This window comes from Promicromonospora sp. NPDC057138 (assembly GCF_042670845.1).
GTDB lineage: Bacteria > Actinomycetota > Actinomycetes > Actinomycetales > Cellulomonadaceae > Promicromonospora.
Map to the genome: position 1 here is coordinate 1 of NZ_JBHUUX010000053.1, position 42,442 is coordinate 42,442.

The following is a 42,442-nucleotide window of genomic DNA, read 5'->3' on the forward strand; positions in this document are numbered from 1 at the left end:
GTCCGGGCCTACGCGGGGTTGCCCGCGTCGGCCCGGACACACGCTCTACTTCGGCGTAACGGCAGTGGGGCTCAGGGCTGGGGCGGGCGCGTCATGGAGAGGACGTCGAGGGCCGTGTCGAGCTGCTCCTCGGTGACCTCGCCGCGCTCGACGAAGCCCAGGTCGATGACCGCCTGGCGCACCGTGATGCCCTCCTTGACGGCAGTCTTGGCGACCTTGGCGGCGGCCTCGTAGCCGATCACGCGGTTCAGCGGCGTGACGATCGACGGCGACGACTCGGCCAGCGCGCGGGCCCGGTCGACGTTCGCGGTGATGCCGACGATGGTCTTGTCCGCCAGCACGCGCGAGGAGTTGGACAGCAGGCGGATCGACTCGAGCACGCCCTGCGCGATCACCGGGATCTGCACGTTGAGCTCGAACGAGCCGGACGCGCCGGCCCACGTCACGGTGGCGTCGTTGCCGATCACGCGCGCGCACACCATGAGCACGGCCTCGGGGATCACCGGGTTCACCTTGCCCGGCATGATCGAGGAGCCCGGCTGCAGGTCGGGCAGCGAGATCTCGCCCAGGCCCGTGTTGGGGCCGGAGCCCATCCAGCGCAGGTCGTTGCAGATCTTCGTCATGGAGACCGCGATGGTGCGCAGCGCACCCGACAGCTCGACCAGGCCGTCCCGCGCCGACTGCGCCTCGAAGTGGTCGCGCGCCTCGGTCAGGGGCAGGCCGGTGTCCTGCGCGAGCAGGGCAATGACCCGCTGCGGGAAGCCCGCGGGCGTGTTGATGCCGGTGCCGACGGCGGTGCCGCCCAGCGGGACCTCGGCGGCGCGCGGCAGCGCGGCCTGCAGGCGCTCGACGCCGTAGCGGATCGCGGCGGCGTACCCGCCGAACTCCTGGCCGAGCGTGACCGGGGTGGCGTCCATGAGGTGCGTGCGGCCGGACTTCACGACCGTTGCGTACTCGACGGACTTCGCCTGCAGCGCCTCTGCCAGGTGGGTCAGCGCGGGGATCAGGTCGTTCACGACGCCCGACGTCGCGGCGACGTGCACCGAGGTGGGGAACACGTCGTTCGACGACTGCGACGCGTTGACGTGGTCGTTCGGGTGCACGTCCTTGCCGAGCGAGGCCGTCGCGAGCGTCGCGATGACCTCGTTGGTGTTCATGTTCGACGACGTGCCCGAGCCGGTCTGGTAGACGTCGATCGGGAAGTGGCCGTCGTACTTGCCGGAGGCGACCTCGTCCGCGGCGGCGACGATCGCGTCGGCGATGTCCTGGTCGAGCACGCCCAGCTCCGCGTTCGCGGTGGCGGCGGCCTTCTTCACGCGCGCGAGGGCCTCGATGTGGGCGCGCTCGAGGGGGGTGCCGGAGATGGGGAAGTTCTCGACGGCACGCTGCGTCTGCGCGCGGTACAGGGCGTTCGCGGGGACACGGACCTCGCCCATGGTGTCGTGCTCGATGCGGTAGTCGGTGGTGTCGCCGGACTCGGAAGAGCTCGACGAGACGACGGTGTCAGCAGTCATAGGTCTATCGTGCCGCAGCCTCGCCCCGGTCATGCACCTGAGCGCGTGACTCGTGTCACCCCGATCCCGCCGCCCGGCCGGGTCACCCGGCGCGGGGCATCCCGATGGGGCCGGGCAGCTCGCCGACGTCCCCGATCACGTCCACCATGCGGGCGCTGCCCACGGCGAGGTCGTACTCCAGGCCGACGACGGCGCACCGGCCCTCCTCGACGGCGCGCGACAGCCCGGCCGAATAGCTGTGCAGCATCCCGACGGTGTGCTTCACGTGCTCACGGCGCAGCACGTCCTGGTCCGACAGGGCGGCCATGGCCCCGGCCTGGTCGCCCGACGTGATGTTCACGATCGACGGGATCACCCGGTCGACGATGGCACGCACGAACCCGCTGGGCTGCTCGCCCGTGGCGAGCGTGTGCGCAGCGGCCGCCACCGCACCGCACGAGTCGTGCCCCAGCACCACCACGAGGGACGCGCCGAGCACGTCGACCCCGTACTCGATCGAGCCGATCACCGTGGTGTCCAGGACGTGCCCGGCGGTGCGGACCACGAACACGTCGCCCAGGCCCTGGTCGAAGATGATCTCCGCCGCGACGCGGGAGTCCGAGCAGCCGAAGATCACCGTGTGCGGGTGCTGCGCGGCCTGCAGCTCGCGCCGCCGGTCCGCGTTCTGCGACGGGTGCGCGGGCGCGTCGGCGACGAACCGGTCGTTGCCGGAACGCAGCAGCGCCCAGGCGTCACGCGGCGTGAGCGGCTCCGGGTTCAGGTCCGGGCTCATGATCCGACCTCCGCACGACGCGGCGGGTTGGCGCCCGCCCGGGACACGGTGATGGCGGCGACCGCGCAGCAGCGGTCCAGGACCCGCTGCACGGTGGCCGCGTCGACGGCGTTCAGCGCGTCCCGCCGGGCGGCGCCCAGCAGGTCGTGCTCCCACAGGCCGTCGATCAGGGCGCCCATGAACGAGTCGCCCGCCCCCACGGTGTCGACCACCTCGACCTGCGGGGCGACCGCCTCGACCTCACCGGCGTCGGACACGGCTACCGCGCCCTTGCCACCGAAAGTGACCACCACCAGCGCGGGCGTACCGCGCTGCCACTCGCGCGCGACGGCGACCGGATCGGTGCCGGGGTAGAGCCAGCCCAGGTCCTCGTCGCTGACCTTGACCACGTCCGAGAGCTGCACGAGCGCCTCGACGCGCGGGCGCACCTCGTCCGCGGAGCCCATGATGGCGGGCCGGGCGTTCGGGTCGTACGTGGTGGTCGACGTCGCGCGCGCGGCCGCCAGGACCTGGCGCACCTGCCCGGCGCCCGGCTCGAGCATCGCCGCGATCGAACCCGTGTGGACGGCGAGCGCGTCGTCGGTCCCCGCGCCCGGCAGAGCCGCAGCGGGCACCTGCCACGTGAGGTCGAAGTCGTAGCTGGCCGAGCCGTCGTCGTCCAGCGTGGCCACAGCGACGCTGGTGCGCTCGGCGCCGTCGCTGCCCTCGACCAGCCCGACGCCGGACTCGGCGAGCCAGCCGCGCACGAGGTCGCCCCGCGCGTCCGGCCCGAGCCAGGTCGCGAGCCGGACCTCCCGGCCCAGGCGGCCCAGCGTGAGGGCCACGTTGGCGATGCTGCCACCGGGATGCTCCGCCGAGGAGCCGTCGGGCCGGCGCACCTCGTCCACGAGAGCCTCGCCCACGGCGAGGACGTACGCGCTCACTCGGCGTCCTCCGGCGACTCAGCGGACGAGGCCGACCCCTGCTGCGCGGCGGCGAGGCGCTCGCGGGCGCCGTCGAGCCACTCCTGGCAGCGCGCGGCCAGCGCCTCGCCGCGCTCCCAGAGCGCGAGGGACGCCTCCAGCGGCTCGCCGCCGGTCTCCAGCCGGCTCACCACCTGCACGAGCTCGTCGCGCGCCTGCTCATAGCTGAGGGTGGCGACGTCGGGTGCGTCGCTCACCGGATCGGTTCCGGTCACGGCATCTGTACTCACGGGGAACAGTCAACAGCACGTCACCGACATCCGTGGTCTCCGTCCACAGGCCGGGTCGCGAAAGAGTTTGGTGATGGCGCGTCCGACGTCGGACCATGGTGACCCATGGGCCATCTCGAAGTAGCGCACGTCGAATACCACCTGCCGGATGGCCGGACCCTTCTCGGGGACGTCTCGTTCCGCGTGGGCGAGGGCAGCGCGACGGCGATCGTCGGCCCGAACGGCGCGGGCAAGACCACGCTCCTGCGGATCATCACCGGGGAGCTGGCGCCGCACGGCGGTTCGGTGGCGGCGAGCGGCGGGCTCGGCGTCATGCGCCAGTTCGTGGGCTCGGTGCGCGACGAGACCACGGTGCGCGACCTGCTGGTGTCCGTGTCGGCGCCCCGCCTGCGCGAGGTCGCGCGCGCCGTCGACGAGGCCGAGCACAGGATGCTGACGGTCGACGACGAGGCTGCCCAGATGGCGTACGCCCAGGCGCTCTCGGACTGGGCGGAGGTGCGCGGGTACGAGGCCGAGACCCTGTGGGACGTGTGCACCATGGCCGCGCTCGGCGTGCCCTACGACCGAGCGCAGTTCCGCGAGGTGCGGACCATGTCGGGCGGCGAGCAGAAGCGGCTCGTCCTGGAGGCGCTGCTGCGCGGCACCGACGAGGTGCTGCTGCTCGACGAGCCGGACAACTACCTCGACGTGCCGGGCAAACGCTGGCTGGAGGACCAGCTCAGGGCGACCAAGAAGACCGTCCTGTTCGTGTCCCACGACCGGGAGCTGCTGTCCCGGGCCGCGGACCGGATCGTGTCGCTGGAGCCGAGCCCTGCGGGCGCCGACGCCTGGGTGCACGGCGGCGGGTTCGCCACGTTCCACGACGCCCGGCGCGAGCGGTTCGCGCGGTTCGAGGAGCTGCGCCGCCGCTGGGACGAGAAGCACGCGCAGCTCAAGAAGCTGGTCCTGACCCTGCGGAACCAGGCCGCGAGCAGCCCCGACATGGCCTCGCGCTACCGCGCGGCGCAGACCCGCCTGAAGAAGTTCGAGGAGGCAGGCCCGCCGCCGGAGCCGCCCCGCGAGCAGGACATCACCATGCACCTGCGCGGCGGGCGCACCGGCCTGCGGGCCGTGACCTGCGAAGGCCTGGAGCTCACCGGGCTCATGAAGCCGTTCGACCTGGAGGTCTTCTACGGCGAACGGGTGGCCGTGCTCGGCTCGAACGGCTCGGGCAAGTCGCACTTCCTGCGGCTGCTCGCGGGCGGCGACGTCGCGCACACGGGCTCGTGGAAGCTCGGGGCGCGGGTCGTCGCCGGGCACTTCGCGCAGACGCACGCGCACCCCGAGCTGTTCGGCCGCGCGCTGCTCGACATCCTGTGGGAGGACCACGCGCAGGACAAGGGCAAGGCGATGGCGCGGCTGCGGCGCTACGAGCTCACCGAGGCGGCGGACCGGCCCTTCGACCGGCTGTCCGGTGGCCAGCAGGCCCGGTTCCAGATCCTGCTGCTCGAGCTCGCCGGCTCGACCGCGCTGCTGCTCGACGAGCCCACCGACAACCTCGACCTCGAGTCGGCCGAGGCGCTGCAGGAGGGCCTGGAGTCGTTCGACGGGACCGTGCTGGCCGTGACGCACGACCGCTGGTTCGCGCGGTCCTTCGACCGGTACCTCGTCTTCGGGTCCGACGGCGTCGTGCGCGAGACGGCGGAGCCTGTCTGGGACGAGCGGCGGGTCGAGCGGGAGCGGTAGGCGGTCAGGTGCTCGCGCCGGCTCCGGCGTCGTCATCGTCGGGGCCCGGGCCGACGTCGGGCGCGACGCCGTGCTCGGCGAGCAGCTCCAGCAGCACGTCGTGCCCGTCGTCGATGCGCCAGTGCACGGCGGTCATCCCGGTCGACCGGGCGCCCGCGACGTTGGGGGAGTGGTCGTCGACGAAGAGGATCGAGGCCGGCTCGGCACCGATCCGCGTCGCGGCCTTCTGGAAGAACGCGGCGTCCGGCTTGGCCACACCCAGGTCACACGAGTAGAGCTTGACGTCGAACAGCTCGTCGTAGGGCAGCGCGGCCCGCATGTGGTCGGCCCGACGCCGGACCTGGTTGGTCCCGAGGTGCACGGCGTAGCCCGCGTCCCGCAGCCCACGGACCAGGTCGAGCGATGCCGCCGAGGCGGCGATGTTCTGCCAGACGGCCGCGAACAGGTCGGCCGCCCGTACGTCGACCTCGTACTGCCGCAGGACGTCGTCGAGGACCGGCAGGAAGTCGTCGTCGCCCGCGAGTAGCGGCCGTTCGCGCTCGGACGCGAGATTCATGATCTCGCGGGTGCGCTCGCCGAGGAACGGCGTCGCCGAGGTGTAGAAGCCGCCGCGGATCTCCTGGAGGACGCCGTCGGCGTCGAAGAGGACGTGTCGGATGGTCGTCACCAGGGAACCCTGTCACAGATCCGGGGTGACCCCGGTCGAACTCGTGACGGGCCGGTCGGCCCGTTGCGAGAACGTCGCGGACACGAAGGGGAGTGCACCATGAAGATTGTGGTCATCGGAGGTACCGGCCTCGTAGGCAGCCAGGTCGTGAGCAACCTGCGGGAGCACGGCCACGAAGCAGTACCCGCCGCGCCGCAGACCGGCGTGAACACCCTGACCGGTGAGGGCCTTGCGGAGGTGCTCGAGGGCGCGCAGGTGGTGGTCGACCTCAGCAACTCGCCCTCGTTCGCGGAGGAGGACGTCACCAGCTTCTTCCGCACCTCGACGACGAACGTGCTCGAGGCCGAGCGGAAGGCCGGCGTCCAGCACCACGTGATCCTCTCGATCGTGGGCGCCGAGGGAATCGACTCCGGCTACATGCGCGCGAAGGTCGTGCAGGAGGACCTCGTCAAGGCCTCCGGCAACGGCTGGTCGATCGTGCGGTCCACGCAGTTCCTGGAGTTCCTGGGCGCGATCGCCGACACGGCGACGGCCGACGGCGTGGTCCACGTCGCGCCGGTCCGCTTCCAGCCCATCGCCTCGGCGGACGTCGCCCGCTTCGTGGCCCGGACCGCCGTCGGCACGCCGCTGGGCGGGACCATCGAGATCGCCGGGCCGGAGGTCTTCGGCTTCGACGAGATCGTGCGGACGTACCTCGCGTCGAAGGACGACCCCCGCGAGGTCCGCACCGACCCGAGCGCCACCTACTTCGGGGCGGCGCTCGAGGACGGCGAGCTCGTGCCGCACGGCGAGGCCAACCTGGGCGAGGTCAGCTACGAGGAGTGGCGGAAGGCCCAGGCGTAGCGGATCCGGTCGAACCCTCCGGCGCGGCCCGGCCAGCCCGGGCCCGCCGGAACGGGTCGATCTTCTCCGGATTGAGCTGCCACATGAGCTCGTGCAGGCCCTCGGCGGAGGCCGTGACGGCAAGGATGCCGACCAGCTCGCCGTCCCGCTCCATCGCCATGCCCTCCGCGCCGTTGACCTCGATCGGCCGTGTCGTGATGCCGGCCCAGAAGATCTCGGCGAACGAGGACAGGACCCGCGCCACCTTGGTCCGGCCCGTGACGGCGACGCGCGCGACGTGCTTCGCGGTCCCGTTGCTGTCGGCGCGGGTGACGACGTTCTCGGCGAACAGGCTCTCCAGCCGTTCGACGTCGCCCACGCGCGCGGCGGCGAGGAACGCCTCCAGGAGCGCGCGGCGCTCGGTCGTGCTCACGGCGTTCCGCCGCTCCGACGACAGATGCTTCCGGGCCCGGCTCACGAGCTGGCGCGTGTTCGTGGGAGACGCCCCGACGATCCGCGCGATCTCCGGGTACGAGTAGTCGAACGCCTCGCGCAGCACGTACGCGGCCCGCTCGGTGGGGGTGAGGCGCTCCAGCAGCACCAGCAGGGCGACGTCCAGGGCCTCCGCCCGCTCGGCGCCCAGCGTCGGGTCCTCGCTCGTGTCCACGGGTTCGGGCAGCCACGGCCCGACGTACGCCTCGCGGCGCGACCGCGCGCTCTGCAGCACGTTGATCGCCAGGCGGGTGGCGGTCGTGGTGAGGAACGCCTGCGGGTTCACGACCACCGACCGGTCGGTCGTCTGCCACCGCACCCAGGTCTCCTGCACCACGTCCTCGGCCTCCGCCGCGGAGCCGAGCATCCGGTACGCGATGCCGAACAGCCGACGGCGCTCGCCGTCGAACACCGCCGCTGCGTCGTCCAGCGTGGTGTCTACGTGACCTGTCATCGTGCTCTCCCTGGCGGTGCCGTTCTGCGTGTCACCCGGAGACGGCCAGCCACGGGGCGTCCTGTGACAGGAGAAACCTACGCTGCCCGAGCCGCGAAAGGACGCCGTGGCCAGGGCAGCGTAGGTGTCGGCGGGAGTCAGACCTTCTCGACGTTGACGCGACCGTCGGTCAGCTTGCGCATGTCCTTCAGGTCCGACGTGAGAATCGTCGCAGGTCCTTCCTGGCGCAGCGCGACCTCGGCGACCGTCGCGTCGATGGCGTGCGAGTGACCGTGGACGTTCGCCTCCTTGAGCAGCCGCAGAGCAGCGATCGCGGACTCCTCGGTGACCGGTTCGACCTTGAGACCCTTGAGCACCCGTCGCAGGTGGGCAGGGTGTGTCTTGGGGTCGGTGCCCTCAATGATCGTATTGGCACTCAGGAGGAACTCGGCTCCCTGGATATCGAGCTCGTTGAAGAGCGCCACGAACGCGTCGTCGTTCCGGACGAGGGCCGAGAACGCCTCGGAGTCGAGCACGATCGCCTGCCTGTAGGTGTTCACTCGTCTCCTCCCTCGGCCCGTCCGAGGATCTTCGCTGCGCGAGCGCGTGCGTTCGCGCGCGCCTCTTCCGTGAACTCGCCGAACCGGGCCTGGTGGTCCTCGACATACCTGCGCCGGTACTCGTGCCGGATCTCTGCTGCGACCGCCTCGGCGACGAAGGCCGAGATGTTGTCAGTGCGCTGGCGAATCCACTCGATCTGCTTGAGAGGGAGCGTGACGGTGATGCGTCCGGTGCCGGCCATTGGCTCAGCATACTGCGGTATGCGAGCAAGAACCGGTCGAAGGACCGGGGCCATTTCAAGGGCCACATCTGCGTCGGCCAAGGTCGGCGGACGCTCCAAACAAATTGTCATGTGGCCAGTCGACTACACGTCTACTCGTGCGGCAGTGCCAGGCGAAAATCCTTGCGTATCCGCAGCGCCACGCTCCCTCCCGCACCGCGAATATCCTTGGGCTCCCGGCCCGGTCGTGTGAGCATTCCGACATGACCGCACCCGACCCGATCTTCGTGGACCCCCGGCTCGCGCGGCTCTACGACGCCTTCGACGACGACCGCGGCGACCTCGACCTGTACGTCGGCGTCGCCGAGCGGCTCGGCGCCCGCAGCGTGCTCGACGTCGGCTGCGGGACGGGCGTGCTCGCCCTGCTCCTGGCCGAGCGCGGCCTGCGCATGACCGGCGTCGACCCCGCCGCCGCGTCCCTGGAGGTCGCCCGGGCGAAGCCCGGCGCCGAGGCGGTCACCTGGGTCGAGGGCGCAGCCGACGCCGTAGCCGGCCTGGGCCTCGCCGCCGACCTCGCGACGATGACCGGCAACGTCGCGCAGGTGTTCTGCACCGACGAGGAGTGGGCGCAGGCGCTCGCGGCGGTCCACGACGCCCTGCGCCCCGGCGGCGTCCTCGTGTTCGAGACCCGGATCCCAGCACGGCAGGCCTGGCTCGGCTGGACCCGCGAGCACCAGTCCGCCCGGCGGCACATCCCCGGGATCGGTGAGGTCGAGACGTGGAACGACCTCCTGGAGGTGGCGCTCCCGCTGGTCACCTTCCAGGGCTCCTACCGCTTCCCGCCCGGGGTGCTGCCCGACGGCGACGTGGTCACCTCGGTCTCGACCCTGCGGTTCCGCGAGCGGGACGAGATCGAGGAGTCGCTGGACGCCGCCGGGTTCGAGATCGACGAGGTGCTGGACGCGCCGGACCGGCCTGGACTGGAGTGGGTGTTCGTGGCGCGACGGCGCTGAGGCGGATCGCCGTCGGGGCGGCGTCGCCGTCGAGCCGCGCGCGGTCCGCCGTCGGGCCGCCGGGTCAGCGCAGGCCGCGGAAGAAGGTACGGATGTCGCCCGCGAGCAGCTCGGGCTCCTCCATCGCGGGGAAGTGCCCGCCCTCGGTGAACTCGCTGAAGTGGCTCACGGCGTTCCACGGGTCCATCGCGCGACGCATGAGCGGGTGCGTGTCGAAGACTGCCCAGCCGGCCGGCACGCCCGAGGGCGCGATCCAGTCGAGCCCCGAGTGCTCGGCCTCGTAGTAGAACTGCGCGCTCGACGCACCGGAGCGGGTGAACCAGTACAGGCTGACGTTGGTGAGGAGCTGGTCGCGGTCGACCGCCTCGTCGGGGGTCGCGTGCGCGGGGTTGGTCCAGGTCTGGAACTTCTCGGCGATCCACGCGAGCTGGCCGACCGGCGAGTCGGCGAGCGCCGCGCCGATCGTGTCGGGGCGGTGGTTCTGCATCTCGAAGTACCCGCGCTCGGCGACGTCCTTGGCGCGGACCGCCTCGATCTGCGCGATCTCGTCCTCGGTCAGCCCCTCGGGGTAGGGGAACTTGTCGCCGACCATCGCGAGCGACCGGCCGTCGCTGCCCACGTGGGTGCCGATGACACGCTCCGGGTAGAGCGCCGCGAGCCGGCCGGTGGTGCCCGCGCCGATGTCGGTGCCGTGCGCCGCGAACCGCTCGTACCCGAGCCGCGTCATGATCTCGGCGTAGGCCTCGGTGGTGCGCGCGACCTCCCAGCCGGTCCCGGAGAGCGGCGTGGAGAACCCGAACCCCGGCAGCGACGGGATGACCACGTGGAACTCGTCGGTCAGCAGCGGGATGAGGCGCTGGTACTCCACGAACGAGCCCGGCCAGCCGTGGCTCAGGATGAGCGGGGTGGCGTCGGGATTCGCGGAACGCACGTGCACCACGTGGAACGTCTGTCCGTCGACGACGGTGGTGAACTGCTCGTACTCGTTGAGCGCAGCCTCCTGCGCGCGCCAGTCGAACCCGTCGCGCCAGTACTCGGCGAGCTCCGTCAGGTACGCCTGCGGGATGCCGCGGCTGAAGTCCGCGCGGTCGTCCCGATCTGGGACCGGGATCGGCCGGTGCGTGCGCGCGAGCCGGTCCCGCAGGTCGTCGACGTCGGCCTGCGGGATGTCGATGCGGAACGGGACGAGTGCGCTGCTGTGCTGTGTCATGACACTCACGATGTCAGATGAAGCGGACAGGTTCTGGCCTCTACTTCGCAGGAGTGGCGGCTGATCCTGGGGCTCTATCGCGCCGGCGAGGACAGCCCGGCCAGGCCGCGCCGAGCGTCATCGAGCCCGCGTTGGTTGTCGCTCTGGTCGCTGACGCCGGTCAGGTCATGGGCGCTGAGCCTTCGCGCGAAGTACGCGGCTTGGACTGCCCAACGGAACTGGCGGAAGGCGTCGAGGTGGCGCAGCTCGGCGGGATCGAGCGGGCTCGCGGCCGAGTACGCGTCGAGAAAGGCCCCGGCGCGCTGCGGTCCGCCGAGGTACATCACCGCGGACGCGACGTCGTAGAGGACGGGCCCGCCGCATGCGCCGGCCCAGTCGATCAGCCCCGGTGGTTCCGGTGGCGTCGTCGTACCGGAATGCCTCGGGTGCCGGATCCGTGTGCAGGACGGACCAGGTAACGGTCAGTTGGTCGACAGCTGCACGTGCTTCCTCGATGGCGGGCGGGAGCCAGGGATGCGCGCCGACGCCCGGGGCGCCTGGTGAGAGCCAGTCGAAGAAGCTGACGGTGGTGGCGCTGACGGTGGTGGCGCCGACGAGGGTGCCTGCCGCGTGTACTTCGGCGAGAGTGCGCCCGATCCAGCGTTGTTCCTCGCTCGTCGTGCCCTCCAGCTCTCGCCCCGGGACGTACGCGAGCAGCGCGAGCCGCTCACCTGGTGCGACGAGCGAGCCGCGCACGGTACGCACCGGCCGGCCGGTGGCCAGGCCCTCGCGCGCAAGCCGTTCGGCCACCGTCGCAGGTCCTGACGTGGTGGCCTAGGGAATAGTAGCGGTGACCTGCGCGTCCAGCGCGCCCTGGGCGAGGCGGACGTGCACGCCGGCGCCGACCTTGACGTCGTCGGGCCGCCGCACCACATGTCCGTCCGCCCGTTGCACGACGGCGTATCCGCGCTCCAGCGTCGACGCCGGCGACAGCGCCCTGACCTGGGCGCCCAGGCGTCCGATCTCGCCGCTCGCGCGCAGCAGCAGCGCGTTCAGGGCCTGGCGGCTGTGCCGGAGGGCCTGGACGATGTCGCGTTCGCGCGACTCGAGCATCGTGTGTGGGACGGCGAGGACCGGGCGCGAGCGGACGCCGTCGAGCCCGTGCTGCTCGCGGTTGATCATGGCCGCAACAGCGCCGCGCATCCGGCCGCGGGCCTGGGTGAGGCGGTGGCGTTCCTCCGAGACGTCGGGAACTATCCGCTTGGCGGCGTCGGTGGGTGTGGAGGCGCGGTAGTCCGCGACGAGGTCGAGCAGCGGGGCGTCCGTCTCGTGGCCGATGGCGCTGACGAGGGGAGTGCGGGCCTGCGCGACCGCACGGACGAGCGACTCGTTGCTGAACGGCAGTAGGTCCTCGACGGAGCCACCGCCGCGGGCGACGACTATGACGTCCACGGCGGGGTCCTGGTCGAGCTCGGCGATCGCGGCCGACACCTCGCGCACCGCGTAGACGCCCTGCACCGCGACCTCGCGGATCTCGAACCGCACCTGCGGCCAGCGGGCGCGGGCGTTCACCACGACGTCGTGCTCCGCCTTGGACTCGCGCCCGCACACGAGCCCCACGACGGCCGGCAGGAACGGGAGCCGCTGCTTGCGGGAGACGTCGAACAGGCCCTCCGCCGCGAGCACCTTCTTCAGCGCCTCGATCCGGGCCAGCAGCTCGCCGACGCCGACGGCCTTGATCTCGTTGGCCTGCATCTGCAGGGTGCCGCGCTTGGTCCAGAAGACGGGCTTGGCGTGCACCACCACGTGGTCGCCCTCGCTCGGCGGCTGCGGCAGCATGCCGAGGACGCGCGAGAAGATGGTCACGGGCAGGGAGGCGTCGGCCTCGGTGTCGCGGAGTGTCAGCCACTGCATGCCGGAGCCGGGACGATGGTTGAACTGCACGACCTGTCCCTCGACCCAGACCGGCGGCATCTTGTCGATGTAGCCCCGGATCTTCTCCGAGAGCACGCGAACCGGCCACGGGCTGGTGGGCGTGGTGTCGAGCGCCTTGCGGGGGAGCTCGGCGGGGAGGGACTGCTGGGTCGGTTCCGTCACGTGTCCAACCCTGCCACCCACCACCGACACAAGCCCTCCGCACGCCGCCCTTAGACTGCGGTTGTGAGCGTCACGAGCCCTGAGCGTCCTGCTGAGACCAAGACCAAGCGCGTCCTGCTGGCCGCCCCGCGCGGTTATTGCGCCGGCGTGGACCGTGCGGTGGTCGCCGTCGAGAAGGCCCTGGAGACGTACGGCACCCCGGTGTACGTGCGCAAGGAGATCGTGCACAACAAGCACGTGGTGGAGACGCTGCGCGAACGCGGCGCCATCTTCGTCAACGAGACCGACGAGGTGCCCGAGGGCGCCCGGCTCGTGTTCTCCGCGCACGGTGTGTCGCCGGCCGTACGTGCCTCGGCCGAGGCACGCAGCCTGGAGACGATCGACGCGACCTGCCCCCTGGTCACCAAGGTGCACAAGGAGGCCGTGCGGTTCGCCAAGGACGACTACGACATCCTGCTGATCGGGCACACCGGTCACGAGGAGGTCGAGGGCACCGCCGGCGAGGCGCCCGAGCACGTGCAGGTCGTGAACTCGCCGGACGAGGTGGACCAGGTCGTAGTGCGCGATCCCGACAAGGTCGTGTGGATCTCGCAGACCACCCTCTCGGTGGACGAGACCATGGAGACCGTCCGCCGGCTGCGCGAGAAGTTCCCGTCCCTGCAGGACCCGCCCAGCGACGACATCTGCTACGCCACGCAGAACCGCCAGGTGGCCGTGAAGAAGCTGGCGCCGGAGTGCGACCTCGTCATCGTGGTGGGCTCGGCGAACTCGTCCAACTCCGTGCGGCTGGTCGAGGTGGCGCTCCAGTCCGGCGCCTCCGCCTCGTACCGCGTGGACCGCAAGACCGAGATCCGCGACGAGTGGCTCGAGGGCGTCACCACGGTGGGCGTGACCTCGGGTGCCTCCGTGCCGGAGATCCTGGTGCAGGACGTCATCGCGCACCTCGCCGACCACGGCTTCGGCACTGTCGACGAGGTGCGGACCGCCACCGAGGACCTCATGTTCTCGCTGCCCCGCGAGCTGCGGGCTGGCCTGAAGGCCGCCGGCGAGGAGCCCAAGCGCCCGCGCCGCGAGGCCCGCAAGGAGCTCCCGCAGGCCTGAGAACGGCACGCGCGGCCGTGTGTGATCGGCAAGAGGTCAGGAGATCGGCGTTCTGAGATGCCGATCTCCTGACCTTTTGCCGATCATCCGCGCTGCCTGGCCCGGGCCCTGTCCGGCTTCGCGCAGCAGACCAGCCCAGCTGCTCAGCCGGCCGCCGCGGTGTCCTTCTTGCCGCCTTGCGCGTCCTCGACTGCCTCGAGGGCGCGCTTGTCGGTCGCCGCGAGCTCGGTGACCTCCAGCTCCTGCACCAGGATGCTGTCGGTGTCCTGCGCGCGGTCGATCGCGATGACGCCGCCCTCATCCGCCGCCAGCAGCTCCGGCTTGGTGATCGGGCGCGGCACCTCTTCGATGCCCCTGATCTCCTCGATGGCGTCGCGGGAGTCGACCACGTCGAGCTCCACCATCCGGCGCGCCGACGTGAGCACATTGCGCTCCAGCGAGCCGATCATCTGGTTGTAGCTCTTCGTCGCGGACTCCAGGGCTCGGCCCGTCCTGGTGACGTGGCCGGTCATGGTGACCAGGCGGGCGTACAGCTCCTTGCCGACGGTGAGCACCTTCTGCGCGTTCTCCGCCAGCGCCTCCTGCCGCCACGCGTACGCCACGGTGCGCAGCAGGGCGAGCATCGTGGTCGGCGTCGCGATGATGACGTTCTTCTGTGCCGCGTACTCCAGCAGCTCCGGGGCGCGCTCCAGCGACGCCGACAGGAAGGCCTCGGCCGGCACGAACATGACGACGAACTCGGGCGCGGGCTCGAACTGGTTCCAGTACTTCTTGGCGGCCAGGTCGTCCACGTGCTTACGCATGTGCCGCACGTGCGCGTCGAGGCGCTGCTCGCGGTACGCGACGTCGTCGGACTGCTGCGCCTCCAGGAAGCCGAGGAACGCGACCTTGGAGTCCACGACGACGCGCTTGCCACCGGCGAGGTTGATGACCATGTCCGGGCGGAGCGTGCCGTCATCCGTCGTGACCTGGGCCTGCTCGGTGAAGTCGACGCGGTTGATCATGCCCGCCGACTCGACGACCTTGCGCAGCTGCAGCTCGCCCCATGCCCCGCGCGTCTGCGACGAGCGTAGCGCCGTGACCAGGTCAGCGGTGCCGTTGCGCAGGTCTGTCGACACCTCGGCGACGTTGCGCATCTGCTCCACGAGGGCCCCCTGGCCCTCGATGCGGGCCTTCTCCGCCAGGAGCACCTCGTTGCGGACCAGCTCTACGGCCTTGGTCAGCGGGTCCACCAGCGACTTCACGGCCTCCTCGCGCTTGGCGAGCGCCTGCTCGCCGTCCGACGCCGAACGCTTGAGCCGCTCCTCCGCGAGCTCGAGGAAACGCTTGCTGTTGGCGTCCAGCGCGTCGCCGGCGAGGGCCTGGAACTGGCGGCGCGCGTTCTCCTGCTCGATCCGGGCGGCGGCGATCTGCTCCGCGGCGCGCTCGCGCGCGGCGGCGATCTGCTCGTCCGCGCGTTCCCGGGCGGCGCTGATCTGCTGGTCGGCCGAGTCGACCTGGGAGCGCAGGCGCACAGCCTCCAGGTCGGCCTCGCGCTGGGCGGGCGCCTGGCGCTGTGCGTGACCGAGCCATCCCAGCAGCGCACCGACGACGAGTGCGCCGAGGGCCAGCAGAATCGTTCCGGCGATGTCCATGTGCGACAGGCTGCCACGTGCCACTGACACTCCAGCACGACGACACCCCGTGCGTTCCAAATCACCTGGTATGGCCCCGGCGAGGGCCTCCGCCCACAGGCGGACCCCCGCTATCACCCGCGCTCATCCCCGCGTCGGATCCGCGGTGTCGGACGTCCCCGCTACGTTGTGTGCCATGACGATCCCAGTCGATCCGAGCCCTCCGGGCAGCCCCGGGACCCAAGGCGCGCCCGGGACCCAGGAGCCACCGCCGTACGACCCGTCGGCGGCGCTCAGTGTGCGCGGCCTCTGGAAGCGGTTCGGGCAGAAGGTGGCGGTCTCCGGCGTCAGCCTGGACGTGCCCACCGGCTCGTTCTACGGCCTGGTCGGCCCCAACGGGGCCGGCAAGACCACCATGCTCTCGATGGCGACGGGCCTGCTGCGACCGGACTTCGGCACGGCCTGGGTGCACGGGATGGACCTGTGGGCTCGCCCCGACGAGGCCAAGGCCACACTGGGCGTGCTGCCCGACGGCGTGCGCCTGTTCGACCGGCTGACCGGCCGCCAGCTGCTCACGTATGCCGGGATGCTGCGCGGGATGGACAAGGCCACGGTCATCGAGCGGACGGCCGACCTGCTGCAGGCGTTCGACCTGGGCGCGGACGCGGACACGTTCGTCGTCGACTACTCCGCGGGCATGACCAAGAAGATCGCCCTGGGCAGCGCCATGATCCACGCGCCGCGCACGCTGGTGCTGGACGAACCGTTCGAGGCGGTCGACCCGGTCAGCGCCGCCAACATCCGCGACATCCTCAAGGGGTACGTGGCGGGCGGCGGGACGGTGATCGTTTCCAGCCATGTCATGGACCTGGTGCAGCGCATGTGCGACCACGTGGCGGTGATGGCGGCCGGGCAGGTGCTCGCGGCCGGCACCGTGGACGAGGTGCGTGGCGAGCAGAGCCTGGAAGACCGGTTCGTGGACCTCGTGGGCGGGCGTCAGCACTCGGGAGGGCTCTCGTGGTTGCGCGGTTCCTGACCCTCAAGCTGACGCTGATGGCCAACACGTTCCGCAGGAGCGTGTGGCAGACCATCGGCATGATCGTCGCGGCGCTGTACGCACTGGGCGTCGTGGTCGTCCTGGTGATCCTCGTCGGCGCGCTGGCCTTCGTCGAGGACCCGTCCTGGGCAGCGGTGGCGATCACGCTCGGCGGAGCCCTGACGGTCGTGGGCTGGTGGCTGATCCCGATCTTCGCCTTCGGCGTCGACGCGACCCTGGACCCGCACCGGTTCACGACGTTCGCGATACCCCGCCGCACCCTGGTCGCGGGGCTCGCGGTAGCGGGTCTCGTCTCGGTGCCCGGCATCGCCACCGTGCTGGTCGCTCTCGGGACCTCCTTCGCGTGGGTGCTCGAGCCCGGTGTCCTCCTGGTCGCGCTCGTCGGCGCGGTGCTCGGGGTCGCCACGTGCGTGATCGGCTCCCGCGCGATCACCACGGTGCTCGTGCCGGTGCTGGAGTCCAGGCGGTACCGCGAGGTCGTCACCATCGTGGCTCTGGTGCTGTTCGTGCTGATCGGCCCGGTGGTCGGCTGGCTCACCAACGGCGTCGAGGTCTCGGTGGGCGACGACTCCGGCGCGGGCACGCCGGTCCTCCCGTTGTTCGAGCAGGTCTCCGCCGTCGTCGGCTGGACGCCGTTCGGTGCCGCCTGGTCACTGGCCGGCACAGCGCACGACGGCGACTGGGTGGGCCTGATCGGCCGGCTCGCCGTCGCGCTCGGCACCATCGGGCTGGCCTGGCTGGTGTGGGACCGGGCGCTGGCCCGTGCCCTGGTGCGCCCGCCGGTCGGCGACGGCGGTGGTGGCAGGGCCAAGGGCCTGGGGGCGTTCGGCCGAGTGCCGTTCTCGCCCACCTGGGCCGTCGCCGCCCGTGCCGCGACCTACTGGCTTCGGGACCCGCGCTACTCCGGCTCGATAGCTGTAGTACCGCTGCTGCCGGTCATCATGTACTTCACCGCCCAGAGCACGGGCAGCTTCGCCATGCTGCTCGCGACCGGGCCGTTCGTCGCCTGGCTCCTCGGCTTCAGCATCTCCAACGACATCGGCTACGACAACACGGCGTTCGCCCTGCACGTCGCCGCGGGCGTCGACGGCAGGGCCGACCGGTGGGGCAGGGCGATACCGCTGCTCGTGGTGGGGCCGTTGGTCAGTGCGGCCACGGTGGTGGTGTCGGTCTGGGTCTCCGACTCCTGGCACCTCACGCTGCCCCTGCTCGGGCTGGCGCTCGGGTCCCTGCTCGTCAGCGTCGCGGTGTCCTGCGCGGTCTCGGCCCGTCTCGTCTACCCGGTGGTCAAGCCGGGGGAGAGCCCGCTCAAGTCCCCGCAGGGCGCCGCGATCGCCACGCTCGTGTCGCAAGGGATCGGGTTCGCCGTCACCCTCGGACTGTCGTTGCCGGTCTTCGCCGTGGGCATCGCCGCGATCGTGCTCGGCGGGCCCCTGTGGGGCATCGCCACGCTCGTCGTCGGCGTCCTGTACGGCACGCTCATCCTGGTCCTCGCGGTCCGGTTCGGCGCCCGCGTGTACAACCGGCGTCTGCCGGAGCTGCTCCAGCAGATGCAGTCGTTCCCGTGACGGGGCCCACGTGCCGTCGTCCCTGGTCAGCGGTCATGTCAGAGGGTCCTCCTAACCTGGGGCCATGACGAGATTCACGGCCGACGATGACCTGCGTGACGCCGAGTTCGACGCTGCGGACCTGACCGGCGCCCGGTTCCGCTTCACCGACCTGGAGGGCGCCGCTTTCAGCCAGTCGTACCTGCCGCGCGCCGTGATGCGCGGGGTCGATCTGACCGATGCGGACATCGACGGCCAGATCGGCAGGCTCAAGGTCAACGGGGTCGAGGTGCTGCCGCTGATCGAGGCCGAGCTGAACCGCCGGCATCCCGGCCGGGAGCTGGCTCGGTCCCAGGTCCTGGCGGAGCAGCGGGAGTCGTTCGAGGCCGCGCAGCGGACCTGGTCGGCGACTCTCGATCGGGTCGCGGCCATGCCCGCCGGAACGGTCGACGAACAGGTCGACGGCGAGTGGTCGGTCGCCCAGACGCTGCGCCACCTGGTGTTCGCCGTCGACGGCTGGGTGCGACACGGGATCCAGGGGCGCGAGGGCGCGTTCAGCCCGATCGGCCTCCCGTTCTCGGAGTACGACGACGAGGCGGCAGCGCTCGGCGTCGACGTCACGGCCACGCCGTCGTTCCACGAGGTGCGGGCGGCCTACGCCGACCGTGTGGCCCAGGTACGAGCGCAGTACGACTCCCTCACCCAGGAGGAGTTCGAGGCTCCGGGCCGACGACTGCCGCCGTGGGAGTCGGACGCGCGCAGGCTGCCCGTGTGGCGCTGCCTCGGGGTGATCGTCAACGAGGCCTGGGAGCACCATCGGTTCGCGGAACGCGACCTCGACGAGCTGGAGCGCAGGCGCGGCGCCCAGTAGGCCCCGACAGGTGTGCCAGGAGGTGGCCTCCGAGCCTCAGGTTCTCAGCGCGCGAGCCGGATCATGTCAGTGGCTCGGCGTAGCGTCCCCTGCATGAATCGCATCGAGAACGAGGACCTGCGGGGGGCCCAGATCCGTAGTGTCGACCTGAGCGGTGCCCAGTTCCGCGAGGTCGGCCTGAACGGCGTGCGGATGCGCGGGGTGGAGCTGGGAGGCGCCGATATCGACGGCGACATCTACGGCCTGCGCATCAACGGAGTCGAGGTGGAGCCGCTGGTCGAGGCGGAGCTGAACCGGCGGCATCCGGAGCGCGCGCTGCTCCAGGACCGCACGGTGTCCGGGCTGCGTGAGGCCCTCGACGCATTCGACCGCATGTGGGAGGCCACGTACGAGCGCGTCGCGTCGATGCCTCCGGGCACGGTGGGCGTCTCGGTCGACGAGGAGTGGTCGTTCGCCCAGACCTTGCGGCACCTCGTGTTCTGCACCGACGGCTGGCTGCGCTGGGGCGCGCAGGGCCGGCGTGAGGATGTGTTCTGGCCCGCCGGTGTGCCGCACTCCGCGTTCGCCGCCGACGCGCCGGAGCTCGGGATCGACCCTGACGCGGCGCCGTCGTACGACGAGGTGCTCGAGGTCCGGAGGGGCCGGGTGCGCGAGGTTCGTGACTTCCTCGACGCTGTCACGCCCGAGCAGGCAGGCAGCCCGGCGGAGCCGCCGCCGTGGATGGACCAGTCCGAGCCCTTCGTCGTGGCGCAATGCGTGTGGGTGGTGCTCACCGAGGAGTGGCATCACCACTCGTACGCCACCCGGGACCTGGACCTGATCGACACGGGCAGCGGCTCGTCCACGTAAACTTGCGCGACGTGGCACTCACTATCGGCATCGTCGGCCTGCCCAACGTCGGCAAGTCCACCCTCTTCAACGCCCTGACACGCAACCAGGTGCTCGCTGCGAACTATCCGTTCGCCACGATCGAGCCCAACGTGGGGGTGGTCTCGCTGCCCGACGAGCGGCTGGCCAAGCTCGCCGAGATCTTCGGGAGCCAGCGGATCCTGCCGGCCACCGTGTCGTTCGTCGACATCGCGGGCATCGTCAAGGGCGCGTCCGAGGGCGAAGGCCTGGGCAACAAGTTCCTCGCGAACATCCGCGAGGCCGACGCGATCTGCCAGGTCACGCGTGTGTTCGACGACCCGGACGTCGTGCGGGTGGACGGTTCCCTCGACGCCCTCGGCGACATCGAGACCGTTTCCACCGAGCTCATCCTGGCCGACCTCCAGACCCTCGAGAAGGCCCTGCCGAGGATGGAGAAGGAAGTCAAGATCAAGCGCGGCGACCCCGTCCTGTACGCCGCCGCGAAGAAGGCGCAGGACATCCTCGACAAGGGCGTGACGCTCTACCAGGGCGCGGCCGACGCCGGTCTGGACCTGGCCGAGATCGCCAGCCTGCAGCTCATGACGGCCAAGCCGTTCATCTACGTCTTCAACACGGACGACGCCGGCCTGGCGGACACCGCCTCGCAGGAAGCGCTGCGCAAGGTGATCGCGCCCGCCGATGCGATCTTCCTGGACGCCAAGTTCGAGTCCGAGCTCGCGGAGCTCGAGCCCGAGGACGCCGCCGAGATGCTCGCCGACTCCGGTCAGGAAGAGTCCGGTCTGGACCAGCTCGCGCGCGTCGGATTCCACACCCTGGGCCTGCAGACCTACCTCACGGCAGGTCCCAAGGAGACGCGCGCCTGGACCATCCACAAGGGCTGGACCGCCCCGCAGGCTGCCGGCGTGATCCACACCGACTTCGAGCGCGGCTTCATCAAGGCCGAGGTCATCTCGTTCGATGACCTCGTCGAGGCCGGCTCGGTCCCCGCGGTGAAGGCCGCGGGCAAGGCCCGTATCGAGGGCAAGGACTACGTCATGCAGGACGGCGACGTCGTGGAGTTCAGGTTCAACGTCTGAGCATCACCCCGGTTTCAGCCTGTTCCTCTGACCAGGCCGGATACCGGTTGACCTGCGGTAACGCTTCTGAGCACTCGGGACCGTGGTGGACAGGAATGGCCTCCAGGGGCCGCCCATTCCCCCATGGTTCCCCACAGGATCCGGGGTGTTTCCGCAGGTGAGTGCTCGGGTCTGAGGGTGTGCCAGGTGTGTCGTTCCCCCACAGGGAGCAGGCGGGACACCTGACGGGTGGAGAGGACCACCCATGGCAACCACACCGGGCAAGCGAGTCTTTGGAGAGCTGGAGAAGCGTACGAGCGCCACGACCGGCAAGGTGACCGGCTGGCGAGCGCGCTACACCGGCCCGGACCTGGAGCGGCATCCCAAGACGTTCGGCGACAAGATGGCCGCCGAGGCGTGGCTCAACGCCGAGCGCATCCTGATCGACCGAGGCGATTGGAAGCCGCCGAAGGTGCGCGAGCTGGAGGCGCGCCTGGCCGGGCAGCGGGCCATAACGCTACGTGAGTGGGCGTACCGGTCGATCGAGGGCAAGACCCTGCGACCGGGCACCATGTACCGCTACAAGACGGCGCTGGAGAGGCGGATTCTGCCCGTGCTGGGTGACACTCCCTTGAAGGACCTCACCCGCCTGGACGTGGCCAACTGGTACACGAAGCTGCGCGTCGTGCTGGCCGAGGAAGCGCGCAGCAGGAAGCGGTTACCGATCCGGAGCTATGGATGGAGACCATCACGCCACCACCATCGGACCGCGCTGCACGCGAGACGTGGACCGTGGCATTGCGGCAGGTGCTCGCCTACCGTGACCGCTACCAGATCACCAGTTCCACCGACACGCTCGGACCGACGGCCGAGGGCGAACGCGGAGAGGCGCGCCTCATCGCCATGCGAGTTGCAGACCATCACTCAGGTCGAGCGCGCCAAGACCGCCCTGGCGGCGAGGCGAAGTTCGCGGCCGATGGAGCGCGTCCCGGTCGTCCTGACTGATGCGCGAGCACATCGTGAGCGCATGCTCCGTGAAGCCGACGAACGTGCCCGACGCGACCAAGCGGACCGGGAACGGGACTCCTCGACTGGTTATGGCTGGGGCCCTGCGTGACGAGGCCAGTCATCGTCCTGAACCTCTTCATGCGGTGACGCGGCTTCCGCGCCCTGACTGGAGTCCATCTGGTCCGATGGCTCGAAGCCGGCGGGCGTGGCGCCGCCGCGACCTCGGCGGGACCATCGGTGTGCGCTCACACGCCTGAAAGGCGGGCGTAGGGCGCAACGGTCGCACGCGCCCAACCAAGGGCTTTGGTGCGTCTGGAACGCCCGAGGTGATCTCCCGCCCGTCGAGCCGGATCGCCTCAGTGAAGCTCACCGTGCCTGTGCTCGCGACGGTATGTGGCGGGCGGCATGCCACATCCGGACCTGAAAGCGGTGTAGAACCGACTGACCGAGCTGAAGCCCGACTCGGATGCCACGTCGGCGATGGGCAGGTCGGTCGTGACGAGGAGGCGACGAGCCTCGGCAAGGCGGCATCGTGTCAGATAGTCGACGACCGTCGTGCGCACGACCTTGCGGAACTGAGCCATGGCGTAGTTGGGGTGGAGTCGCGCCGCTCGGGCGACATCCGCGACGGTGAGTGGCTCACGGAAGTGTTCGGCGATGTGTCGCACCATGGCGACGACCTGAACCAGCGCCGGGTCACCTCCGGTGTAGTGATGCGCCGGTTGTCCTGGTGTGGCCAGGGCGAGTCGGCGAACCCGGGCTTCGACCTCGAGCATCGCGATCCGGCGGCGTTCCGGATGATCGCTCGACAGGTCCTCGGCCCACTGGGCGAAGCTCGCGGAGTCCGTCTCCATCGCGGCTGACGGCGGGGTAACCAGGGGCATGCCGGACAGCAGGCGACCGACCAGTGCGGTGGGCAACCCCCAGCTGAGGAAAGTTGCGAACGGCACGTGGACCCAGTGAGCTCGCGTCGCCGAGCTCGCGACGAGCTGGTGGGGTACGGCTGCCCAGAAGGCCGCCACACATCCGGGGCCGACCTCGACTGGCACGCCGCCGAACAGGTAGAGCATCGTGCCGCCCTCGGCGACGAGATTGATCTCCAGGTCGTCGTGCTGATGGGCGACGCCCATGAGGATCGGGCGGCCGGCCCATCCCAGGAGCCCCGGTGGCTGGATCTCGATCTGTGATGCCATCTGAGGATCCAAGAAACACTAGCTCCGATCGATGAAGAACTCGCCGATCGTAGGCCCGTACCGTCGTGGCCGTCAACGAAGAGCGAGGGATGGTGGTTGCCGCACCGTGCCGATCGTGCGGCGAGGCGCGCGGCGCCCGGCGCTCAGTCCTTCACAGCAGTCGCCGCCTGCAGCCCCGATGTGTGTTTCACGACAAGGAGCCTTCTGTGTTCTCTCTCGGCATTGTTGGAGCCGGCCAGTTCGCCGGGCAGTTCGTCAAGCTATGGAGACTGCACCCGGGCGTCGGTGACATCGTCGTCACGGACCTGGTGCCGGAGCGGGCCGCGCGGCTCGCTGCTGAGTACGACCTCGCCGGGACGCAACCGTCGTTCCAAGCCATGCTCGAGTCGGACGTCGACGCGGTCGCGATCTTCACCCAGCGCTGGACCCACGGCCCGCTGGTCGTTCAGGCCCTGCGCGCCGGCAAGCACGTCTACTCCTCGGTGCCGATGGCGGTGACGGAGGGGGAGATCGTGGACATCATCGAGGCGGTTCGGGAGACCGGACTGACGTACATGATGGGCGAGACGAGCTACTACAACCCGGCCACCGTCTACACCCGCGACCAAGTCGCCAAGGGGGCCTTCGGGCGCCTGTTCTATGCCGAGGGTGACTACGTCCACGACATGGATCTCGGGTTCTACGACGCGTACCGCTACAGCGGCGGAGATAACTGGAAGGCCACCGCCAGCTACCCGCCGCTGCTGTACCCGACGCACTCCATCGGCGGGGTTCTCGGCGCCTGGCAGACGTACGCGACCAGCGTTTCGGCGATCGGCGTCGTCGACGACCGAGGAGACGGGGTGTTCGACACGGAGATCAGCCAGTTCGGCAACGACTTCTCGAACGCCACCGCGTTGTTCGAGGTCGCGGGCGGCGGCGCGTTCCGGATCAACGAGTTTCGACGGGTCGGGTATCCCTCCTACGTCCGTGAGTCGCGGTTCCGGTTCTTCGGCACGGAGGCGAGCTTCGAGCAGCTCGTGAACGTCTGCCTCTGGCAGGACAAGCACAGCGTCGAGGACGTCACCGAGCACCTGGAACCCAAGCGCACCCTGTCCCCTGACGACCCGTCTCTCGAACACGTCTCTCCGGCACTGCGGGACGCGTTCACGTCAGGCTCCGCGCCGGTGCACGACCGGTCGAGGCTGCCGAAGGAGTTCGCCAACGTGTCGAACGGGCACGAGGGCAGCCACCACTTCCTGGCCGACGACTTCGTGACAGCGGTCAACAGCGGCTCACTGCCGCCGGTCAACGCCTGGGTCGCGGCCCGGTACACGCTGCCCGGGATCGTCGCGCACGAATCCGCTCTCAAGGGTGGTACCCGGCTGGAGATCCCGGACTTCGGAGAAGCACCATAGGCCGCCGGGCGCGGGCACACGTTCGTCGACCGGCGCCTCTACCTGCCCCAGTCCTGGGCGAGCGACCCGGCCCGCCGCGGGCGTCCCGGATGAGGCCGGGTTTGCGACCAAGCCGTACCTGGCCGCGGACATGATCACCGACGCACTGGCAGCCTGCACGTCTGAGACCCGACAATCGCCGACCAGGAGAAGTTGCGCGGCTCTATCCAGCGGCGCTGCCGCCGTTACAGCCGTCGCGCAGTTCGTGCGGCGACCCACGGGCGCCATCGTCGACGTCCGACGCAGGCGCGCCCACCTGAGGACCCAGTCCGGTCTGACCGCCGTCCGTCTCGATTCACTCGATCCCCCTTCGGGAGACCAACCCATGCCGCTTGATCTCAACGCCCTGCCCGAGCCGGTCGACGTCTCCGACAACCGTGATGAGCTGCGTCGCGTGGAGGAGGTCGTCGCACGCGGGCCCTATTCCGCCGACTGGGAGTCGCTCAAGGGCTATCGGCCGCCACGCTGGTTCGAGGACGCCAAGTTCGGGATCTTCCTTCACTGGGGCGTCTACTCGGTGCCGGCCTACGGCTCCGAGTGGTATCCGCGCACTGCGTACACGGAGGGGTCCCGCGAGTTCGAGCACCACGTCGCGACGTACGGACCGCACCGCGAGTTCGGGTACAAGGACTTCATCCCCGACTTCCACATGTCGGGCTTCGACCCGGACGCCTGGGCCGAGCTCTTCCGCGTCGCGGGTGCTCAGTTCGTCATGTCGGTAGCAGAACATCACGACGGTTTCGCGATGTACGACAGCGCACGCAGCCGGTGGACGGCGGCCCGCCTGGGACCGCAGCGCGACGTGTACGGCGATCTCGCCGCCGCGACCCAGCGCGCGGGCATGGTCGTCGGTGCCTCGTCGCACCGCGCTGAGCACTGGTTCTTCCTCAACCCAGGCACGCGGTTCGACTCGGACGTGCTGGACTCGCGCGTCCACGACTTCTACGGGCCGGCTCAGCGCGAGGAGACCGCACCGAACGAGGCGTTCCTGCAGGACTGGCTGCTGCGCACGGTCGAGATCATCGACCGCTACCGGCCGCAGGTCCTGTGGTTCGACTGGTGGATCGAGCAGCCGGCCTTCGAGCCGTACCTGCGCCGTCTCGCGGCCTACTACTACAACCGCGCCGCCGAATGGGGCGTCGAGGTCGTGATCCAGTACAAGTGGGAGGCGTTCGCGCCGGGCAGCGCGGTGCGCGACATCGAGCGCGGCGCGAAGCCCCGGATCCAGCCCGAGGTCTGGCAGAACGACACGTCGGTCTCACGCAACTCGTGGAGCTGGCATCCCAACCAGGACTACAAGGAGCTGCCCGAGGTGGTCGCCGAGCTCGCCGACGTCGTCTCCAAGAACGGTGCGCTGCTGCTGAACTTCTGCCCGAAGGCCGACGGCACGTTCGATGAGCGTGAGGTCGAGCTCGCCCGAGGCCTCGGCCGCTGGCTCGGCGCCTACGGCCAGGCCATCTACGGCACACGGCCCTGGATCGTCGCAGAGGAGGGCCCGACGCGCGTCGCGGAGGGATCGTTCGTCGACGGGACACCGATCGCCTTCACCGAGCACGACATCCGCTTCACCCGCCGCGTCGACCACATGGGCGAGCACGTCTACGCGATCCTGCTGCGCAGGCCCGAGTCAGGGGTGGCACGCGTGCGATCGTGGGGCACCGACCTGGGGCTGCTGACCGATGAGATTGCTGGAGTCGAGGTGCTCGGCCACCCCGAACCTCCCCGCTGGCGGCGCACCGCTGACGCGCTCGAGGTCGAGATCAGCCCCGCCCACGCCGACCTGCCCGGCGTCGCCGTGCGCATCCACCTGGCGCCTCGCGCAGTGCAGCGGCGTCACGACTACATCCATGAGGGAACGATGGCGCCGGCGCCGTGATCATTCCCCTCATCGCCCTCGTGCTGTTCTCCAGCGCTGCTGGCGCATCGACCTGATCTCCGGAGGAGTCAAAGGATGACCCTGTCCCACACCGACGAAGCATGGCCCACGAACGGCATCAGCTTCGGAGGCGACTACAACCCCGAGCAGTGGCACCCGTCGGTCTGGCACGAGGACGTGGCCCTGATGCGGCAGGCGGGGATCAACATGGTCTCCCTCGGCATCTTCTCGTGGGGCCTGCTGGAGACGGCGGAGGGTGTCTACGACTGGGCCTGGTTCGACGAGATCGTGGACCTCCTGGAGCAGAACGGCATCGCCATCGACCTGGCGACGCCGACGGCCGCCCCGCCGAGCTGGCTCCTCGCCGAGCACCCCGAGTTCCTGCCCGTCAACCACGACATGGCACAGCAGTGGCCTGGCGCCCGGCTGGGCTGGTGCCCGAGCAACCCGGAATTCCGGACGCACGCGCTGCGTATTGCCCGCGCCGTCGCCGAACGCTACGGCGCGCGGGACCACGTCGTGATGTGGCACGTGAGCAACGAGCTCGGGGGCGGCAACGGGCAATGTTACTGCGACGTCTCCGCCGTTGCGTTCCGCATCTGGCTGGAGCGCAGGTACGGCACCGTGGAGAAGCTCAACGAGGCCTGGGGAACCGCATTCTGGGGCCACCACTACGGCGGTTTCGAGTACATCCTGCCGCCGCGCGGCACGGGGGCGAAGAACCCTTCCCTCATGCTCGACTTCGACCGGTTCTCCTCCGGCGCGCTGCTCGACCACTACCTCGCTGAGCGAGCCGTGCTCAAGGAGATCACCCCTGACCTGCCCGTGACCACCAACTTCATGGTCGGCGCCGAGCCTGACGCCGTCGACTACGCCCGCTGGGCGCCACACATGGACGTCCTCGCGAACGATCACTACACCCGGTCGTCGGATCCGCTACCTCAGCAGGACGTGGCCTTCTCGGGCGACCGCATGCGCTCGCTCACCACGGACAGGCGACCCTGGCTCCTCATGGAGCACGCGACCAGCGCCGTGAGCTGGCAGCCGCGCAACCGGGCCAAGAACCCGGGCGAGCTGGTCCGCGACGCGATCAGCCACGTCGCGCACGGCGCCGACGGCGTCATGTACTTCCAGTGGCGTGCCTCCCGCGCCGGGGCGGAGCAGTTCCACTCCGCGATGGTGCCCCACGCCGGTCCGGACACCAAGATCTTCCGGGAGGTCAGCACCCTCGGCGCCCACCTCCAGCGCCTCGCGCCCGTCCTCGGGTCCCGGGTGCGCGCGGCGAAGGTCGGCATCCTGTTCGACAACGAGGCCGGGTGGGCGATGCGCCGAGGCGTGAAGCCCAACAACTTCCTTCCGTACGGCGCGGCGGTCCGTGCCTGGCACGCCGCGTTCTGGCGCAGGGGCGACGGCATCGACGTGCTGCCGCCGTGGAACGACTTCGCCGGCTACAGCACGCTCGTCGTGCCGCAGCTCTTCCTCGCCGCGGACGACACCGCGAAGCGTGCCCAGGAATTCGTCGCACTGGGCGGCACCCTGATCGTCACCCCGTTCTCCGGCATCGTCGACGAGAACGACCAGGTTCGCCTCGGCGGCTATCCAGGAGCCTTCCGTGGCGTCCTCGGCGTGTGGACCGAAGAGTTCTATCCGTTGCAGGAGGGCGAGAGCTTCCAGCTAGACAACGGCTGGAGCGGACGGGAGTGGACCGAGCACGTCCACCTGGACGGTGCCGACGTGATCGCGCGATACCAGGGCGGGCCGCTCGACGACCACCCCGCGGTGACCGTCAGGACCCACCCGGGAGGCGGCCGGGCCGTCTACGTATCGGCCGGGATCGACAGCGCGGCGATCGACAACCTCGTCGCCGACCTCGTCGAGCCGGCTTCGGCGCCCATCCCGGACGTGAGCTCCGGTCTCGAGGTGGGGATCCGTGAGACCGAGAGCGACGAGTTCGTCTTCCTCATCAACCACGCGGCGGACGATGCGAAGGTGAGCATCCAAGGGGCTGAGCTGCTCACCGGCCTCACCGTCGATGACTCGCTCGTCGTTCCCGCCGGTGACGTCCGCGTGGTGCACCGCCGCAGGGCCTGACAGGTACGGGGCCAAGAGCGTCCGACAGCGCGTGAGCGGGGCGGAGCCGGAGCCGTACGGCTGGCTGCACACACATCATATGTATGACTGGTCGCGGGGCGGGCAAGGTAGCCCGGTCGCCTCAGCAGAAAGCGACGGAACGATGACATTGAAGTCACACGCCAGCGAAGGAGTCACCGTGCTTCCACCTCGATCTATCCCCTCACGCCGCAACCGGCCGCGGATTCGCGCCGCGGTCGTCGTGTCGGCGCTCGTCGGTGGCCTGCTCCTCGCAGTCGCGCCCGCCGGAGCGGCGCAGGCGGCGACCATGACGACGCTCTACGCGTCACCCTCGGGTACCGGCACCGCCTGCTCCTCCGCCCAGCCGTGCTCGATCACCCAGGCGAAGACCTCGGTGCGTGCGATCAACGCCAACATGACCGGCGACATCGTCGTCGAGCTCGCGGGCGGAACCTACACGTTGACCGCACCGCTCACCTTCGCGGCTGCCGACTCGGGCAATAACGGCTTCAGCGTGATCTGGCGTGGCTCGCCGACCGCGACCCCCGTCATCTCCGGGGCGCAGAAGGTCACCGGCTGGACGCAGGCGGACGCCGCACAGAACATCTGGCGGGCAGGCGTCGGCACCGGGTTCGACACCCGGCAGCTCTACGTCGACGGCAAGGTCGCGACGCGGGCCCGCACCGCGATCAACCGGTCCGACCTCACGTTCACGTCCAGCGGCGCGACCTTCACCAGCGGCGCGCTGTCGTACCTGAACAACCTTGGCAACAAGAGCAGGGTCGAGCTCGAGTCGGCCAACTCGTTCACCGACCGGTTCACACCGGTGCAGTCGATCTCGAGCAACACGATCACGATGCAGCAGCCCGCCTGGGACAACAACACCTGGGGCTGGGACACCGTCCAGTTCCCTTACAACCAGGCGGGGCTCTGGCTCGCCAACGCCAGGGAGTTCCTCGACGCCGAGGGTGAGTGGTACCTCGACACGGGCGCCGGCACGCTCTACTACAAGCCGTTGGCAGGGCAGAACATGGCGAACGCCGACGTGGAGCTGCCGAGGCTGCAGTCGCTGGTGAACGTCGGCGGCACCTATGACGCGCCTGCCCACGACATCTCCTTCACGGGCCTGCAGTTCTCGTACACGAGCTGGCTGCTGCCGAGCACGAACGAGGGCTACGCAGACCAGCAGACCGGTGGTTACATCAGGGGCACGTGGAGCACGAGGCCGTCCAACGCGTTCAGCACCTGCAGCTCCGGCTGCACCCAGTTCGAGTCGACCCGCCCCGGCTTCAGCCAGATGCCCGCGGCAGTCCAGGTGTCGGCCGCCAACGCCATCACCTTCAGCGCAAGCAGGTTCACGAACCTCGGCCAGGTCGGGATCGGCATCGGCAACGACGCCAACGGGCACACCACCGGCGTCGGACTCGGCGTGAACAACGTAACGGTCACCGGCAGCACGTTCGAGCAGATCTCGGCCGGCGGCATCGTCGTCGGCGGCATGCGGGCTGACGCACACCACCCGAGCGACAGCCGGATGACGGTCCAGAACGTCACCCTCAGCAACAACAAGGTCCACGACGTCGCTCTCGAGTACCGCAGCCACGTCGGCGTCCTGGTCACCTACGCCACGAACGCGACCATCTCGCACAACGAGATCTACAACATGCCGTACTCCGGCCTGGCACTGGGCTACGGCTGGGGCATCAACGACGCCGGCGGCAGCCAGGAGTACCAGAACCGCGGCACCTACAACTACCAGCCGCTCTACACGACGCCGACGACCGCGAAGAACAACCTGGTCATCGGCAACTACATCCACGACACGATGTCGACCATGTCCGACGGTGGCGGCTTCTACCTGTTGTCCGCGAGCCCCGGCACGGTGCTCAAGCAGAACTACTTCAGGAACATGCTCCGCGGGTTCGACATGTACTTCGACGAGGCGTCGCGCTACGTCTCGGTGACGAACAACGTCTACCAGGGCGGCTGGAACTGGGCGCACGCCAACGCCAGCAGCAACAATCACACCGGCGACCTGACGTTGACCGAAAACTGGATCGACCACGACGGCGCCGACATCACGAACGGCACGCGGGGCAACACCGTCGCGGGCACCGTCTTCGTCAGCAACGGCAACTGGCCGAGCGGCGCGCAGACCGTGATGGCGGCCGCCGGGGTGCAGGACACCACGAACGCGAAGATCGTGGGTCAGCAGTCGGGCCGCTGCATCGACATCAACGGCGCGTCGACGACGAACGGCGAACAGGCCCAGCTGTGGGACTGCTCCGGCGACACGAACCAGCGCTGGACCTATACGTCGAGCAAGCAGCTGGTGGTGGGGAACAAGTGCCTGGACGCCTCCGGTGCAGGGACCTCCGAAGGCACCCAGGCCGTGATCTGGGACTGCAACGGGCAGCCGAACCAGCAGTGGAACGTCAACGCCAACGGCACCATCTCAGGTGTGCAGTCGGGGTTGTGTCTGGATGCGAGCGGTCAGGGCACCGCCAACGGGACCAAGCTCCATCTTTGGAACTGCTGGGGCGGCACGAACCAGCAGTGGAGTCTGATCCCCTGACGAGAGTTCGGGGCCAGGCCACGCTGCCTGGCCCCGACGTGGAACGCAGAGCACCGCGTTGGCCAGCAAGTGCCGGTGCAAGGGTTCCGCCACACCGATGCACACCGCGCTCACGTCGATGCGCGAGACGCGAAACCACCTCGCCGTCGTGCCTGACGAGCAGGGCGGTCACGCAGTGGTCACTATCGCGGACGTGCTCGCACGGATCTTCCCGCGCACCATCGCCGCGTGATCCATCCATGACGGCTGCCGATGGGGGAGTTCCTTGGCACCCGAGTCCTGTCGGTTTCGGAGCCAGCCGCTGACACGATTCGTGACACGGTTGCCGTGCTGACACGCATGATGACACGGGTCCTGTGCCTACGAACGCCCGCGCTTGCCGATGGTTGCCCATCCATGTGAGGCTGGGCTTGAGCCCCCCAGGAATGGCGAGATTTCGCCGTTTCTGGGGCTCACCAGGGCGATCATGATCGCCTCATCAACTGGCTCTGCGGACGTCGAAGAATTTCGCTTCACCGAGAAGAGACCGGCGGTTCGAGACCGTGTGACGGCCGACCGTGCACCCAGCCGCAGCGGCGACGCGATCAGTCTCTTGGAATCGTGCCGTAGCGCGCCGCAGACCCGATCAGAGGGTCAACGGTAGCCTTGTTGTCGAGCAGGCATACGCCTGTTTGTAGAGATCACGAAACCCCCGTCGTGTCCCGGTCGCATTCTCGCTCGTCGGGAAGCGGCACACCGGCTCGATTCCCCCACAGTTCCCCCAAGGCGCCCAGCCAAACGGTGAACCACGAGGTCAGGGCCACATGACACGCTTCAACGTCTGAGCGCATCACCCGGGTTGTGACTTGGTCGTCTGACCGGGCCAGATATCGGTTTACACGGTGGACGCCATCGACGCCGCCGGGTTCTACGACGGCACCGCCCTGTGGCCGTGATTACGGTGATTCCAGAGTCTGAGCAAGAACCCTTGCCGAGGGCAGCGACGTGATTTCACGCACCGGCGACTTGCTTCCCTCCGCACCTCGCACGGAGGAGGTCGGAATCCTTCAACAGGTGCCGCACCTGCCATTCGAGGTCCGCGGGGTTCGAGGCGCCGCCGGGCTGCGAGTAATGCTCCGCGAGCATCTCCTTGACTCCCAGGAACAGCCACGCCCAATAGGTCGGCCACACCAGGCGCCATTCTGTTTCCGAGAGCGGGCGTACCGAGTCGTACCCGCGGATGACTTCGTCGTGATCACCGCGCCAAGCGAGGGCGAAGTCCGCGACAAGATCGTTGTTATGGCATGCCTCGAAATCGAGGATCCCGCTCAGGGCACCTCCGTCGAACAGCAGGTTCCACCGCGTGAAGTCACCATGGATGACGCCGGACGGGACATCGGACTCATGATCGGCAAGCTGGGCGGCCGCCGCCTCGCGATAAGCGCGGAGGATCCGGCCTTCTTCCGGCAGGCGCCGCTCGTGGACGGTCAGCCACTGGTCGAGCAGCGGGTCGCTGATGGTCTCCCGGGGAAGAGCGAATCCGTCCCGCTGGCCGGCCACGCCGAGCGAGGAGCTCGCAGCGTGGAACTCTGCCAGCAGCCTTCCGCGTGCGTACTCCTTGGCGGCATCGTCCTCGACGGGCGCGGGATCGCCGGGAAGCCAGGCGAAGAGCCTCCAGACCCCGTCACCCCGGACGATGGGTTCCTCCGTCAGAACCGGAGCCGGCCAGTTGGCCGCCCGCAACGCGGCCATGACACGGGCCTCATACCGCCAGTCCGACCGAACGTTGGCGGACAGCCACTTGACGGCGAAAGCAGACGAGCCGCGCCGGACCCGCCACGTACGGGATCGACTGCCGCCCAGATAGCTCGCGTCAGACAGGCGCCACTGCTCGAGCAAATCCCCCGGAAGCGTCTCATCGGGCGCCGGTCGACCGGTCGAAAGGTGGGTCACTGCTGTCATCTCCGAATCACGTCGAGGAGCGGGGCTAACCTCGACGCTCGCATGGGGCCTGGCATGCTGTGCCGGTCGTTGACAGGGTGAGCCTCAGGCGGCCGCCTTGCGCGTCAGGACGTGCGCCTGCGGGAAGCCACGCACCGAGTCCTCGCCCGGTGCGATCATCAGGCGCGCGACCTCGTCGACACCGGTCTGCCCGAGCAGACCGATGACATGGCCGGCCGAGTACCGCCAGGCGGGGGAGACCTTGTGGTCGAAGGCCTCAGCTGTTCCTTCGGCGTCGGCCAGCGCCTGGAACGACACCAGTAGATGGCCGCCGGGCGCCAGGACGCGGCTGAGCTCGCCGAGTATCGCGGGCAGCACGTCCGGCGGTGTGTGGATGACCGAGTAGTTCGCCAGTACCCCGGCAAGGCTGCCTGTCGCGACGTCGAGCGCGCCCATGTCGCCGACGTCGAACCGGATGCCCGGGTTGGCTTTGCGGGCCGCCGCTACCAGCTGGGGCGAGAGGTCGATGCCGAAGGCGTCGACGCCCCGGTCTCGCAGGTAAGCGGTCACGTGCCCAGGCCCGCAACCGACGTCGGCCACGGTCCCGCCGCCGGCCTGCTGGACCAGGTCGGCGAACGTCTGGACCAGCACATGATTCAAGGGGCTGGCTGTGAACGCGTCTCCGATAAACGCGGCGTAGGCCTCCGCCATGGCGTCGTAGTCGGTGCGGACCGCTGGGAGGTGCTCGAAGGACGTCACGCCGGGCAGCGTAGAGCAGCGCGGAGCAAGCTCAATGCGCCGTTCTCGACGTGCCGCCGCATACGTTCAATCGCCTGAGGGCAGAAGGCCCAGCTGGCCGAGCATCGACAGCTGGTCGAGCTGGTGCCAGTGCTCGCGGAGGATGCCGTCCTCGACCCGGTAGATGTCGATGCCGCCGATCTTGAAGGCGCGGCCGGTGGGTGGTATGCCGGTGAACTCACCGACGTGCGTGCCCTCGTTGGTCCATCGCACGACGACTCGGTCGTCTTCGGCGACGAGGTCCTCGATGGTGAAGTGGGGGGCGAGGCCGGCGGTGATCATGGAGAAGCGATCGATCGCGCCTTCCCTGCCGGTGCCTTGGCCGGGCAGCGGGTCATGCTCGTCGTAGTCGGGGGAGACCAGGTCGCCGATCGCGGCTGCGTCGCCGTCGTTGAGTAGTTCGTAGAGCCTGCGGGCCGCCGTCTTGTTCGGCTGGATGTCCATGATTCCTCCTGATGAGCTTGGATGACTCCAGACTGGACCGCCGGTGCGCGATCGGACCACGAAAAGTAAGTCACCGACTAGCATCCAAAGGTGTCGTCACTCCCTTGGCTGCTGCGCAGCCACCGTGAGGCTGCTGGGTTGACCCAGGAGGAGCTGGCAGCCCGCGCGGGCGTGAGCGCCCGCACGGTGAGCGACGTCGAGCGCGGTCTTCGCTCGCGGCTCTATCCCGACACGGCGGAGCGGTTCGTCACGGCCCTCGGGCTGCCTTCTGGCTCTCGTGAGGCATTCCTGCAGGTCGCCCGTGGCCCCCGGTTCGCGGAGCTGGTGTTCCCGCGGGTGCCGGAGCCGCTGACGCGGCTGGTGGGCCGGGACGGTGAACTCGCCAATCTGATCAGGCTGGCCGCGCCGGACGGCGGTCGCCTGGTCACCCTGACCGGCCTGGGCGGTATCGGCAAGACCAGGCTGGCGCTCGCCGCGGCCGCTCAGCTGGTTGAGGCCTACCGCAGGCGCATTGCGGTGGTCGAGGTCCCGCCGAACCTCGACGGGTCCATGCTCATGAGCACCGTCACCGCTGCCTTGGGCACGACCCGCGGCGCTGGCCGGGACGCCGTCGCGATGATCGTCGGTGAACGGCCGACCCTCCTTCTGCTCGACGCCTTCGAGCACGTCCTCGAGGCCGCGGGCGCAGTGGAGGCCCTGTTGCTCGACATCCCGGCCCTGCACCTGCTCGTGACCAGCCGCGTTCGGTTGGGCATCACCGGGGAGCACGAGATCGCGGTCAGGCCACTCGCGCCCCCGGCGGCCTCCGAACTGTTCCTGGAACGGGCGCGTGAGGCTGACGGCGGTGTCGGCGAAGATCCAGCTCTGATCGCCGAGATCTGTGACCAGCTGAGCGGTTTCCCGCTGGCCCTCGAACTGGCCGCCGCCCGGACTCGTCACCTGCCGCTGCCCGCCCTGCTCGATCGCCTGCGCTTCCACGCGACCGACGTCCTGGCCGCGGACGACGCCGGACGCCGCTCGCTCGGCGAGGCGTTGTCGTGGGCGGTCTCATCGCTGCGGCCCGAGGAGGAGTCGGCGCTGCGAGCGGCTGCCCTGTTCCCGGGTGGGTGGGGTCTCCCGGCGCTGGAGCGGCTCTGCGGGGCGGGGGCGCTGGATGCGATGAGCGGGCTTGTTGACGCCGGGCTCGTCGTGCTCGACCGAAGCTCCGTCGAGGAGCACACCGAAGCTCGGTGGCGGATGTTCGACGTCGTGCGGGAGCACGTGCTCGCCCACGCCGACGATGGCCCGGACGAGGCATTCGCGACGGCGTACGTAGGGCACTATCTGGAGCTCTTGGCGAGCTCCACGGAGACGATGGGACGGGAGCGTGACTGGTTCCGGCGCCTTGCCACCGAGGAAGCCAACGTTCGAACTGCATTGCGCTGGGCACGGGAACGAGGCGACACCGACACGCTGCTGCGGTTGGCCGGAGGCATGTGGCTCTACTGGCAGGCCGTCGGTGCACTGACCGAGGGACGGATGTGGCTCGAGAGCGGGCTGGCGGCTCAGCCGCCGGCAGACCTGCAGCAGAGGATGACCGCCTTGTGGGCCCTCGGCTGGCTTGCCTATCACCAAGGCGACGTACGCGCCGCCCGATCCGCGAGCGAACAGCTCGGCTCACTCGCAACGGCTCACCACGATGACGCCGCACGACGGAACGCAGCTACGTTGTCCGGCATGGCGGCTATCGCCGAGGACCGGACAGACGACGCGGTCCGCGATCTCGAAGGCGCGCTGTCCCTCGCCCGGGAGCTGGACAGGCCTTGGATCCTGGCCACCTCGCTCCTCAATCTCGGCATGGCGCGCGCGGCGGCGGAGGACTTCGACGGTGCCCGCGACGCGATCGGCGACGCGTTGCGCCACTACGCGGAGATCGACGATCAGCGGTTCCAGGCGCGCTGTCGCGGCTACCTCGGTCTGGTCTCGCTCTCGACCGGCGACCTGTCCCAGGCCCGCACGTTGTTCGCGCAGAGCCTGCGCGCCTTCCATGCCCTTGCCGAACCCGGGGGCACAGCCGAGGGCCTCAGCGGCCTCGCCGCTGTGGCGGCAGCGTCGGGAGACGCGCGCCGGGCGGCCACTCTCATCGGCGCCGCCGGGCGGCTCCGCGAGTCGATTGCCGGTAGCGAGCTCCCGTTGGAACGTCGCACGATGGCACGCCATGTCGAGCTGGCCCGGGCGTCCATCGACCCGGACGACTGGGCCACCGCACTCGAACGCGGGCGCGGGTTGTCCCTCGACGTGGCCGTCGAGCAGGCACTGGGTCTGTCGCGTGTTCCCGTAGAGTCGCGCCGTCCCCAGCACGGACCGGCGACGGAGCCGTGAGACCTTGCAAGGAGCCAGACCGTCCATGAGCACCACACAGTCGCCCACCACCGGCCGCACCTTCCCGCTGGGGACCGTCAGGCTCGGCCCGGGACCGTTCGCCGTCGCCCAGCAGCGGGCGCTGGAGGCGGTGCTCGACATCGACCTGGACCGGCTCCTCGCCCCGTTCCTCGCCGCGGCGGGGCTCGACAGCGAGGCTGAGTCGCACGGCGACTGGGAGAGTGGCGGGCTCGACGGCCACATCGGCGGTCACGTCCTGTCCGCGCACGCGAAGCTGTGGGCCGTGACCGGTCAGGACGTGCTGCACGACCGCATGGAGTACCTGCTCGACGTGCTGGAGCGCTGCCAGGACGCGGTCGGCACCGGCTACGTCGGCGGGGTGCCCGACGGGCCGGCCCTGGGCGAGGAGCTCGCCGCGGGGCGCATCGACGCCGACCTGTTCTCCCTCAACGGCCGGTGGGTGCCGGTCTACAACCTGCACAAGACGCTCGCCGGCCTCATCGACGCGGCGACCCACGGGCGCTCCGAGCGTGCCCTGACCATGGCCACGCGCTGGGCCGACTGGTGGCTGACGGTCACGAAGGCCCTCACCGACGAGCAGGTGGAGAGCATCCTCACCACCGAGTTCGGCGGGCTCAACGAGTCGTTCGTCGAGCTGGGCCGGCTCACCGGCCGCGAGGACCTCGTCGCCGAGGGGCGGCGGCTGGCCCACCACAAGCTGTTGGACCCCCTGGCGGACGGGGGCGATCCGCTGGACGGGCTCCACGCCAACACGCAGATCCCCAAGGTGCTGGGCTACCAGCGCCTGGCCGGCTCGGCGCCGGACGGCGACCCGGGCGCTGCGCGGTTCGCCGCCGCGGCCGACGCCTTCTGGACGTCGGTGGTCGAGCGCCGCACGCTGGCGATCGGCGGGAACAGCGTGCGCGAGCACTTCCACCCGGCATCGGACTTCACCGAGGTGATGAGGGACCGCGAAGGGCCGGAGACCTGCAACACCCACAACATGGTCGAGCTCGCGCGCCTGCGGCTCGACGGCGGGCCCGACGGTGCCGCCGTCGAGCTCGCCGAGCGCGCACTGTTCAACCACGTGGTCTCGTCGGTCCACCCCCGGCGCGGGGGTTTCGTGTACTTCACGCCGATGCGGCCGGCGCACTACCGGGTGTACTCCCGCCCGCACCTGTCGATGTGGTGCTGCGTCGGGTCAGGCCTCGAGGGCCACACCCGGTACAACGAGCTGATCTACACGCACGACGGGCCTGACGTCCGGGTCGAGCTCTACGCCCCCTCGGTCCTCGACTGGAGCGAGGAAGGCCTGCGGGTCGAGCTGTCGACCGAGCTGCCGTACCGCGACGAGGCCCGCGTCGTCGTCACCTCCGCCTCACCAACGGCCCGCACCCTGCGCCTCCGCGTGCCGTCCTGGGCGGAGCTCGCGGGCCTGAGCATCGACGACGAGCCGGTCGACGCCGACGTCGTCGACGGCTACGCCGAGGTCGCCCGGACCTGGAGCGGCACGACGGCGGTGACGATCCGGCTCGCGCCCCGGCTCGTCGCCGAGGCGCTGCCCGACGGGTCCGGCTGGGTGGCGTTCCGCTACGGCCCCGTGGTGCTCGCGTCGCGCGAGGGCGGCGCCGACCTCGAAGGGCTCGTCGCGGGGCCGGGCCGCATGGACCACGTGGCCCATGGCCGGAAGGTGCCGCTGCGGCGCAGCGGCATCGTGTCCGCCGAGCCGCCGGAGTCGGCCGTGTCGGCCGTCGACGAGCGCACGCTGACCTTCGAGCTCGAGGTGCTGCGCGAACGTTCCGGCGAGCTCGTTCCCGCCACCGTGCTGCTCGAACCCTTCGCGGGCATCCACGACGAGCGCTACAGCATCTACTTCGCGGCCGACGCCGACCCGTCCCGTGCCTTGGCGACGCTCCGGGCCCTCGACGCCGCCGACGTCGCGGCGGCGGTCTTCGACACGGTGACGGCCGGCGAGCAGCAGCCCGAGGTGGACCACGGGTTCACGGGGGAGCGGACCCGGGCGGGCGGGGCTGACGGGATCCACTGGCGCGGCGCGACGGGGTGGTTCGAGTACCGGCTCCGCTGCCCGGACGGCGCGGCCGTGCTGCGGACGCGCTTCGTCGACCGCGTCGCAAGCCGGCGCAGGATCCTCCTCAACGGCCTCGAGGTGGGCCCGTCCCGCACGCTGACGGCGCCGCCCGACGGCGAGGGCCTCGCCGAGCACGAGTACGACCTCACGGCGGCCGTGCGCGAGGCGGGCGCCCCAGGTGAGGTGGCGTTCCGCGTCGAGGCGGTGGACGGCGCGGACAGCGGCGACCTGCTGGCCGTCGAGGTGGTCAGGCAGCAGCTCTGACAATGCCTCGGTAGACGTCGAACGCGTCCTTGGGGGCGTAGTCGTCATCGAGCAGGCCCAGGGTGCCGACCGCCTGATCACCCGACGTGTCCGCGTCGCGGAGCCCGAAGTACTCGCAGACCGTGATGTTGAGCTCGTCCGCCAGACGCTCGATGGTCGCCACCATGTCGGTGATGGATTGCGCCTGCGTGGCCGCAGTCCGGCCATCTCCGCTCGGTGAGCCGAATTCTGCGATGTGGAGGGGCGTCCGGTGCGGGATCCTCGCCACGTCGAGACTGTGCAGGCGAAGGTGTCGCACAGCGTTCTCGGTGAGCACGGGAACGGCGTCGGCGGGGGTGGGTGAGAAGGCATCGGGATACAGGCCGAGGCCGACGTAGTCGACGTGGTCGGCGAACTGTGCCGCCGGCAGGTCGGCCAGGGTTCGCCAGAACTCGCCGTCGCCGCCCAGCCATTCGGCGGGCTCTGCGACGGAGAAGCCGACCTGCACGTGTGCGGGTGCGGCCCGCTTCGCGTGGGGGAGCCCGAGGATCAGGGCGTCCATGACACCCGGCGAGCTCCCGTCGATCAGCGGGATGGGGAAGTTCGGTTCGAGGGTCACCTGGAGGTAGCGGGTGATGCGCCCGTAGCGCTCCAGCACGGCGTCGAGGAACGCGAGCCACCCGGGGATGTCCTTGCTCGCGGGCAGGTAGCTGACCACGAGGTCCAGCTCCCGTCCGTTCTGGAGATACCACTCGTCGGGCATGGTCAGCGCGGTGAGCTCGTCGGCCGCACCGAGTGATCGGACGGTTTCCGGATCGGGATCGGTGCCCAGGAAGTGGATGTACTCGCGGACGACGAGGCTGGAGCCCCCGGCGAGGTCGTCGACGAGGGAGGCGATGCTCTCGCGCCGGTCCGGCTTCGCGCTGGTGGTGCCCGCGCGTCCCGCGGTGTAGATGCCGTACTTCATTCCTGGGTGTCTCCAATCCAGTCGATGCTTCCGGAATCGATCCGGTTGCTGAGCCCTTCGAGCCACGCCGCCTCCGAGGCGAGCATGCGTAGCCAGTAGTCGACCTCGATCATCTTGATCTGCGGCACATCGGTGGAGATCGCGCTGAGCTCGTCGATCTCCTGGCGGATCCGCCGCGTCCTCGCGCCGAGGATCTCGATGGCCCGCGCCCTGCTCAGGAGGCCGATGTAGGCGAGCGCGGTGACGAAGTCGGCGTCCATCGCGGGCGCGGTCGTTATTGATTCCTCGACGCGGCGCCGCAGGTGAGCGATGCCCGCCTCGGTGAGGTCATAGACCGTCCGCGGTGGCCGGTTCCCGTTGCGTTCGGGCGCGCGTGCCTTGATCAGATCGGCGTCGGCCAGCGACTTCGCGAGACTGGTGACGCTGCTCCGGGAGGCGCGGAGATGCCGGTAGCGGTCGTTCAGGCGTGCGGTGAGGCCATAGGAGTGGTCTGCCTGTTCGAGGAGAAGTCCCAGGGTGGGCAGCGACAGCTTGCTGCGGAGCGCGTTCGTGGGCACGCGCCCGACAATAGTCGTATACGTCTATTCGTGACAACCCAGCCGGATCGGGTGAAAAAATGCGGTGGTGTAGCGTAGAGCGCTCTGTATTCGCCGCGTCATATGTAAAGGAGTCCAGGCGCCCCCGGTGTGACAGTCAGTAGTCCGGGCGGGAGGGGGTGCCGTTGTGATGAGTACTTCAGAATCCACAAAGTCCTTGCTCGGTCAGGTCCAGCGCGCCGCGCGCCGCGTCGAACGTGCGGCGGTCGGCCACTCCGAGCAGCGAGTCGGTACCGACAAGATCGTGTTCGGCGTCGCCGGCCTGATCGCTGTCGCGTTCATCGTCTGGGGCTTCGCGAGCCCCGGCTCGCTCGGCACGGTGGCCGACGCCGCCCTGGCCGGCGTGCTGCAGAACTTCGGCTGGCTGTTCGTGATCGCCGCCACGGTGTTCACCGTCTTCGTGCTCGTCGTCGCGATGGGCCGGTTCGGCGGTATCACCCTCGGCCAGGACGGCGAGAAGCCGCAGTACAAGACGTCCTCCTGGATCGCGATGATGTTCGCGACCGGGATGGGCATCGGCCTCATGTTCTACGGCGTGGGGGAGCCGCTGTACTTCTACATGTCCCCGCCGCCCGGAACTGTCGAGGGGTCCACCCCCGAGGCCGCCGCCACCGCCATGGGCACCACCCTGTTCCATTGGACGCTGTACCCGTGGGCCATGTACGCGATAGTCGGCCTCGGCATGGCCTACGGCACCTACCGCCTGGGCCGCGCCCAGCTGTTCAGCTCGATGTTCACGTCGCTGTTCGGCCGCAAGGCCGTCAACGGCGTCGGCGGGCGGGTCATCAACATCCTGGCGATCCTCGCGACGTTGTTCGGCTCCGCCTGCTCGCTGGGCCTGGGCGCCCTGCAGATCGGCGGCGGGCTGCAGCACTCCGGCTTCCTCGGCAAAGTCGGCACCGCCGGGCTCGTGATCATCATCGCGATCCTGACCGCCCTGTTCGTCATCTCCGCCGTCTCCGGCATCGAGCGCGGCATCCAGTGGCTGTCCAACGCCAACATGTGGCTCGCCCTGGCGCTCGCGATCATCGTGTTCATCGGCGGGCCGACCTTGTTCATCCTGAACGTGCTGCCCGCGTCGCTGGGCGCCTTCGTCGGCAACCTGCCCGAGATGGCTTCGCGCACCGCCGCCTCCGGCGACCAGTCCCTGTCCGACTGGATGGGCACCTGGACGATCTTCTACTGGGCCTGGTGGGTCTCCTGGACGCCGTTCGTCGGCCCGTTCATCGCGCGCATCTCGCGCGGCCGCACCGTGCGCCAGTTCGTCGTCGGCGTGCTGCTGGTGCCGTCCATCGTCTCCACGCTGTGGTTCGCGATCTTCGGGGGAGGCGCCATCGGCCTGCAGGAACGGGCCGAGCAGGCGCGGGACGCCGGAACGGCGCTCGCCGCCATCGGCGAGGCCGGGGCCGACATCAACTTCGACCTGATCCTGTTCCAGACGCTCGGCGCCCTGCCGGTGCCCGGCTGGGTCGGGCTCGTCCTGATGGGCCTGGCGGTCGTGCTCGTGGCGATCTTCTTCGTCACCGGCGCCGACTCCGCCTCCATCATCATGGGCGGGCTGTCCGAGAACGGCGCCGAGCACCCGAGCCGGAAGTCGGTGGTGTTCTGGGGCGTGAGCACGGGTGCCGTGGCCGCCGCGATGCTGCTGGCCGGCGGTGACGACCCGGCCAGCGCCCTGAACGGCCTCAAGAACATCACCATCGTCTCGGCGTTGCCGTTCGTCATCGTGATGCTCGTGCTCTGCGTCGCACTGTGGCGGGACCTCTCGCGCGACCCGCTCGTCCTCAAGGGCGAGCTGGCCGTCCAGGTGCTGCGCGAGACCGTGGACACCGGCGTCGAGAAGCACGACGGCGAGCCGTTCGAGCTCTCCACGTCGGCGTCGGCCGCCGAGGAGGACGCGGACGACACCCCGACGACCCCAGGGAACGGTGTACCGGTGGTCGCGGAGCACGGCGCGTCAGCCAAGAACTGACCCACCCGGCGTGGTTGTGGGCGCGATCGTTGCGACTACAGGCCCGTTATGGGCGCAACGAT

General features: G+C 69.8%; 37 protein-coding genes and 1 pseudogene. 20 read left to right on the plus strand and 18 right to left on the minus strand.

Features of this window, described 5'->3' with window-relative positions; genetic code table 11:
- Positions 1 to 71 precede the first annotated feature (71 nt).
- From ACFT2C_RS22180 to ACFT2C_RS22195, 4 genes are all read right to left on the minus strand, one after another.
- Positions 72 to 1,514 carry a class II fumarate hydratase gene (locus ACFT2C_RS22180; RefSeq protein WP_377209247.1) on the minus strand — a complete coding sequence of 481 codons (1,443 nt, stop codon included), beginning with the start codon at positions 1,512 to 1,514 and terminating at the stop codon, positions 72 to 74.
- An 82-nt stretch (positions 1,515 to 1,596) separates the two neighbouring features.
- Positions 1,597 to 2,286, minus strand: a complete 690-nt coding sequence (locus ACFT2C_RS22185) for a carbonic anhydrase (protein WP_377209248.1) — start codon at positions 2,284 to 2,286, stop codon at positions 1,597 to 1,599.
- Complete coding sequence (locus ACFT2C_RS22190; protein WP_377209249.1) at positions 2,283 to 3,209, minus strand: carbohydrate kinase; 927 nt, start codon at positions 3,207 to 3,209, stop codon at positions 2,283 to 2,285. The genes ACFT2C_RS22185 and ACFT2C_RS22190 overlap by 4 nt, the downstream gene beginning before the upstream one ends.
- A complete protein-coding gene (locus ACFT2C_RS22195; protein ID WP_377209250.1) occupies positions 3,206 to 3,478 on the minus strand; it encodes an exodeoxyribonuclease VII small subunit in 273 nt (90 codons plus the stop codon). Before ACFT2C_RS22195 ends, ACFT2C_RS22190 begins: the two co-directional genes overlap by 4 nt.
- Positions 3,479 to 3,583: 105 nt before the next feature.
- On the opposite strand from ACFT2C_RS22195, the gene ACFT2C_RS22200 reads away from it, so the two are divergent.
- The gene (locus ACFT2C_RS22200) at positions 3,584 to 5,203 is read left to right on the plus strand and encodes an ABC-F family ATP-binding cassette domain-containing protein (protein ID WP_377209251.1); all 1,620 of its coding nucleotides are present in this window, start codon (positions 3,584 to 3,586) and stop codon (positions 5,201 to 5,203) included.
- A gap of 4 nt (positions 5,204 to 5,207) precedes the next feature.
- Here ACFT2C_RS22200 and ACFT2C_RS22205 read toward each other — a convergent pair whose 3' ends face one another.
- The gene (locus tag ACFT2C_RS22205) at positions 5,208 to 5,870 is read right to left on the minus strand and encodes an HAD family hydrolase (protein WP_377209252.1); all 663 of its coding nucleotides are present in this window, start codon (positions 5,868 to 5,870) and stop codon (positions 5,208 to 5,210) included.
- Between the two features lie 99 nt (positions 5,871 to 5,969).
- Between ACFT2C_RS22205 and ACFT2C_RS22210 the strand changes: the two genes are divergently transcribed.
- Entirely contained in the window at positions 5,970 to 6,713 is a 744-nt protein-coding gene (locus ACFT2C_RS22210; protein WP_377209253.1) for an SDR family oxidoreductase, read from the plus strand.
- Here ACFT2C_RS22210 and sigJ read toward each other — a convergent pair.
- The 3 genes from sigJ to ACFT2C_RS22225 form a co-directional block, all read right to left on the minus strand.
- Entirely contained in the window at positions 6,679 to 7,638 is a 960-nt protein-coding gene (gene sigJ / locus ACFT2C_RS22215; RefSeq protein WP_377209254.1) for an RNA polymerase sigma factor SigJ, read from the minus strand. The two genes, ACFT2C_RS22210 and sigJ, sit on opposite strands and share 35 nt — an antisense overlap.
- A gap of 137 nt (positions 7,639 to 7,775) precedes the next feature.
- Positions 7,776 to 8,177, minus strand: a complete 402-nt coding sequence (locus tag ACFT2C_RS22220) for a hypothetical protein (protein ID WP_377209255.1) — start codon at positions 8,175 to 8,177, stop codon at positions 7,776 to 7,778.
- Complete coding sequence (locus ACFT2C_RS22225; RefSeq protein ID WP_377209256.1) at positions 8,174 to 8,419, minus strand: type II toxin-antitoxin system CcdA family antitoxin; 246 nt, start codon at positions 8,417 to 8,419, stop codon at positions 8,174 to 8,176. The genes ACFT2C_RS22220 and ACFT2C_RS22225 overlap by 4 nt, the downstream gene beginning before the upstream one ends.
- A gap of 242 nt (positions 8,420 to 8,661) precedes the next feature.
- Between ACFT2C_RS22225 and ACFT2C_RS22230 the strand changes: the two genes are divergently transcribed.
- Positions 8,662 to 9,411 carry a class I SAM-dependent methyltransferase gene (locus ACFT2C_RS22230; protein ID WP_377209257.1) on the plus strand — a complete coding sequence of 250 codons (750 nt, stop codon included), beginning with the start codon at positions 8,662 to 8,664 and terminating at the stop codon, positions 9,409 to 9,411.
- A 64-nt stretch (positions 9,412 to 9,475) separates the two neighbouring features.
- Here the strand turns inward: ACFT2C_RS22230 and ACFT2C_RS22235 are convergent, their stop codons facing one another.
- Positions 9,476 to 10,621 carry an epoxide hydrolase family protein gene (locus ACFT2C_RS22235; protein WP_377209258.1) on the minus strand — a complete coding sequence of 382 codons (1,146 nt, stop codon included), beginning with the start codon at positions 10,619 to 10,621 and terminating at the stop codon, positions 9,476 to 9,478.
- 74 nt (positions 10,622 to 10,695) lie between these two features.
- Complete coding sequence (locus ACFT2C_RS22240; protein WP_377209283.1) at positions 10,696 to 11,055, minus strand: phosphotransferase; 360 nt, start codon at positions 11,053 to 11,055, stop codon at positions 10,696 to 10,698.
- Between the two features lie 175 nt (positions 11,056 to 11,230).
- Between ACFT2C_RS22240 and ACFT2C_RS22245 the strand changes: the two genes are divergently transcribed.
- Positions 11,231 to 11,425 carry a hypothetical protein gene (locus ACFT2C_RS22245; RefSeq protein WP_377209259.1) on the plus strand — a complete coding sequence of 65 codons (195 nt, stop codon included), beginning with the start codon at positions 11,231 to 11,233 and terminating at the stop codon, positions 11,423 to 11,425.
- A gap of 9 nt (positions 11,426 to 11,434) precedes the next feature.
- Here the strand turns inward: ACFT2C_RS22245 and xseA are convergent, their stop codons facing one another.
- Positions 11,435 to 12,697: an exodeoxyribonuclease VII large subunit gene (gene xseA, locus ACFT2C_RS22250; RefSeq protein WP_377209260.1), complete on the minus strand. Its 1,263-nt coding sequence runs from the start codon at positions 12,695 to 12,697 to the stop codon at positions 11,435 to 11,437.
- Between the two features lie 63 nt (positions 12,698 to 12,760).
- On the opposite strand from xseA, the gene ACFT2C_RS22255 reads away from it, so the two are divergent.
- Positions 12,761 to 13,798 (plus strand): 4-hydroxy-3-methylbut-2-enyl diphosphate reductase, encoded by a 1,038-nt coding sequence (locus tag ACFT2C_RS22255; RefSeq protein ID WP_377209261.1) that lies wholly within the window; start codon positions 12,761 to 12,763, stop codon positions 13,796 to 13,798.
- A gap of 143 nt (positions 13,799 to 13,941) precedes the next feature.
- Here the strand turns inward: ACFT2C_RS22255 and ACFT2C_RS22260 are convergent, their stop codons facing one another.
- Positions 13,942 to 15,432 (minus strand): DNA recombination protein RmuC, encoded by a 1,491-nt coding sequence (locus ACFT2C_RS22260; RefSeq protein ID WP_377209262.1) that lies wholly within the window; start codon positions 15,430 to 15,432, stop codon positions 13,942 to 13,944.
- A gap of 175 nt (positions 15,433 to 15,607) precedes the next feature.
- Between ACFT2C_RS22260 and ACFT2C_RS22265 the strand changes: the two genes are divergently transcribed.
- The 6 genes from ACFT2C_RS22265 to ACFT2C_RS22290 all read left to right on the plus strand — a co-directional run bounded on the left by ACFT2C_RS22265 (position 15,608) and on the right by ACFT2C_RS22290 (position 21,928).
- A complete protein-coding gene (locus ACFT2C_RS22265) occupies positions 15,608 to 16,447 on the plus strand; it encodes an ABC transporter ATP-binding protein (protein WP_377209263.1) in 840 nt (279 codons plus the stop codon).
- Entirely contained in the window at positions 16,429 to 18,036 is a 1,608-nt protein-coding gene (locus ACFT2C_RS22270) for a hypothetical protein (RefSeq protein ID WP_377209264.1), read from the plus strand. The genes ACFT2C_RS22265 and ACFT2C_RS22270 overlap by 19 nt, the downstream gene beginning before the upstream one ends.
- Before the next feature lie 64 nt (positions 18,037 to 18,100).
- Entirely contained in the window at positions 18,101 to 18,886 is a 786-nt protein-coding gene (locus ACFT2C_RS22275; RefSeq protein ID WP_377209265.1) for a DinB family protein, read from the plus strand.
- 93 nt (positions 18,887 to 18,979) lie between these two features.
- Complete coding sequence (locus tag ACFT2C_RS22280; RefSeq protein ID WP_377209266.1) at positions 18,980 to 19,735, plus strand: DinB family protein; 756 nt, start codon at positions 18,980 to 18,982, stop codon at positions 19,733 to 19,735.
- 11 nt (positions 19,736 to 19,746) lie between these two features.
- Positions 19,747 to 20,832: a redox-regulated ATPase YchF gene (ychF, locus tag ACFT2C_RS22285; protein ID WP_377209267.1), complete on the plus strand. Its 1,086-nt coding sequence runs from the start codon at positions 19,747 to 19,749 to the stop codon at positions 20,830 to 20,832.
- A 244-nt stretch (positions 20,833 to 21,076) separates the two neighbouring features.
- Positions 21,077 to 21,928 (plus strand): N-terminal phage integrase SAM-like domain-containing protein, encoded by an 852-nt coding sequence (locus tag ACFT2C_RS22290; protein ID WP_377209268.1) that lies wholly within the window; start codon positions 21,077 to 21,079, stop codon positions 21,926 to 21,928.
- A gap of 247 nt (positions 21,929 to 22,175) precedes the next feature.
- Here the strand turns inward: ACFT2C_RS22290 and ACFT2C_RS22295 are convergent, their stop codons facing one another.
- Positions 22,176 to 22,949: a helix-turn-helix domain-containing protein gene (locus ACFT2C_RS22295; protein WP_377209269.1), complete on the minus strand. Its 774-nt coding sequence runs from the start codon at positions 22,947 to 22,949 to the stop codon at positions 22,176 to 22,178.
- 269 nt (positions 22,950 to 23,218) lie between these two features.
- Between ACFT2C_RS22295 and ACFT2C_RS22300 the strand changes: the two genes are divergently transcribed.
- The 6 genes and pseudogenes from ACFT2C_RS22300 (at position 23,219) to ACFT2C_RS22325 (ending at position 31,222) form a co-directional block, all read left to right on the plus strand.
- Positions 23,219 to 24,409, plus strand: a complete 1,191-nt coding sequence (locus tag ACFT2C_RS22300) for a Gfo/Idh/MocA family protein (protein ID WP_377209270.1) — start codon at positions 23,219 to 23,221, stop codon at positions 24,407 to 24,409.
- Between the two features lie 12 nt (positions 24,410 to 24,421).
- A pseudogene (locus ACFT2C_RS22305) lies at positions 24,422 to 24,563 on the plus strand (transposase); the annotation flags it as partial.
- Positions 24,564 to 24,773: 210 nt separating this feature from the next.
- The gene (locus ACFT2C_RS22310) at positions 24,774 to 26,324 is read left to right on the plus strand and encodes an alpha-L-fucosidase (protein WP_377209271.1); all 1,551 of its coding nucleotides are present in this window, start codon (positions 24,774 to 24,776) and stop codon (positions 26,322 to 26,324) included.
- A gap of 75 nt (positions 26,325 to 26,399) precedes the next feature.
- On the plus strand, positions 26,400 to 28,415 hold the full coding sequence (locus tag ACFT2C_RS22315) for a beta-galactosidase (protein ID WP_377209272.1): 2,016 nt from the start codon (positions 26,400 to 26,402) through the stop codon (positions 28,413 to 28,415).
- 178 nt (positions 28,416 to 28,593) lie between these two features.
- Complete coding sequence (locus ACFT2C_RS22320) at positions 28,594 to 30,990, plus strand: ricin-type beta-trefoil lectin domain protein (protein ID WP_377209273.1); 2,397 nt, start codon at positions 28,594 to 28,596, stop codon at positions 30,988 to 30,990.
- Positions 30,991 to 31,087: 97 nt separating this feature from the next.
- Positions 31,088 to 31,222 (plus strand): hypothetical protein, encoded by a 135-nt coding sequence (locus ACFT2C_RS22325; RefSeq protein WP_377209274.1) that lies wholly within the window; start codon positions 31,088 to 31,090, stop codon positions 31,220 to 31,222.
- Between the two features lie 758 nt (positions 31,223 to 31,980).
- On the opposite strand, the gene ACFT2C_RS22330 is transcribed toward ACFT2C_RS22325, so the two are convergent.
- From ACFT2C_RS22330 to ACFT2C_RS22340, 3 genes are all read right to left on the minus strand, one after another.
- The gene (locus ACFT2C_RS22330) at positions 31,981 to 32,922 is read right to left on the minus strand and encodes a phosphotransferase enzyme family protein (protein WP_377209275.1); all 942 of its coding nucleotides are present in this window, start codon (positions 32,920 to 32,922) and stop codon (positions 31,981 to 31,983) included.
- A 93-nt stretch (positions 32,923 to 33,015) separates the two neighbouring features.
- Positions 33,016 to 33,669, minus strand: coding sequence for a class I SAM-dependent DNA methyltransferase (locus ACFT2C_RS22335; RefSeq protein WP_377209276.1), 654 nt, complete (start codon positions 33,667 to 33,669; stop codon positions 33,016 to 33,018).
- Positions 33,670 to 33,735: 66 nt separating this feature from the next.
- Positions 33,736 to 34,152 (minus strand): ester cyclase, encoded by a 417-nt coding sequence (locus ACFT2C_RS22340; protein WP_377209277.1) that lies wholly within the window; start codon positions 34,150 to 34,152, stop codon positions 33,736 to 33,738.
- Between the two features lie 90 nt (positions 34,153 to 34,242).
- Here ACFT2C_RS22340 and ACFT2C_RS22345 point away from each other — a divergent pair, with 90 nt between their 5' ends.
- Together ACFT2C_RS22345 and ACFT2C_RS22350 are read left to right on the plus strand one after the other, a co-directional pair.
- Entirely contained in the window at positions 34,243 to 36,513 is a 2,271-nt protein-coding gene (locus ACFT2C_RS22345) for an ATP-binding protein (RefSeq protein ID WP_377209278.1), read from the plus strand.
- A gap of 25 nt (positions 36,514 to 36,538) precedes the next feature.
- Positions 36,539 to 38,866: a beta-L-arabinofuranosidase domain-containing protein gene (locus tag ACFT2C_RS22350; protein ID WP_377209279.1), complete on the plus strand. Its 2,328-nt coding sequence runs from the start codon at positions 36,539 to 36,541 to the stop codon at positions 38,864 to 38,866.
- Here the strand turns inward: ACFT2C_RS22350 and ACFT2C_RS22355 are convergent.
- Complete coding sequence (locus ACFT2C_RS22355) at positions 38,850 to 39,812, minus strand: hypothetical protein (RefSeq protein WP_377209280.1); 963 nt, start codon at positions 39,810 to 39,812, stop codon at positions 38,850 to 38,852. The two genes, ACFT2C_RS22350 and ACFT2C_RS22355, sit on opposite strands and share 17 nt — an antisense overlap.
- A complete protein-coding gene (locus ACFT2C_RS22360) occupies positions 39,809 to 40,369 on the minus strand; it encodes a PadR family transcriptional regulator (RefSeq protein WP_377209281.1) in 561 nt (186 codons plus the stop codon). The genes ACFT2C_RS22355 and ACFT2C_RS22360 overlap by 4 nt, the downstream gene beginning before the upstream one ends.
- 169 nt (positions 40,370 to 40,538) lie before the next feature.
- On the opposite strand from ACFT2C_RS22360, the gene ACFT2C_RS22365 reads away from it, so the two are divergent.
- Entirely contained in the window at positions 40,539 to 42,380 is a 1,842-nt protein-coding gene (locus ACFT2C_RS22365) for a BCCT family transporter (RefSeq protein WP_377209282.1), read from the plus strand.
- Positions 42,381 to 42,442 lie beyond the last annotated feature (62 nt).

Coding starts and splice junctions, on each gene's coding strand:
- ACFT2C_RS22180 (WP_377209247.1), bottom strand. CDS start 1,514: ATGACTGCTGACACCGTCGTCTCGTCGAGCTCTTCCGAGTCCGGCGAC.
- ACFT2C_RS22185 (WP_377209248.1), bottom strand. CDS start 2,286: ATGAGCCCGGACCTGAACCCGGAGCCGCTCACGCCGCGTGACGCCTGG.
- ACFT2C_RS22200 (WP_377209251.1), top strand. CDS start 3,584: ATGGGCCATCTCGAAGTAGCGCACGTCGAATACCACCTGCCGGATGGC.
- ACFT2C_RS22210 (WP_377209253.1), top strand. CDS start 5,970: ATGAAGATTGTGGTCATCGGAGGTACCGGCCTCGTAGGCAGCCAGGTC.
- sigJ (WP_377209254.1), bottom strand. CDS start 7,638: ATGACAGGTCACGTAGACACCACGCTGGACGACGCAGCGGCGGTGTTC.
- ACFT2C_RS22225 (WP_377209256.1), bottom strand. CDS start 8,419: ATGGCCGGCACCGGACGCATCACCGTCACGCTCCCTCTCAAGCAGATC.
- ACFT2C_RS22230 (WP_377209257.1), top strand. CDS start 8,662: ATGACCGCACCCGACCCGATCTTCGTGGACCCCCGGCTCGCGCGGCTC.
- ACFT2C_RS22235 (WP_377209258.1), bottom strand. CDS start 10,621: ATGACACAGCACAGCAGCGCACTCGTCCCGTTCCGCATCGACATCCCG.
- ACFT2C_RS22260 (WP_377209262.1), bottom strand. CDS start 15,432: ATGGACATCGCCGGAACGATTCTGCTGGCCCTCGGCGCACTCGTCGTC.
- ACFT2C_RS22265 (WP_377209263.1), top strand. CDS start 15,608: ATGACGATCCCAGTCGATCCGAGCCCTCCGGGCAGCCCCGGGACCCAA.
- ACFT2C_RS22275 (WP_377209265.1), top strand. CDS start 18,101: ATGACGAGATTCACGGCCGACGATGACCTGCGTGACGCCGAGTTCGAC.
- ACFT2C_RS22280 (WP_377209266.1), top strand. CDS start 18,980: ATGAATCGCATCGAGAACGAGGACCTGCGGGGGGCCCAGATCCGTAGT.
- ACFT2C_RS22290 (WP_377209268.1), top strand. CDS start 21,077: ATGGCAACCACACCGGGCAAGCGAGTCTTTGGAGAGCTGGAGAAGCGT.
- ACFT2C_RS22295 (WP_377209269.1), bottom strand. CDS start 22,949: ATGGGCGTCGCCCATCAGCACGACGACCTGGAGATCAATCTCGTCGCC.
- ACFT2C_RS22310 (WP_377209271.1), top strand. CDS start 24,774: ATGCCGCTTGATCTCAACGCCCTGCCCGAGCCGGTCGACGTCTCCGAC.
- ACFT2C_RS22315 (WP_377209272.1), top strand. CDS start 26,400: ATGACCCTGTCCCACACCGACGAAGCATGGCCCACGAACGGCATCAGC.
- ACFT2C_RS22325 (WP_377209274.1), top strand. CDS start 31,088: ATGCACACCGCGCTCACGTCGATGCGCGAGACGCGAAACCACCTCGCC.
- ACFT2C_RS22340 (WP_377209277.1), bottom strand. CDS start 34,152: ATGGACATCCAGCCGAACAAGACGGCGGCCCGCAGGCTCTACGAACTA.
- ACFT2C_RS22350 (WP_377209279.1), top strand. CDS start 36,539: ATGAGCACCACACAGTCGCCCACCACCGGCCGCACCTTCCCGCTGGGG.
- ACFT2C_RS22355 (WP_377209280.1), bottom strand. CDS start 39,812: ATGAAGTACGGCATCTACACCGCGGGACGCGCGGGCACCACCAGCGCG.
- ACFT2C_RS22365 (WP_377209282.1), top strand. CDS start 40,539: ATGAGTACTTCAGAATCCACAAAGTCCTTGCTCGGTCAGGTCCAGCGC.